Origin of the sequence: Gillisella vitis (assembly GCF_021559775.1) — a bacterium.
Taxonomy (GTDB): Bacteria; Pseudomonadota; Alphaproteobacteria; order Rhizobiales; family Rhizobiaceae; genus Allorhizobium; species Allorhizobium ampelinum.
Genome location: NZ_CP056047.1, coordinates 3400769 through 3457670, shown reverse-complemented (window position 1 = coordinate 3457670; position 56902 = coordinate 3400769). Strand labels below are relative to the sequence as shown.

Sequence of the window (56902 nt, the reverse complement as noted above, 5' to 3'; positions counted from 1 at the left end):
GAAGGTGCGGCGGACCGGACGGGCGCTCAGGCCGGAAAAGAAATCTTCCCGCAGCGAGCGGATCACCGACCATTGTACCGGGCTGGTATCCTGCGCCTCATCGACCAGAATATGGTCGATGCCCTGATCCAGCTTGTAATGCACCCACGGGCCGACCGTGCTGCGGGTCAAAAGCTCGGCGGTGCGGGCAATCAGATCCTCGAAATCCAGCTGGCTGCTGCGCTTTTTCAGCTCTTCATAATCATGGTCCAGCCGCTCGGCCAGCGTTAGCGCCGCCCGCGTTGCTTTGAACAGCCGAAACAGCCGCAGACGCTCACGGCAGGCCACCACATGGTCGCGGGCCGCAAAAATCGCATCCGACAGATAAGGGGCCGCCTTGTTCATGGCGGCGGCAATCAGCGACCGGTCGGCTTTTGGTTTATCGGAGCCGGTATAGAAGGCCTCTTCCAGCAATTGCGCCCGGATCAGCGCGTCAGGCTGGCGCACGGCGCGCTCCAGCGTCAGGGCGACGCCCTGCACAAGGGAACCGCCCTTGGTGAGCGCCAGATCGATATAGGTGGAAAGCTGCGGACCGGAGAGTGAAGGAAGCGGCCAATAGGCTTCGGCCAGCGATATCTCGGTTTCGTCAGGCTCCAGACCCAAGGCGTTGCGCAAAGCACTCTCCACGCCGCCCTTTCGGCGGGCTACCGCCAGAAAGCCGCGTACCGCATGGCGGTTGGAAACGATGTCCGACAGCAGGTTTTCCAGCCCGAATTCATCGCCAAGGCTCAACACTTCGGCAAAGGCTTCAGCAAGGTTTGCATCGTCTTCGGCAGCGGTCGCTGTCAGCAGCGACCGGCGGGCATCAGCCAAAAGCACCGACGCGGCGCGGTCGTCCAGCACCGAAAAATGCCCAGCCACATTGGCTTCCAGCGGAAACTGGTGCAGCAGCGCCTCGCAAAAGGCATGGATGGTCTGGATTTTCAAGCCGCCCGGTGTTTCCAGGGCGCGGGCAAACAGCCGCCGCGCCTCGGCAATTTTCATGCGGTCAGGCGGTTGGCGTTCGATGGTTTCAATGCGGCGGGCAAGCTCCTCGTCGGGAAGGGTAGCCCATTCGGCAAGCCGGTCGAACACCCGGTTCGACATTTCCGAGGCAGCGGCCTTGGTATAGGTCAAGCAAAGAATCGAAGAGGGCCGCGCCCCCGCCAGCAGCAAGCGAATCACACGCTGTGTCAGCACATGGGTCTTGCCGGACCCGGCATTGGCCGAGACCCAGGCAGACCGGGCCGGGTCGGAGGCCAGCGATTGCTGCCGTGTGGTCCAGTCAATGGGGTCATCGCCATCGCGCAGCATGTCCGGATCAGTCATCACTGCTGCTCTCCTCTGCCGCTTCAGCGGTGGACCATTCAGCGACGCGGGCCAGATGATCGTAGTCGCCGCTGAAATCATTCATCATCGCTGGCATCAGCCGCGAGACATAGCCGCGCTCGCCCGATTGCAGCAGGGTGACAAAGCGGGTCAGTTGCGAGATGGATTCATGTGCCAGATCCAGTGCCGACTTTGCCTTGTCGCCTTTGCCGGTCAGCTCGTTATTAACCTGATCGGCCTTAAAGCGCCCGCCGGGCCGCAGCCGGACATAGATCAGATTATCCGGATTCAGCCTTCCGACATCCTTGAAGGCCCCCATGGTCAGCGCCGCAGCTTCCAGCGCCAGTTGCGGGTCAAGCAGGCTGCGGGCCTGGGAAACACTGGGGTTGAGACCGGTCTTGTAATCGATGATATCGGCGTGACCAGCCCGGATATCGATCCGGTCGGCAATACCAGTGAGCCGGATATCGATCTCGCCGAGTTCCACCCCGGCGCGGGCTTCCGTCACCAGCTTGGCCGGATCACGCTGGCGCTGCCACTCGATAAAGGCGAGGCCAACCTCAGAGAAACGCTTGCGCCAGACGACGTGAATATGCGGCGGCAGGTTTTCCTCGGCAAACAGCGTGTCGGCAATCTCGCTCATCAGCTGTTCAGTGTCAGGCCCCAGCTTTTCGGGCATACGCGCCACGAATTGCTCAACAATCGCATGGTAGAGCGTGCCGCGCTCGGAGGCGCCTGGATCGCTGTTGAACGGTTCGACCGGATCGAGTTTCAAAATGCGGCGGGCATAGATCGAATAGGGATCGCGCCTGAGACGCCCGACCTCGCTGAAGGAATAGGTTTTCGGATGCAGATCGGCGGGCGGCTTTGGCTGCGGACGTTGGGCGGGCGCTTGATCTGCGCCTTTATCGAGCAACTCGGCAAAATGCCGGTAGCGCTCACCTCTGGCTTTCAGGGCCTCAGCAAAATCCTTGCCACCCAGCGCCAGCAGCCGTTGCAGCCAGCGCGAGGCAACGGTGGGCGCCGATCCCTGCCGCAGGGCGCGGCAATAGATCAAGTGGCGGGTGCCATTGGCCATTTCGAAATCGTGGGCAAGCTGGCCGATCTGCCGTTCCGGTGGCTCCAGCCCCATTTCGGTTTTCATGCTGCGTGACAGAAATGGATTATTGGTGGTGGTGCCGGGCCAGGCCCCTTCGTTCAACCCACCGAGAATCATCGTATCGACGTTTTGCAGCCGCGATTCCAGCGCGCCGAAGATGAAGACCCGCGGATGGCGCAGCGATTTCGGCTTGACCGATTCGCTGGCGGTCAGCGCCGCGACAATCTCGATCCATTGCGGACCATCAGCGCTTAGCTGGCCATCGGTTTCCATGATTTCGCTGAGCAGCCGGGCCAAAACGGCACCGGCCTCATTGGCCCAAAGAGGGGCAAGATCGCCTTCATCGGTTCGAGCCACAGCCTCCAGCACCTGACCGGTGCGCTCGGCCCATTCCCTCAAAGACAAACGGGTGGTGAAATGGTGACCATCCGGCTTGGCGACGACATGACCGGCAAGCGGTTCCACCGCCTCTGCGACTGCCTCGGCCAGTATCCGTGCCTGCTGCCGGGTCTGATCGGTAAAAGAGCGCCGCCAGGCCGGTGGATGGCGGTCGTCGAACTGGGCGACCACCTGTTCATCGAACAGCGGTGCCAGCGCGGCGATGTCGATGGCACCGGTGCCGCCGCGCAGCGCAATGGCTTCCAAAGCGTCGGCGGCTTCACGATGTCCATCGTCGCTCAAGCCAAAACGGGCGAGTGGGTGCTTAAGTAAGGAGACGATGGCAACCGGATCGCCGGGCCGCAACACCGCTTCCAACACCAGCACCAGCAACGTGCCCTGCGGCGTCGCCGAAAATGGCGTACCCGCCGAATCGTCGGCTTCGATGCCGAATCGGGCCAGTTCCGAAGCAACCCGACGCGCAAGGTTGCGGTCAGGGGTAATCAGCGCGGCGCGGCTTTCTCCGCCATCGGCACCGGGCCGCTCCAGGGCCAGCCTGAGGGCAATGGCAATGGCGATCGCCTCTTCCCGCTCGTTGGCCGCCTCAATCAGCGCCACATCGGCAAAGGCGGCCTGAAACCTGTTATCCCCGAATGCCTGCCGCCAGGCGGTCCATTGGTCAGTTGCCTTGGCAGGCGACAGCGCCCGGGAGAGAATTTCGCTGCGGTCGGCAAGGTCGGGTTCTGCCTCTTCCAGCACGCCCACGTCGTCACGGGTCAAGCCTAGACGGCCCAAAAGCCGGTGCAGGCCGTATTGCGGATGGGTGCGGGCGGTCGGCTCCGGCGGCATGCCGGGAGGCTGTTCACCCCCGACGCTGTGCCACTGATCATCCGGCATGGCCTTGTCCAACCCCGGCAGCACGATCACCCCCTGAGGCAAGCGCGCCACTGCGGCGATCAGCTCGGACGCAGCAGGGATCGAGCCGGTCGAGCCAGCAACGATCACCGGATGAGGATCAGACAGTTGACCAACACGGTCGCGCTCGGTGCGCAGCAGGGCGTTGCGGTGAAGAACCGGCGAAGACCGGTTCAACTCTTCCAGCCGGGCTGGCCAATAGGCGCTGGCTATGCCGAGGAAAGCCAGCGTCAATTGCCACCAGGAGGCAAAATCACGGGCATCGAGCTTGTCGAGATCGGCCCAGTCACGCTCCTCGGTTTCCACCGAATCGATCAGTTCCACCAGCGCCCGCGCCAACCACACGGCATCCGCCGGGCTGGCCGGAGCGACGAGCGGGGTCTCTGTGTGAATGCTCAGCACGATATCCGGCAGCTTGTTGCGCCAGGCAAGAATCAACTGCGCCAGTTCCAGCAGCCGCACCGTATTGCTGATCGGCGGGTTCAACGCCAGCAGCGCCGGGGTATCCGCGTCGAAATAACTGGCATCATCCTCGGCTTCGCCCAGGGGCTTGATCATCGGCAGGATGGCGGATTGGCCACCCAACACCTCGACGAACTGAGCACGCAGCACGCGCACGGCGCGCCGAGTTGGCACCAGGATCGTGACCTTGGACAAAGACAGGGGATCGGCTGGATCATAGCGAAAGCCGGGGGCGAGACGGCCATCGCACAGGGTCTCGGCAATCAGCCGCAGGAAAGGCCGATCCGGGGGAATGGTGAAGATGCGGGCTTGCAGGCTGGACATCAGATGTCCTGCGGCTGGCGGGCCAGCACCGTTTCCGCCTCTTCAATCGCCTCCGGCGTGCCAACCGTCAACCAATGGCCCTGAAGCATCAGCCCGAACAACCGCCCCTTGGCAATGGCCCGGTCGAAATAGATATTGAGATTGAAGGCATCATCAGGCGCATCGTCCAGCAGGTCGTGCTGCATGGCCAAAGCCCCGGCATAGACCACCGGGTTTGGATCGCCCGCCTGATAGCGGGTCAGCCTGCCATCAGCACCGAGGTTGAAATCATTCTTGCCATTATGGCCGGTGGTCTGTTCCAGCGTAACGCAGAGCATCAGCATATCCATCTGTGCCGCCTCAAAGGCTTCCCCCAGTCTTTGCAGATTGGTGGGGTGGTCCTTCGGCTCACCGATCCAGAACAGGTCGGCATTCATCACCAGCAACGGGCCGGGAACGAGATGCTTGATGCCTTTGGCCAAGCCGCCGCCATTGTTCATCAAGCCATCGCGCTCATCGGAAATCAGGATACGGGGCTGATCGCGCCCGGCCAGATGCGCCAGCATTTGTTCTGGAAAATGGTGAATGTTGACCACAGCGGTTTCTACGCCCGCCTGTTGCAAATGATCCAGCGCATAATCCACCAGCGTCTTGCCCGCCACCCGCACCAGAGGCTTTGGCATGGTGTCAGTGATAGGACGCATTCTTGTGCCGAGCCCTGCGGCCAGCACCATGGCTTGGGAAATCTTCATGGCTCTCGTATCTGTCGGCGATCTGCGGCATCGCTCACATGTGACGCATCATCTTTACGAGACACGCTCTATCGCAAATCCTGCCACAGAACCACTGTCGAGAGGACCAGAACCACTGTTCCAGTGAATGAAGGTTCAACCGCGCTGTAACAGGCGGTGTGTTGAAAGCCAGTCTTTCAAAGGCGTGAGCGCCTCATGCGCCAGCGCGCCAGCGAGATAGGCGAGCGTTCGGGGCATATGCTGCATATAGCCGGGTTTGCCATCGCGTTTCATCAGCCGCACCCAAAGCCCGACCAGCTTGCAATTGCGCTGGGCGGCCATGATGGCGAAGTCTTGAAGAAAGGCGCTTTCATCAAATCCGGCTTCGGCCCGGCGCAGCGTCAGATAATGATCGAGCAGCCGCTTTTGCAGCTCCGGTTCGATGGTGACACGGGCATCCTGAATCAGGGAGGCGACGTCATAGGCCGCCGGGCCGATCATCGCATCCTGGAAATCGATCAGGCCGACGCGGGCAATGCCCTGTTTCCGTTCCTGCCAAAGGAGATTGGGGGAATGGACATCGCGCAGGACCAGACTGTTGCGGTCATGGATCTGGCGAAACATGCCTGACCAGAGAGCGAGATAGGCCTGCCGCTCCTCTTCACTCGGTTGCCGTGAGAGCGTGAAGGGCATGTACCAATCGAGCAGCAATTCCGTCTCGAACCCCATGGCTGCCGCATCGAAATCGGGAATGCGGTGGATATGGTCCGGCGAGACGGGCATTTCACGTGAAACATTCTGCCCATGCAGGAAAGCAAGCGCTGCAACCGCTTCCATGTAACGTTCGGCGACCGGTTGACCCTCTGCATCCAGAATGCCGTCCTGACCGAGATCTTCGATCAGCAAAATGCCATCGGGGTCACTTGCATAAATCTCCGGGACGGTAAGGCCCGCATCCTTCAATAGTTGATCGATAGCCACAAAAGCCCGATGGTCTTCTGCCAGATGCACGAGTTCCGGGTAGGTCTTGCCAAGGCGGATGATCGGTGTGGCTGGCCGTTTGGGGCTGTCCATCACGATGCGTTGCGGTTGACCGTCAATCCTTGCCGTTTCATAGGCGCGGTAGTCCGCATCACCAGTCAAGAAGCGGCGTCGGGCGCCCGCCATGCCATTGGCATCGAGGAAGGCGCGGATAGCAAGCACCCGCCGGATTCGGCCCAGCCTGTCTTCAGGCCCCGTGATCGTCAACTCACGCCCATCATCCGGAGGGAAACCGTAATGCAGGCCGATTGTCGTCTTCGGCAGTCGGTCTTCAGCCCGTTCCGGCCATTCGACGAGGCAAATGCCGGTATCCAACGCCTCATCGAAACCCAGTTCATCAAGCTCGGAAGCATCACCCAGCCGGTAGAGATCAAAGTGAGCAGCGGGAATGCGTAATTCGTAGCTTTGGACCAGCGTGAAAGTCGGGCTTGGCACTTCCAGATCATCGTCATCGGCCAAGGCCCGCAGCAATGCTCTTGCAAGGGTAGACTTTCCCGCCCCGAGATCACCATGCAGGGCAAGGCAGTCCCCCGGCTTCAGGGCAAGCGCCAGATCTTCCCCGAGCTGGATCGTCGCCGCCTCATCGGCAAGCGAAAGATGAAGCGATATCTCTAATCCTGTCATTCTGCGGCGACGGAATGGACGAGCACACCGGACGGAATTCGGCAAAGAACCGTGGTGCCTTGGTTGGGAACACTGTTTATCGAGACGGTGCCGTTATGCAGATGCACGAAGCTTTCGACAATCGACAGGCCAAGGCCAGCCCCGGTGCGCTTGCCACCCTTGGCATTCGAGGAAAAACGCTTGAACACCGATGGCAGCATATCTTCTGGGATGCCGCATCCGGTATCGGAAACCGAAAATACGAAGTCGGCATCTTCACGCCAGCATTTCAACACGACCTTGGCGCCTTCGGGCGAAAAGTTCACGGCATTGGTGATGATCTTGATCAGGATCTGCTTCAGCCGTTGCTGGTCGGCGACAATGTCGCCCAGATGCGACGGAGCAAGGATTTCCAGCGTCACGCCGCCTTCCTGCAACCGGTCGGTCATCTGCATCGACACATCGTCCAGAAGGTCGGTGAGATCGATATCCGAATAGGTCAGCCGCATGATACCGGCATCGACTGTGGCAAGATCGAGAATGTCGTTGACGATGGTCAGCAGCACGGCCGACGAGGTGGAGATATGATCGACATATTCCCCCTGCCGTTCATTGAGCGGACCAATGGCCGACGATTTCAACAGGTCGGTAAAGCCGATAATATTGGTCAGCGGCGAGCGCAGCTCATAGGAAATATGCTGGACGAAATCGTTCTTCAGCTCGTCAGCCTTGCGCAGCGCTTCGTTCTTTTCAAGCAGCGCCCGTTCCGCCCGAACACTATCGGTAATGTTGACGAAGGTCAGCATTGTCTGGGCGTTGGGCAGCGGGATGACCGCGTAATCCAGCACCAGGCCGGACATCAGCTCAATCGTACCTTGGCTGGACGGCCGCTCGTCCTCGAAACTGGTGATCATCTTGCCGAAGGCGCGCCAGCCATCCGGCTTTTCATAGGAAAGAGCACAAGCTTCTTCGATGGCGCGGATATGGGTGCCAGGCGCGGCCTGAGTCTCGGTAATGCCCCAGAGCGCCCGGAACGCCGGATTGGACAGCCGGATTCGGCCATCGGGACCAAAGACTGCAACGCCTTCGGACAGATGATCGATGGTTTCACCCTGAACCCGGACCAGCGTATTATAGCGGGTTTCGAGATCCACCTGTTCGGTGAGGTTCTCAAACACCCAGGTGGCGCCGCCCTGCGGATGGGCAGAGGCGATAACACGCAGGGTCTGGCCGTTGGGCAGGTGCCAGAGCACGGTCTGGGTATCGATGGAGCGATAGACGGAAAGGGTATTTTCCTTCCATGCCTTCCAGCTCAATTGTTCCGGCAACTTGCCGGCGCTACGCAACCGGTCCAGCAATTCGGCATGGTCGGGGCGAGATTCAAGGAAGGCGAGATCCAGATCCCAGAGCTGCTGGAAGGCCTGATTGTAGAATTGCAGCCGCCGCTCGCCGTCGAAAATCGCCACCGGCGTTGCCAGATGATCCAGTGTTTCGGCGTGGCTTTTCAGGGTGCGGCTCAACTCCTCGCGCAGGGCCTCTTCGCGCGAAACGTCGATGGCCATGCCGCAAGAGCCCTTCGGCGTCTTGGTATCAACCACGGAAAAGAAAGTGCGGTTGCCATGCACAACGGTGGAAACCGTATCATGGTAGGGCGAAACCGGCGTCAACGTCGCCCGGATCTTTTCCCGGGTAATGGTGTTGAGGATTTCACGGCCTTCCTGTATGGCCTGATCAGGGGTCAGCGCTTCAACGGCATCGCTATAGGCCTGATTGACCCAGACCAGCCGCCCCTCGGAATCGCGCTGCCAGACGGGTTGTTCGACGGATTCCAGCAGGCTTTCGAAGGTTTCGATGGCGGTGGAGAGCCGGGTCTTTTCAATTTTCAGTTCGGCCAGTTCGGCGCGCAGATTATTGAGCGCCACGAAACGGGCAAAGGCCCGCCCCCCGGAAACACGGCCCTGCACTTCCAGCACCTCGTCGCGATAGGTCTCGACGATCAGGTCAAAGCTCTGGGCGTTAAAGCGCAGTTTCTCAATGGCATTGTCCAGGTCGGCGGCCGAACCGGGCTTCATCCAGCGGCCAAAGGCCAGGAAATCGCCTTCGGTCTGGGGTGCGCCGGTTTCCACTGGCAATTGGCCCAGCTGTTCCGGCTTGGTTTCACCACCGTCCCAGATGACGATGCGACGGTTCTTGTCGGCAATCAGCGCCTGATAACGGGAAATGCGCTGGTTGGCATCCGACAGGGCCGATCGTATCTCCCGGCTGTCCGCCTCGATACTGTTGCGCTGACGCACCAGCCAGAGGGTGGACAGAAGCGTCGCGGAAATCGCGCCGATTACTAGGGAAAGGCCAATCATTTCAGTGGATGAAAACGTGCCGATGCCGCCCGCATTCAGCTGCGGCACGGCAATCGTTTGCGCTAGGGCAGAATGGCACACGAGCCCACCAGCAAGAACCGTGCTCCCGTGCAGCCACCAGCGCGATAAACGCAGGAAGCCACGTCCGGCGATGCCGCTGGCCGCGCCAGCGCGAGGTCCTGTGTCCCCGAAGGACGCAGATTCGGCGCGCATGGTTTTACCCGCACTTCCGCGTAGGCCCGTCCTTCCCCGTAGGAACGGGTATTTCTTCTGAACCGTCATTTCCGGTCTGTCTCCGTCCACTGTGCCGCAATTCCGACAAGACATCCCCATTTCGCGTGTGCACATGCCGAATGCATCACCCGAGGGTGACGTCATGCAAACGGCTTTTTGCTTCACGGGGTCATAGGCAGCGTGACCGGAAAAAACATCCGGTCACCAAACACTGCCTGCGCACCTGCGAGGCACACGAATCAAGTTTTAAAACAATACTGTGGATAAGATTTTGAAAAAAGGGGCAAACAAAAAAAGAAATCGCAGCCTTTGTCAAGGCTGCGATTTCTATATCTTGTGTATATCTGGCTACGGATTAGTATCTGTAGTGGTCAGCCTTGAAGGGGCCTGATGGCGTGACACCAATATAGGAGGCCTGTTCGTCAGAAAGTTCAGTCAATCTGACGCCGAGCTTTTCCAGATGCAGGCGCGCAACCTTTTCATCGAGATGTTTCGGCAGAACGTAAACCTGGTTTTTGTAGGCGTCGGGCTTGGTGAAAAGCTCGATCTGGGCCAGAACCTGGTTGGTGAAAGACGCGCTCATCACAAAGGACGGATGGCCCGTGGCATTGCCGAGGTTGAGCAAACGGCCTTCCGACAGCAGAATCATCCGGTTGCCCGCCGGGAATTCGATCATGTCGACCTGCGGCTTGATGTTAACCCATTTCAGGTTTTTCAGCGCGACAACCTGAATTTCATTATCGAAATGGCCGATATTGCCAACGATGGCCATGTCCTTCATCTCGCGCATATGCTCGATGCGGATCACGTCCTTGTTGCCGGTCGTGGTGATGAAGATATCCGCTGTCTTGACGACATCTTCAAGCCGCACCACTTCAAAACCGTCCATAGCGGCCTGCAAAGCGCAGATCGGGTCGACTTCCGTCACCTTGACGCGGGCACCAGCGCCGATCAGCGATGCAGCGCAGCCCTTGCCCACGTCGCCATAGCCGCAGACCACGGCAACCTTGCCAGCCATCATCACGTCGGTGGCGCGGCGAATGCCGTCGACCAGCGATTCCTTGCAGCCGTATTTGTTGTCGAACTTCGACTTGGTGACGGAATCGTTGACATTGATCGCCGGGAAAGGCAGCAGGCCCTTCTGGCTGAGCTGGTAGAGGCGGTTGACGCCTGTCGTGGTTTCTTCGGTGACACCCTTGATGGCGTCACGCTGTTTGGTGAAAAAGCCTGGTGTGGCTGCCATGCGCTTCTTGATCTGCGCGAACAGAATTTCTTCTTCTTCGGACGAAGGGTTGACCAGCACGTTTTCACCGGCTTCGGCGCGCGCACCAAGCAGGATATACATGGTGGCGTCGCCGCCATCGTCGAGGATCATGTTGGACTGGCCACCATCGGTCCATTGGAAGATCCTGTCGGTATAATCCCAATATTCCGTCAGGCTTTCACCCTTGACGGCAAAGACCGGCACGCCCGAGGCAGCGATTGCGGCGGCGGCATGGTCCTGGGTGGAAAAGATGTTGCAGGATGCCCAGCGTACTTCGGCGCCCAGCGCCGTTAAAGTCTCGATCAGCACAGCTGTCTGAATGGTCATGTGCAGCGAACCGCTGATGCGGGCGCCCTTTAGCGGCTTGGTTTCGCCAAGCTCCGAGCGGCAGGACATCAGGCCCGGCATTTCGGTTTCGGCAATATCCAATTCCTTGCGACCGTAATCCGCAAGGCCGATATCGGCGACGATGTAATCCTGTACAGTGCTCATGGCGTTCTCCAGACCGGGTTGAAACGCAAGGCCAGCACCCATCCGAAAAGATGGTAAAGCCGATGCGCCGCCCGCCATTCTGCGGCAGGCCAGTGTCATCCGTGTATCAGGGAAAGCCGAGGAAGGCAATAATCACATAAAGAGGTCTTTATATCTTTATGTTCGATCTTGGTTTACATTTCCTCGCCAAACTTGTCGCGCACCAGCGCATCCAGCGTGTCGATTGCCTTTTCAGCCTCCTCGCCTGAGGTAACAACGGTAATCGTACAGCCGGGGCTCGCCGCCAACATCATCAGACCCATGATCGAGGTCCCGCCAACGGTGGTTCCATCCTTGCTCACGGTGACTTCGGCATTGAAGCCCTGCACTGTCTGGACGAATTTGGCGGACGCCCGGGCATGAAGGCCGCGCTTGTTGACGATCAGCAGGTCTCTGGTGAAGGAGGTCATCTTACTCGCCGTTCCTATTTGCCGCTCAGAACGCGGCTGGCCACATTGATGTATTTGCGGCCGGCTTCCGACGCATCGACGAGTGCTTTTTCCATGTCGTTCTCGCCGCGCACACCCGCCAGCTTGATCAGCATGGGCAGGTTGACGCCGGCGATCACTTCGATCCGCCCGGTATTCATCACCGAAATTGCGAGATTGGAAGGCGTTCCCCCGAACATATCCGTCAGGATGATCACCCCATGCCCATCATCGGCGCGCATCACAGCATCCAGGATATCCTGGCGGCGCTGATCCATATCGTCCTCCGGACCGATACAGATTGTCTCGATGAATTTCTGCGGACCAACGACATGTTCCACGGCATAATGAAATTCTTCAGCCAGCTTGCCATGGGTGACAAGCACAAGTCCGATCATTCGCTTATAGCTCCCTGCTCAACTGCTGACCGCCAGTTATCGCACTGCAATAGTTTCGTCCACCGATCTGTTGGGTCGCAAGGCACGCGCTGGCACAAGAAAAGCCCTATTTGAAAATCAAACACACAACCTGTCCGTGCAACAACACATTCGCGATCAACGATAACTTACCCCTGAAGTCTGTCAGGTTCGGATTGAACCCGACACCCTCTCGCTTATCTTGCTTTCGTTCGTCTTTTTGGGAAAACCGCATTCCACTTCTCCCTGACAAACTCCAATATTATCCGATCAATTCTGTGCAGTGCATCTTGGCGATGAAAACACGAAGTGCAAGTGCAAAATAGTCTTGATGCCACGCCTTTAATCTGACGCCCACGCCTCAAGTAACCGTTGCAGCCCCGCAACGCTTGGATGATGGGCCGGGCATAGGCGCAAGACAGGTAAGGATTGACCCGGAAAAAAACACCTGCTTTCAGCGCTTTGCGGCAGGCGTTCCGTCATCGACGATGGCTCGACCGAAAGGACAACAGCATCGATCACCGCCGCATCGAGGCTTGGAACGGTCACCAATCCGCTGAATCGGATTTCCATCAACCCGGCAATTGTCTGGGGTCGGGACGCGATCACTCTTCCACCTCGGGCTTCCAGCCATACCCTATCATCGGCCACAAGAGCGGCAAAAAGGCCATTTTGCCGCGCATTTTCCAGCAGGAGGCGGGCCAGTTGCGACTTCCCCGACCCGCTCGGCCCCATGATCAAATAGCCTCGCCTGCCCAGCACGACACCGGTTGCATGCAGGTTGAGCCGGCTCTCGTTCATGGAGACGGCTCTGCCGGCAGGGTCAGGATGAAGCGGGCCCCGAGGATCCGTGCAGTTTCCGGCTCCAGGATGTTTTCAGCCCGCAACGATCCGCCATGCGCCTCGGCGATCTGCCGGCTGATGGAGAGGCCAAGCCCTGAATTCTGGCCGAAGCTTTCGCCATCGGGACGGTCGGTATAAAAGCGCTCGAAGATCCGGTCGATATTCTCGACCAGGATGCCGGGACCGTTGTCTTCCACCTGCACGACGCAACGGCTGCGGGTGCGCGACAGGCGCACAACGATGCGCCCTTCCTTTTCCGGCACGAAGGAACGGGCATTTTCAATCAGGTTGGTGACGATCTGGCCAATACGCAGGTCATGACCGTTGATGATATAGCGGACCTTCTGGCCCTGCTTGTGCTCCACGACATATTCGATATCGACCGGCTTCTTGCTGCTGCGGATCTGCCTGGAAATCTCCACCAGATTGCCAAGCACGACTTCCATATCGACCGGTGCCGCATCCGTGCGCGCCAGTTCTGCATCCAGCCGCGAGGCATCCGAGATATCGCTGATCAACCGGTCAAGCCGGCGGACGTCATGCTGGATCACATCCAGCAGCCGCTGCTTCGAGACATCGGTCTTGGCAAGCGGCAGGGTTTCAACAGCGCTGCGCAGCGACGTCAGCGGATTTTTCAACTCGTGACTGACATCGGCGGCAAAGCTCTCGATGGCGTCGATCCGGTCGTAAAGTGCCGTGGTCATTTCCCGCAGGGCCACCGACAGATTGCCGATTTCATCCTGGCGCGCAGAGAAATCCGGGATTTCCTCCCGTTCCTTGGCACCGCGCCGCACCCGAATGGCCGCTGCCGACAGGCGCCGCAGCGGATTGGCAATGGTCGAGGACAGCAGCAGAGAAAGCACGATATTGACCAGCGTGGCCACGCCGAACACCCGTAGGATCGCCAGGCGTTCCGCATGGACGATCTTGTCGATATCACCAGCCTGGGTGGACAGCAAAAGCACGCCGAGCACGGCGCGAAACCGCTGGACCGGCACCGCCACGGAGACGATCAACTCGCCTTGTTCGGTCACGCGCACCACGGCACCGCGCACCCCGGTTAGCGCATTCATCACTTCAGGGTAGATCGATCCATCCCCGCCCGGCGCTTCCTTGTAGAGCGGCACATTGCTCGGTTGCAGCATGCGATTGAATTGCTTGGCCAGCCATTCCGTCCAGCTGCCGGTATCCCCCTCGACGGGTGGAAGATCGTAACGCAGCACCTGACCGCGGGAATAGAGATGGCGCGAATCCAGCAGCAGATTGGCGTCGGCATCAAACAGCCGCGCCCTGGTGCGGGTCGGCGAAATCAGGCGGCGCAGCACGGGGGCGACCCGCTCGGGCTTGATGGGAAATTCCAGGTCTTCGTCATTCGGCACCGGGGTAATGCTTTGCCCCGCCTGCAATTCCAGCAGCTTTTGCGGATCGATGGTGATGGAATTGGTATCCACCGATGCCGAGGCAGAAATCGCTCCGGCAATAATTTCCCCCTGGGTCAGCAGGCTTTCCACCCGCGCATCGATCAACCCTTCGCGAAACTGATTGAGATACATGATACCGGCGACCAGAACGATCAGCGCCGCAAGATTAAAGAAAACGATCCGTCGCGTCAGACTGGAGAAAACGGCATTGCCGAAGATGCGTCTGATCAAGGTAAAGGGATGAGAAAAGGACAGGCGCAAGGGCAGCCTGCGGCTCTCGCCGGGATCCCCGTCCTTATCGTCCATAGGCCTTTTGGATAGAATTCCCCTCACACGGCACACTTATCCTGTGGGACAATCGAATCCCACCGAATACCGTCATGTCTGCCGTCAACGTTCATTCTCAACCGGGCCTGGTCCTAGAGCTTGTCAGGGAAACCGGTTTTCCCGAAAAGACAAACGAAAACAAGAGAATTGAGAGCATGCCTGGTTCAATCTGAACCTGCCAGGCTCTCAACCCGCAAGCAATGCCCGCAGGCGGCATCAGGCCGTTTCGCGGAAGCGGTATCCAACGCCGTACAGCGTTTCGATCATGTCGAAATCATTGTCCACCATTTTGAACTTCTTTCGCAGCCGCTTGATATGGCTGTCAATGGTGCGGTCATCGACATAGACCTGTTCGTCATAGGCGGCATCCATCAGCGCGTCGCGGCTTTTCACCACGCCGGGCCGCTGGGCCAGCGAATGCAGGATCAGAAATTCGGTGACTGTCAGCGTGACCGGGTCGCCTTTCCAGGTGCAGGTATGGCGCTCCTGGTCCATGACCAGTTGGCCGCGCTCCAGGTTGCGGGCCTGCTGCTCGGCAGCACTCTTGACATTGCCGGGTGCGTTTCCAGTCTCGCGATTGGCCGCGCGACGTAGAATGGCCTTGACCCGCTCCACCAGCAGGCGCTGAGAAAACGGCTTGGTGATGAAGTCGTCGGCACCCATTTTCAAGCCGAACAATTCATCGATTTCCTCATCCTTGGAGGTGAGGAAAATCACCGGGATATCGGACTTCTGACGCAGGCGGCGCAAAAGCTCCATCCCGTCCATGCGTGGCATCTTGATATCGAAGATCGCCAGCTGTGGCGGCCGCGCCAGAAGCCCGTCCAGCGCCGAAGCTCCATCCGTATAGGTTTCAACCTTGTAGCCCTCGGCTTCGAGAGCGATCGAAACCGACGTCAGGATATTCCGGTCGTCGTCAACAAGCGCAATTGTCTGCATGCCGTTTATCTCCGTCATTACCGATTGCCGCCACCGCCCATCAAGAAGGTGACGGCCAGCGGCCACATTACATATAGGGGCCGCGAAGCGCTTCATGAGGGTAAAGGTGGAACAAATTGTGGCAAAGATAAAGGGGGCAGGCATGTCCGGCTTCAACCCCGTTTCGTTTTGACGGCAAAAGACAAAGGTTCATCGCCTTTAAACTGAACCGATTTAAAACTAACATACCAGTTTAAAACGATTAAATATATGATATTATTGATGTTTTCAAGATTTTACTCTTGCGTTTTTAAAATTCGGTCATTAGCGTTGACCCATAATTATCTAGCTATCCCGCTGAAGAAGGAATTGCATCATGGAGGAGCTTGGAGTGAACAATAGCCGTCTTGGGATCGAGACCATTGGCTTGGGCAAGGCCGCCAATGTCCATTATAATCTGCTGCCCGCCGCCCTTTATGAGCATGCGATCCGCAACGGTGAAGCCGTGCTGACTGCGGACGGCGCGCTTTTGGCCGAGACCGGACAGCATACGGGCCGCTCGCCCAAGGACAAGTTCATCCTGCGTGATGCCAATACCGATAGCCAGATCTGGTGGGACAATAACAAGCCAATGTCGAAAGAGCATTTCGACATCCTGCATCAGGACATGCTGGCGCATGTGGCTGGCAAGACCCTGTTCGTACAGGATCTGATTGGTGGCGCCGATGCCGCCAACGCTTTGCCAACCCGCGTGGTAACGGAACTTGCATGGCATTCGCTGTTTATCCGTAACCTGCTGATTCGTCCGGAACGCGCCGCGCTTGCCGATTTCGAAGCGAAATTCACCATTATCGACCTGCCCAGCTTCAAGGCTGATCCGGCCCGTCATGGCTGCCGGACCGAAACGGTTATCGCCTGCGATTTCACCAATAATATCGTGCTGATCGCTGGCACCTACTACGCCGGTGAAATGAAGAAGTCGGTGTTCACGGCGCTGAACTACATGCTGCCCGCCAAACAGGTCATGCCGATGCATTGCTCGGCCAATGTTGGCCCGGCTGGTGATTCGGCTGTGTTCTTCGGTCTGTCCGGTACGGGCAAAACCACGCTGTCGGCTGATCCGGCCCGCACGCTGATTGGCGATGACGAGCATGGTTGGGGTGAAGACGGCATCTTCAACTTCGAAGGCGGCTGCTACGCCAAGACCATTCGTCTATCGGCAGAAGCCGAGCCAGAAATCTACGCCACCACCAAGCGGTTCGGCACGGTGCTGGAAAATGTCGTTCTGGATGAAAACCGGGTCCCGGATTTCAACGACGGCTCGAAGACCGAGAACACCCGTTGTGCCTATCCGCTGAACTTCATACCCAATGCCTCGCCCACCGGCCGCGCCGGGCATCCGAAGACTATCATCATGCTGACCGCAGATGCCTTCGGCGTCATGCCGCCGATCGCCAAGCTGACACCAGAACAGGCGATGTACCACTTCCTTTCTGGCTACACCGCGAAAGTCGCTGGCACGGAGCGCGGCGTAACCGAGCCGGAAGCAACCTTCTCGACCTGCTTCGGCGCACCGTTCATGCCTCGCCATCCGGCAGAATATGGCAATCTGCTCAAGGAGTTGATTGCCCGTCATGAAGTGGATTGCTGGCTGGTCAACACTGGCTGGACCGGCGGTGCCTACGGCGTTGGTAACCGTATGCCGATCAAGGCAACTCGGGCGCTGCTGACGGCGGCTCTCTCCGGAGAGTTGAAGAAGGTCGAGTTCCGCACCGATGCCAATTTCGGTTTCGCGGTACCGGTTTCTGTCGAAGGCGTCGATACCAGCATTCTCGACCCCCGCTCGACCTGGGCAAATGGGGCAGACTATGACGCGCAGGCCAAGAAACTGGTCGGCATGTTCATCGCCAATTTCGAGAAATTCGAAGCCCATGTGGACAGCAATGTTCGCGATGCGGCTCCGGTTCTGGCTGTTGCTGCGCAGTAAACGTTTCACGTGTGACGATTTTGAAAAGCCCGGCGATGATCATCGCCGGGCTTTTTCCATGGTGCATCTGCTCCAGAAAAACAGCACGGAAATCCAGTTATGATACCAGAGAACCGAGATTTGCCTGAGCTGGTGTTTTCCGCTACAGCCTCACGGCGAAAAGGCTGGACAGGACCATGGCGAGCGACCCGCTCTATATCAATGACAGGATTACGATTGCCGGTTGGGAACTGACCGAGCAATTCGTGCTGGCCGGTGGTCCGGGCGGGCAGAATGTCAACAAGGTCTCGACCGCCGTCCAATTGTTCTTCCCGCTGACAAGTTCTCCCTCGCTCCCGGACCGTATCAAGACCAATGCCATCAAATTGGCAGGCCGACGGCTTTCCAAAGAAGGCGTGTTGTTGATCGAGGCCAGCCGCTTTCGAAGCCAGGAGCGCAATCGGGAAGATGCCCGCGAGAGGCTGAAGGAATTGCTGCTCGAAGCAGCCAAACCACCGCCGCCACCGCGCCGGAAGACCAAACCCACCAAGGGCTCAATCGAGCGCCGGTTGAAGGCAAAGGTGGGACGCGGTGAAATCAAGAAAATGCGCGAGAAGCCGGATCAGGATTGATCGCTCTCCAGGCATGGAAGACCTTCAGCCTTGGTCTTAAACCAGACTGAAGACCCGAATCAGCACCATTGGTTTGGGCCGCAGGCTGTTCAGGGTACCAACAAACACGCGGCGATTCAGCCAGTCATGCGGTCCTTCCGGTGCAGTAATATCGATATGCGAAAAAGCATATTGCGTGCCGTCCGGTTGACGGTCGATCAAGACCCTGTTGTTGACGGTAATGACGGCGCCGTCATCCGCCTGCAATTCATAAAGCGCATTGAGAAGCCGCACACCGTCCTTACGCAGCACTTGTCGGTCCGCACCGCCAGGCATGACCTTGCCCTTAATCCGAGGTCCGGCAAATTCACCGCCGGTGATATTGATGATACGCCTGTCTCCCTGCGGGGACGCACCCATCTCAATCATATCCTGAAGGGTAAAAATCGCCTCATAGACGAATTCTGTCTGGGGCAAAACGATGGGAATGTCTGATAGCGGACCGCCGCCGGTTTTTGTATCCGCTGCCTGTCCGCTCTGCCCTGCGGCGGTCGCGGCGATCGCCGCCGCTGCCGCACCCAGAAACACACGCCTGCCGGAAACCGGTGCGGCTTTGTTGGGATCAATGAATGTCATAACTCTCCTCCCAGAGATAAAACCTCATGAAAACATCAATCTATAATAATAGATGGGCGCAGTGCCCTATAATTTTCGCAGCGCCACCTGTTCAACCAGATGATTTTCTCCCTTGCGCAGGATCAAATCGGCCCGGGGCCGGGTCGGCTGGATATTGTCGCGCAGATTGATCAGGTTGATGTGGCTCCAGAGATTTTCGGCAATGGTTGAAGCTTCATCTTCGCTGATCGTCGCATAACGGTGAAAGTAGGAATTCGGATCGCGGAAGGCCGTTTGGCGCAGCTTCATGAATCGCTTTACGTACCAATTGTGGATCAGGCTTTCCTCAGCATCAATATAGATCGAGAAGTCGAAGAAATCCGAGACCATCGGCACGATCTTGCCATCTCGCGGCAGATCGCGCGATTGCAGCACATTGATGCCCTCGAAAATCAGGATATCCGGGCGGTCGATGATGGTATGCTGATCAGGCAGCACGTCATAGGTCAGGTGCGAATAGCGCGGCGCCTTGACATTCTGTTGCCCAGCCTTGATAGCCGACAGAAACCGCAGCAGAGCCGCCGTATCGTAACTCTCGGGAAACCCTTTGCGATTGAGCTTGTTGTCGCGCACCAGCGTTGCGTTCGAGTACAAAAAGCCATCGGTGGTGACCAGATCAACTTTCGGGCTGGACGGCCAGCGGGCCAAAAGCTCTTTCAGCACGCGCGCCGTGGTGGATTTGCCCACCGCCACCGATCCGGCAATACCGATAATAAACGGCGTCTTGGTCACATTGGTGCTGAGAAAGCGGTTCCGCTGCTCAAACAGCAATTGAGACGATTCGACATGCGAGGATAACAGCCGTGACAGCGCCAGATAGATCCGCCGTACCTCGGCAAGATCAATCGGGTCATCGATGGATCGCAGGCGATGTACTTCGTCCAGCGTCAGAGTGAGCGGCGTATCGGCCCGAAACCGCGCCCATTCCTCCGACGAAAAGAACAGATAGGGCGAGTAGCTGCCTACCTGGAAATGATCAAGGGCTTCCTCCCCCTCGGCCTGCCTGATCGCTGTCGTCATGTGTCCTACCGACTGGCCTTTTCGCTGAGGCCCGATTGGGCAGTGCGCCGTTGCAACTCTTCCATCACCGTTTCTATCGGGATATCGGCAATTTTCAATACGACCAACAGGTGATAAAGCAAATCGGCACTCTCATAGATCAGGTTGGCGCGATCATTTTTGACCGCTGCCATCACGGCCTCAATAGCCTCTTCGCCAAGCTTCTTGGCGGCCTTGTCCTGGCCTGCCGTCACCAGCTTTGCCGTCCAGCTTTCGTCCGGCGAGGCCTTGGCGCGGATGGCAACAATGGCCTCCAAATCGGACAGCGTGAATGTGCTCATAAAATTGCCCTTTCAGGCCTGGTCGAGACGCATAGGGATACCGGCATTGGCCATATGGGCCTTGGCCTCGGCAATCGAATAGGTCCCGAAATGGAAAATCGACGCCGCGAGAACGGCAGTGGCGTGGCCTTGCCTGACGCCCGCCACCAGATCGTCCAGTGTGCCGACACCGCCAGAGGCAATCACCGGCACCCGAACGGCATCGGCAATGGCGCGGGTCAGTTCCAAATCATAACCGCTTTTGGTGCCGTCACGATCCATTGACGTGACCAGCAATTCTCCTGCGCCACGCTCGACCATTTTGACCGCAAATTCGACAGCGTCAATGCCGGTCGCATTGCGCCCTCCATGGGTATAAATCTCCCAGGCGCTGAGATTATCGCCACCGCTGGCCTGGCTTCGGCGACGTTTTGCATCAATCGAAACCACAATACATTGATTGCCGAACTTATCGGCAGCTTCCGCGACAAAATCGGGATTGCTCACGGCTGCCGAGTTGATTGAAACCTTATCGGCCCCGGCCAGCAGCAGCTTGCGAATATCGCCGACCGCCCGCACACCGCCCCCCACCGTGACCGGCATGAAGCAATGATCTGCGGTGCGGGCGACGACATCAAAAATCGTCTCGCGATTATCGGATGAGGCGGTAATGTCCAGAAAACACAGCTCATCGGCACCGGCAGCGTCATAGGCCTTGGCTGCTTCGACCGGATCACCGGCATCGATCAGATCAACAAAGTTCACGCCCTTAACGACTCGGCCATCCTTCACGTCGAGACAAGGAATAATGCGGGCCTTGAGTGTCACAGGATGGCCTCTCTTTTTGCTTGCGTGTCCTCGCCGCTTTGCGGCTGCGGGCATCGCGGGCTATCCTTCACATCGAGGCAGGGAATAATGCGGGCTTTCAGCGTCATAAAATGCTCCCCTCAGCCCTTGGCAGCTTGGATCAGTGCCAGCGCTTCCGCCGGATCAATCCGTCCATCATAAAGGGCGCGACCGGAAATTGCACCTTCCAGTTTGCGCGCATCCGGCTCCAGCATCCGGCGGATATCCTCTATTGACGCCAACCCGCCAGACGCGATCACCGGAATGGAAACCGCATCCGCCAGTTCCAGCGTCGACTCCCAGTTTATTCCGGTCAGAATGCCGTCCCTGTCGATATCCGTATAGATGATTGCCGCAACGCCTGCGCCTTCAAACTTCTTCGCCAGCTCGACCACGCCGAGTTCGGAGGCTTCCGCCCAGCCTTCCACGGCCACCTTGCCACCCTTGGCATCGATGCCAACCGCGATCTTGCCGGGGAAAAGCTTGCAGGCCTCAATCACCAGCGCCGGATCACGCACGGCGACCGTGCCGAGAATGACGCGCGACAAGCCATGCTGAAGCCAGGTTTCGATATGGGCAAGACTGCGAATGCCGCCGCCCAGCTGGACCGGATTTTTCGTCGCCTTGAGAATGGCATCCACCGCCGCGCCATTGACGCTTTCACCGGCAAAGGCGCCGTTCAGATCAACAACATGCAGCCATTCAAAGCCCTGGTCTTCAAAGGCCTTGGCCTGCGCGCCTGGATCAGGATTGTAGACGGTGGCTTGCTCCATATCGCCCAGCTTGAGGCGTACGCATTGGCCGTCTTTAAGGTCGATGGCGGGAAAGAGGATCATCGTATGCTATCCATCGGCACGGGCTTACGGTGCCCAATTGAGAAAATTAGAAATCAGCTGGAGACCCAGTGTCTGGCTCTTTTCCGGATGGAATTGGGCGCCTGCCATATTGTCACGCCCCACAAAAGCGGTCATCGGGCCGCCATAGTTGGTCGTGGCAATGACCTCATCGGCATTGCTGGCCGCCAGATGGTAGGAATGGACGAAATAGGCATGCAACCCGTCATTGCCGGTGGCAATCCCGTCAAACAGCGGATGCGGACGGGCAAGTGTGAGTGTGTTCCAGCCGATCTGTGGGATCTTCAGGCTCGGATCGGACGGCGTCATTTCCACCACATCGCCCTTGATCCAGCCGAGGCCTTCGGTCACGGTTTTTTCCAAACCGCGCGACGACATCAGCTGCATCCCGACGCAGATGCCGAGGAAGGGGCGGGCCTTGACCTCGACCGCTTCGATCAGCGCTTCATGCATGCCTGGCACGGCATCGAGGCCCCGCTTGCAATCGGCATAGGCACCGACGCCGGGCAGCACGATCCGGTCGGCGGTTGCCACCCGGTCTGCCTTGTCGGTCAGTTCGATTTCGGCATCAAGGCCGGATTCCCGGGAGGCCCGCTCGAACGCCTTGGTGGCGGAGCGCAGATTGCCTGATCCGTAGTCAATAATCACAACACGCATGAAGGCTCAGATCCTAAACTTGATCGTTTACAGCATTCCCTTGGTGGACGGAATGCGGCCCGCTTGGCGGGGGTCAATTTCAGTGGCACTGCGCAGGGCGCGGGCGACGGCCTTGAAGCAGGTTTCGGCGATATGGTGGTTATTGGCGCCGTAATGATTGAGGATATGCAGGGTAATACCGGCATTCTGCGCCAGCGCCTGAAAGAATTCCCGCACCAGTTCGGTGTCGAATGTGCCGATCTTCGGTGCCGAAAAGGCGACGTTCCAAACCAGAAAAGGCCGTCCCGAAACATCAATGGCCGCCTTGGTCATCGTCTCGTCCATGGCAAGATCGATGGAGGCATAACGAACAATGCCGCGCCGGTCGCCCAATGCCTTGGAAATCGCCTGGCCGATGGCAATGCCGGTGTCTTCGACGGTGTGATGATCGTCGATATGCAGGTCGCCGGTGACGTCGATATCCATGTCGATCAGCGAATGGCGGCTGAGCTGGTCCAGCATATGGTCGAAGAAACCGACCCCCGTCGAAATCTTCGAAGTGCCGGTGCCGTCGATAGTGACGGAAACCGAGACCGAGGTTTCGTTGGTCTTGCGCGAAATGCTGGCGCTGCGGCTCTCTGCCATGGCCTTCTCCTTGAAAAGATGCCGTTCCTTATCAGGCGGGGGTTGAAATATCCAGCAGGATGAGCCGGGTTTTTCGGCGATCCGGCATCGGGATAGCGACCAACCGTCTTGGCGTTTGCAATTGTCTTTTGGCCGCTTACATAAAGGTCAATCGAAGCGCCGGATTGGACGGCGATGGACTGGAACGGATCGATATGAGCGAACATAATCCCTATGGAACCATGCATGGCACCACGATTATCACGGTGCGCAAGGGCGGCATGGTGGTGATGGCCGGTGACGGTCAGGTCAGCCTTGGTCAGACAGTGATGAAGGGCAATGCCCGCAAGGTGCGCCGCATTGGCAAGGGCGAAGTGATCGCCGGTTTCGCCGGAGCGACCGCGGATGCCTTCACCCTGCTGGAGCGACTGGAAAAGAAGCTGGAGCAATATCCCGGTCAGTTGATGCGCGCCGCCGTCGAGCTTGCCAAGGATTGGCGCACTGACAAATATCTGCGCAATCTGGAAGCGATGATGCTGGTGGCCGACAAAACGGTGACACTGGCGATTACCGGCAATGGCGATGTGCTGGAACCCGAACACGGCACGATTGCCATCGGTTCGGGCGGCAATTACGCGCTGGCTGCGGCTCTGGCCTTGATGGATACTGAAAAGTCGGCGGAAGAAGTGGCGCGCAAGGCCATGAAGATCGCCGCCGATATCTGCGTTTATACCAATGAAAACGTGCTGGTCGAAACGCTGGAAAGCGCCAACTGACCGCCCTCCTTCTCCCCTCTTCCCAGGTGTAATCTCAATGACAACTTTTTCACCCCGCGAAATCGTCTCGGAACTGGACCGCTATATTATCGGTCAAAACGATGCAAAGCGTGCCGTGGCGATTGCGCTGCGCAACCGCTGGCGGCGCCAGCAGCTCGATGAGAGCCTGCGCGATGAAGTCATGCCCAAGAACATCCTGATGATCGGCCCGACCGGCGTCGGCAAGACCGAAATCTCCCGACGCCTCGCCAAACTGGCGGGCGCGCCCTTCATCAAGGTCGAGGCCACCAAATTCACCGAGGTCGGCTATGTCGGCCGCGACGTGGAGCAGATCATCCGTGATCTCGTGGAAATCGGCATCGGCCTGATCAAGGAAAAGAAGCGGCTGGAGGTGGAAGCCAAGGCCCATGCCGGTGCTGAGGAGCGGGTGCTGGATGCGCTGGTCGGCGCCACCGCCTCGCCCGCGACCCGCGATAGCTTCCGCAAGAAGCTGCGGGCTGGAGAGCTGGACGACAAGGAAATCGATATCGAGGTTGCAGAGACAAGCTCCGGCATGCCGGGCTTTGAGATTCCCGGCATGCCGGGGGCCAATGTCGGCATTCTCAACCTGTCCGACATGTTTGGCAAAGCGATGGGCGGCCGCACCAAGAAGGTCCGCACCACCGTCAAGACCTCCTATGCCGACCTGATCCGCGACGAATCCGACAAGCTGATCGACAATGAAGTGATCCAGCGTGAAGCGGTAAAGTCGGTTGAAAACGACGGCATCGTCTTCCTGGACGAAATCGACAAGATCGCCAACCGCGAAGGCGCCATGGGTGCGGGTGTTTCGCGCGAAGGCGTGCAGCGCGACCTGCTGCCCCTGGTGGAAGGCACGACGGTTGCCACCAAATACGGGCCGGTAAAGACCGACCACATCCTGTTTATCGCATCCGGGGCCTTCCATGTCTCCAAACCGTCCGACCTCCTGCCGGAATTGCAAGGCCGTTTGCCGATCCGGGTGGAATTGAAGGCGCTGACCAAGGAGGATTTCCGCCGGATTTTGACGGAAACCGAGGCCAGCCTCATTCGTCAATACATCGCGCTGATGGCCACGGAAAAACTGGATCTCGAATTTACCGAGGATGCCATCGACGCGCTGGCGGATGTTGCCGTCAACCTCAACAGCTCGATTGAAAATATCGGAGCACGGCGTTTGCAGACGGTGATGGAGCGGGTTCTCGACGACATTTCCTTCAACGCGCCGGATCGCGGCGGGGCGAAAGTGATGATCGATTCGGCCTATGTGCGCGAGCATGTCGGCGAAATCGCTGCCGATGCGGATCTGTCGCGCTATATTCTGTGATGTTTTCGCACCGGAATGGGGTGAAATCGGCAAATCACCGCCCTAATTCGGCCTTGTGACCGGTCGACAGTCGACAGCACCGGCCCTCCCTCTATAAGGAGGGCCGCTCGCCGTAATAGGGCAAGGCGGTATCGGGTTGGTGAAACATCGTTCCGATCTGCAATATATACGGGATGGAAATGGTGCGTCGCTTAGCTCTGGTCTTTATTCTCTCGGTTTCATGTGCTTTTTCCGCCGCCTTCGTGCCGGAAATCCAGGCTGCCGAGGTGCGGATGGTGCCTGCGGGCAATCGCAATGCCGAACAGCCCCCCATTCCCGGTGCATCGAAGCAGCGCACCAAGGAAACCAAGACCACCTTCGATCTGAAATACGAGAAGATTCGCGATCTGCTGATCAAGGATCGTCAGTTGATCGGCAAGATCAAGAAAACCGCGGCGGCCTATAATATCGACCCGATCCACATCGTTGGCGCGCTGGTCGGTGAGCATACCTATAATGTCGATGCCTACGACACATTGCAAAGCTACTATGTAAAGGCGGCCTCCTATGCCGGTCACACGTTCCGCTTTGCCTATGATGGCGAGGATGTCGATGATTTCGTCGCCCGCCCGGAATTTGCCGCCTGCGCCGAGTTGAAGGATTCTGCCAAGCTGTGGACCTGCCGGGAAAATGTCTGGGAAGACAAGTTCCAGGGCAAGCGGGTCGGAAACAAGAGCTTTCCCAACAACCGCTTCAGCGCGGTGTTTTTCCAGCCTTTCTATGCCGGGCAAACCTTTGGCCTTGGCCAGATCAACCCGCTGACGGCATTGATGCTGACCGACATGGTCCATCAGACATCCAGCTACCCTAAGCTGGACGAGAAGGATGCGGCAGGGCTCTATAAGGCCATCATGGACCCGGATACCTCGCTCGCCTATATCGCGGCGATCATCCGCAAATCCATCGATGACTATAAAACCTATGCCAATGTGGATATTTCCAACAATCCCGGCCTGACGGCGACGCTTTACAATGTCGGGAACTCCGAGGCGCGAGCCCGGGCGCTGGGACGTCGCGGCGGCCTGCCGGAAGAAAATTACTATGGCTGGCTGGTCAATGACCGGCTGAAAGAACTTGAAGGCCTGCTTTAGGCCCTGTGAGGGCCTCATCTTTGTAACGTCCTCTGCAAACTAAAGCATTTGGACGGCGTCGCCACGCGAAACAAAAATCGGCGCGGGGCTATAACGTTTTGTCTTGGCTGACGCCTGACAATTGCAATGCGCTTTAAGTTGAAATCCTCACAATAACCATCATATATGTGACAACAGGAATTCTCCAAGGAGCAGCCAATGGCTACGGTAAAAGTCGATGCAAGCAATTTCGAAGCGGAAGTTCTACAGTCTGTAGAGCCTGTCGTGGTGGACTTCTGGGCCGAATGGTGCGGCCCCTGCAAGATGATCGCCCCCAGCCTGGATGAAATCTCCACGGAAATGGCCGGCAAGGTCAAGATCGCCAAGCTCAACATTGACGAAAACCCAGAACTCGCCGCCAAATTCGGCGTCCGCTCCATCCCCACGCTCGCCATGTTCAAGGGCGGCGAAGTGGCTGACATCAAGGTTGGCGCTGCCCCGAAGACGGCTCTGTCCAGCTGGATCGCTGGCGCTGCTTGAGTGGCGGCTAGAAACTAGTGTGCGAAGAAGCCCGGTTTTGCCGGGCTTTTTTGTGCGACTGTCGTGAGAAAACAAATCGCAGGTGAATGGGGCTTGGCGCGCTCATCTCAGATGCTCTACCCTCCTGCCTTGCTTATTTTCGAAGACTTTGGACAAAATCGGCAGCCTCTCGCGTGATAACGATGATCTCGTTAGTATTTCCGATTTCCCATGGCGGAAGTTGTTCCCAGCATCGCGTGCTGGGCCCCCATAAAATGGCCTCCCGATGAAGTTCACCGCCCAATGTCCACCAACAAATTTGAATACGCGTGTCTCCGGCCGGGAGATTTGAGCCAATTGCAAAGCCTTGCCTTGTGACTTCAGCCGAATCGATGATCGATATGACACGCGACCTTATGAGATATTTCATAAGCGCTATAACCTCTGGAGCATCAATTTCAGCTTCCGAGGTTGGCGGGGTGAGATAAAGCCCGAAACGCCATCCTTGCTCACACCAGTCTTCTTGCGCACATGTACACGCTTCAAAAGCTTCCATCATGCTTCGTCTCTTGCCCGGGGCGAGCGTAAAGGAACGGTCACGGCGATCACCCCGAAGACAATCAGCGTCATGCCGATGAGGGTTGACCATTTAAAACTTTCCCCGAGGAAGAAAATACCGAGGGCGACGGCGAATCCGGCGCGCAGATAGCTTCCACTGGTAGTGCCCAGAGGCCCGAGGGTTTGCACCAGGCGGAAATAGATGACCATAGCGATAGCCGTGCAGAGGACGGCGAGAACGAGCACGGCAATAATTGCCTCCGGCGTCGGGGTAAGGGTCCAAGGATGTTCGATGACAATGGCCGCCGGCAGCATCATGATTGCCGCACAACTCATAGCTCCTGCCGACGTGACGATCGCAGGGAGACCGGCAAAACGCTGCCCCCACATTGGAGCCACCGCGTAACAAAGACTTGCCGCCAAGACTGCCGCTTGGGCTAAAGGGGCAGTGGTATGTCCGAACGACTGAAAGCCGATCGTGATGACAACGCCGGCGAGGCCAACCACAACGCCGACGATTTTTTGCGTGGTGATGCGCTGGCCTCCATATCCCGTTGTCATGGCGATCAGCAGCACGAACATAGGAGGTGTCGCATTAAGCACCCCGGCAAGGCCGCTTGAGATATGCTGCTCGCCCCAACTGATGAGCGTGAAGGGGAGTGCGCTTTGAAGCAAACCTTGAACGAAGAACGCGGCCCATGTTGCGCCCGTTCGAGGCAAAGAAAACCCGCGCATCTTCACAAAAAGAACCAGCAAAAGCGCCGCGATCGTTACACGCGCCGCCGTCATGGTCAGAGGCGGCACAGTGTCGGCGGCAACTTTGATCAAGGTGAAAGAGCTGCCCCAAATGAGTGACAGCAACAGCAGCAAGCCGATCTCTGCGGCAATGCGCATATGCCCTTGACCACCTGGTGCAATTCCAATTTCAGTGCCTGTTGTTTTTGATTTCACGACGATTCCCTCTCGAATTGATCGGCAAGATCGATCGGAGTCCTGAAGGATGCTCGCTGGAATCGGACTTCATCGCCTGATCAGGTCCGATTCCAGCTACTCTGGGAAGGATAGCGGCGCTAAAGTCCTTTGATGGTTATAGTTTCTCCCGACTTGCAGACGTTGCCACCGCATCTGGACCGCGAAACGTGCGATAGCGCGCGGCTTGCCCGCGATAAGACTTTTGACGGCCTGTTCTTTTCAGGTGTTCGCTCGACGCGGATTTATTGCCGCCCGGTTTGCCCAGTGCGGCCCGCTCACTCGAAGAATGTTACATTCTATGCAACAGCAGCGTCAGCGGAGCGGGCGGGCTTTCGGCCTTGCCTTCGTTGTAGGCCAGAGGCAGCGCCCGGCTCGCCAGCATGGATGGGAACGGCAACCACGGTCGCGCGCGGGATGCGCCTGATCGAACAAGGGTTCCTCGATCAAGGGTCGGTTGCCGATCTTGCCGACATGCTTGGTGTTGGCCCGCGCCATCTCCTGCGGCTGTTCAGGCATCATACAGGTGCGAGCCCAAGTGAAATAGCAGCAACGAGGCGTGTGCAGAAGGCAAAGAGGTTTATCGACGAGACGGACATGCCCCTAACTGAGGTCGCATTCGCATCCGGTTTTGGTAGCGTCCGGAGATTCAACGACTCGTTTCAGGCAGTCTATAAGCGAGCGCCATCGTCGTTTCGACGTCCGAATGGCAGGGTTATCTAGGCATCAGCTCCAACCGCTCGCACCTGCGGCCACCGCTTCAGCGCGTCTTGCCCTGCATCCGTCAACCCATAAACGCCGCGCTCAACCCGCTCAAACCAGCCATAGACATTAGAGAGCAGAATCTTCCCGGCATCCGGGACCGCTTTGCGCACATCACCAACCCGCGTCGGCCCGGCGAGAAGAATTGCGGCACAGGCAAGGGCGTTCTGGCGGTAGGCGGTCATCACAGGCATTCGGGTGCTGCCGCCAAGGGCCGGGTCGCCGCGCCGGGTCTGGTGTTCGCGCATCAGGCGGGAGCGTCGTTTGGGATTAGTGCGTGGCATGGGCGAAACGGAGCCGACGATGATGCTAACGTCACCGCTGGCGGAGACACCGAGCATGCCGATGCCGAGACGGCGGCAGAGGTCGCGGTAGCGCTTGTCGGCCTCCCGCCCCCTGCCCTTGGCGGAGATTTTCGCGGCAATCCAGACCTCGTCGGATATGGCTGCCCGGTCTACGGCCTGGAGGATGAGTTCCAGATTGAAACTCAGTTTCAGTTCGCAGACCACCACGACGGATGGATCGTCGGCGCTCAGGCCCACGAGATCACAGCCGCCGATTTCGCCTTTGACGGTATAGCCTGTTTTTTCGAGAAACGATTTCACAGGTAGATAAAGGGATGTTTCCATGGGGATCGCGCATTAGGCCGGAGAATCACTCGGCCACCCTATAGTGATGCCGATGGGGAAACATCGTTTATCGCAATGTCAGGCAGGATATGACGCAGGACGCAAACGCTATCTCGGCGGCGTGCCATTATCCGCCAGCACATTGCCGACCACATAAAGCGAGCCACCAATCAGGATTCGCGGGGCAATCTCTTCTGCATTAACCCGGCTACGGATCGCCTCCAGCGCTTCCGCGACCGATGAGACCGGCTCTGCGGGAATTCCGGCATCGTAGGCGGAACTGGCCAGCGCAACTGGGTCTAAGGCGGCGTCAGTGCCGCGGATTGGTACGGTGAACGCTTGGATGGCCAAGCCTTCAAAGGCCTTGAAATAGCCGAGCGGGTCCTTGGTGTTGAGCATTCCGGTGATCAGGTAGAGCGGGCGGGACTGGCGTTCTTCAAAGCCTGCCATCGCCTCGGCAATCACTTCACCGGCACCGGGATTATGGCCGCCATCCACCCAGATTTCGGCGCCCTTCGGCGCGTGGTCCAGCAGTGCGCCCTCCGTCAGCTTTTGCAGGCGGCCCGGCCATTCAACGCTGTGCATCGCGGCCTCAGCCATGGCTTCGGTCACGGTGAAGCCAGCGGAGCGCACGGCGCGGATGGCCGCTGCGGCATTGGCAAATTGGTGGCGACCCGGCAGTTTTGGCAGGGGCAGATCCATCAGGCCCGTTTCATCCTGATAGACCAGCCGTCCATGCTCCTCGAACGCCAGATAATCCTGACCGAACACCGAGAGCGGACAGCCCAATCGCTCGGCAATATCCACCAGCGCCTCGCGGGCGGCGGCAAATTCCTGATGGCCGATCACCACCGGTCGCCGTCTTTTCATGATCCCGGCTTTCTCGGCAGCGATCAGCTCCACCCGGTCGCCCAGATAGGCCTGATGGTCAAAAGAAATCGGCATGATGACGGAGACAGCGGGCCGGTCCACCACATTGGTACAATCCAGACGCCCGCCCATGCCGACTTCCATAATCACCGCATCAGCGGGAATTTCAGAAAACAGCAGGAAAGCGGCAGCCGTCAAAATTTCAAAGACGGTGATGTGCTGGCCCGCATTGGCGACCGCCACTCGTTTCAAGGCATCGGCGAGCGAGCCATCGTCAACGATCTGCCCTTTGCCGCCTTTGACGCCAATCCGGTAACGCTCGTGCCAATTGACCAGATGCGGTGACGTGTGAACATGAACGGCAAGGCCGCCAGCTTCCAACAGCGCACGCGAAAATGCGCTGACGGAGCCTTTGCCATTGGTGCCAGCCACATGGATCACCGGTGGCAACTTGTCCTGTGGATTGCCCAGCACTTCGAGCAAGCGCCGCATACGCTCCAGGGTCATGTCAAAACCCTTGGGATGCAACTGCATCAATTCATTGATGACCTGTTCAGCCTGGCTCAGCGTATTCTCTATCATGGGGCGGTTCCAGGCTTGCAAGTCGTTTTGAGGGCCGGAGGCAGTAAAACTGCTCCCGGCTTTAGGCATGTCAGGCGGCGATTGCCGTCACTATATCACCCAAGGCGATCAGGCGGAAACCGCGCGCGAGGCCTCGATGACCGACAAGGTCTTGTCATCATTGGCACCAACCACCGTTGCCGGCTGCTTCGTCAGGATTTTCAGAGTGCGGGCCAGGGTCGCCGGAATATCGTGGCGCTTGACCACCATATCGACCATGCCGTGCTCCAGCAGATATTCCGAGGTCTGGAACCCCTCCGGCAGCTTTTCGCGGATGGTCTGCTCTATCACGCGCTTACCGGCAAAGCAGATTTCAGCACCCGGCTCAGCGATATGAAGATCGCCCAGCATGGCATAAGAGGCCGTCACGCCACCCGTGGTCGGATTGGTCAGCACAACGATGTAAGGCAGGCCTGCTTCCTTCAGCAAATCGACGGCAACCGTGGTGCGCGGCAATTGCATCAGCGACAGAATGCCTTCCTGCATACGCGCCCCGCCCGAAGCCGGGAACATCACCAGCGGGCATTTTTCCGCAATGGCCCGCTCGAACGCCTTGACGATGGCCTCACCGGCAGCAATGCCCAGCGAGCCGCCCATGAAGTTGAATTCATGCACGACGGCCACCAGCTTCAGGCCTTCAACCGTGCCGAGACCGGCGACAATCGTGTCTTCCTGCTCGGTCTTGGTGCGGCTATCCTTCAGGCGGTCGCTGTATTTCTTGGAATCGCGGAACTTCAGCGGGTCCTGCGCCACTTTCGGCTGGGCGAAAGCTTCGTACTTGCCGCCATCGAACAGATCAGCCAGCCGCGCCTTGGCGGGCATTTTCATGTGATAGCCGGAGGCGGGAACAACCCACTTGTTCTCTTCCAGATCCTTATGAAAGACCATTTCGCCGGTTTCGGGGCACTTGATCCAGAGATTGTCCGGAACATCGCGACGGCCCAGCATGGAATTGATGCGGGGGCGAACGTAATTGGTAATCCAGTTCACTTTGAATACTCCTTGATCGCGCACTTCCGGGATCGGCGGGCCGGCATCCGAAAAGGCTGAAAACAGACAATCAGGAAGAGGTGGAGCCCACTCGGGCTCCGCGTCTTCCAAGGCAATAGCCCATTTTAGAAGGACTATTGCGCAACCGCAAGCCGGGCAGTCTGGACGCCGCTTGCCAGCCCACGCACTAGGGTTACCACCGATTGCACCGTATCCGCCGTCGCCTTATCATCCTTGGTCAGGCTCAGTGCGACCTGATTGACAATGGCCGTACCGACCACGACGCCATCGGCGCTGGCCCCAATCAGCCTTGCATGTTCCGCCGTTTTCACGCCGAAGCCAACGCAGATCGGCAGATCGGTATGGGCCTTGATCCGCCCAACAGCACCGGCAACCTTGGACGGATCGGGCAAAGCCGAGCCGGTAATGCCGTTCATCGATACATAATAGACGAATCCAGAGGTGTTTTGCAGCACCATCGGCAGGCGCTTCTCATCCGTGGTCGGCGTCGCCAGACGGATGAAATTGATATCGCGCTTGCGCGCGGGCAGGCACAATTCATCGTCCATTTCCGGCGGAAGATCGACGACAATCAAACCGTCAATGCCCGCGTCCAGCGCGTCATCCAGGAATTTTTCAACGCCATAAACATAGATTGGATTGTAATACCCCATCATGACGATCGGCGTAGCCTGATCACCCTTTCGGAATTCCCGCGCCATATCCAGGGTTTTTACCAGGGTCTGCCCGGCCTTCAGGGCGCGCTGACCGGCCATTTGGATGGCAGGACCATCGGCCATCGGGTCGGAAAACGGCATGCCAAGCTCAATCACGTCGGCACCAGCCTGCGGCAGCGCCTTCATAATCGCCAGCGACGTTTCGAAATCCGGATCGCCGCCCATGAAATAAGTGACGAGAGCGGGACGGCCCTCTTCCTTCAGATCGGCGAACCGTTTGTCCATACGCTGCGTCATATCAGAGCCCCATTCCCAGAATCTTGCCGACCGTGAAGATATCCTTGTCGCCGCGTCCGCAGAGGTTCATCAGGATTATCTCGTCCTTGCCCATTTTCGGAGCGCGCTTCATCACCTCCGCCAGGGCGTGGCTGGGCTCCAGCGCCGGAATAATACCTTCGGTGCGGGTCAGAAGCTGGAAAGCCTCCAGCGCTTCGGTATCCATGATCGGCACATATTCCACCCGGCCGATATCCTTCAACCAGGAATGTTCCGGACCGATACCCGGATAATCAAGCCCGGCCGAAATCGAATGGCCATCCTTGATCTGCCCGTCGCTGTCTTGCAGCAGATAGGTGCGGTTGCCATGCAGGACGCCAGGGGAGCCTGCGGTCAGCGAGGCGCAATGCTCATTGCCATCAAGCCCCTTGCCGCCAGCCTCGACACCGATCATCCGCACGCTCTCATCATCAAGGAACGGATGGAACAGGCCGATGGCATTGGAGCCACCGCCGACAGCTGCCACCAGCATATCCGGCAGGCGGCCTTCAGCAGCCATCATCTGCTCGCGGGATTCCTTGCCGATCACCGACTGGAACTCGCGGACCATTTCCGGATAGGGATGCGGACCGGCAGCCGTGCCGATCATGTAATAGGTCTCATCGACATTGGTGACCCAGTCGCGCAGGGCCTCGTTCATCGCATCCTTCAAGGTGCCATGACCTGAAGTAACCGGGCGGACTTCCGCACCGAGCAGCTTCATGCGGAAGACGTTCGGCGCCTGGCGCTCCACATCGGTGGCCCCCATATAGACGATGCAGGGCAGGCCGAAGCGGGCCGCCACGGTGGCCGAGGCCACGCCGTGCTGACCGGCACCGGTCTCGGCGATAATCCGGGTCTTGCCCATGCGTTTGGCCAGCAGGATCTGGCCGAGACAATTATTGATCTTGTGCGAACCGGTATGGTTCAACTCGTCGCGCTTGAAATAGATCTTGGCGCCACCAAGTTCCGCCGTCAGCCGCTCGGCAAAATAGAGCGGGCTTGGACGCCCGGTATAATGGGTGTTGAGGTGATCGAGTTCAGCCTTGAAGCTGGGGTCGGTCTTGGCATTTTCCCATTCCGCCTGCAGATCCAGGATCAGCGGCATCAAGGTTTCGGCCACGAAGCGGCCGCCGAAAATGCCGAAACGGCCATCTTCATCCGGCCCGGACCGGAAGGAATTCGGGATTGGGTTCTGGTTCACTGTACACTCCCTGAAACCGGCGCTGTGGCCGTTGCCAGCCTGACGGCGGCGAAGAACTGATCCATCCGTTCGAGATCCTTGACGCCCGGCGCGCTTTCGACGCCGGAAGACACATCCAGGCCTCGCGCTGCCGTCTCGGCAAGGGCTTGCCCGACATTGTCCTTGTTGAGCCCACCCGAAAGCATGTAATCGACCTCTGCGTCAAGATCGCGCAGCAGACGCCAATCGAAGGTGACACCATTGCCGCCCGGCAGATCGGAGCCTTCAGGCGCCTTGGCATCAAGCAGAAAACGATCTGCTATCCCTATATAGGCATCAATCTGCAAAAGATCAGCGGGTTCGCGGATGGAAAACACCTTCATGACAGGAAGACCGTAGAGCGCCTTGATGGTCAGCACCTGCTGCGGGCTCTCATGGCCATGCAATTGCAGGATATCCGGGTTCAGCAGGTAAACAATATCATCAAGATCATCTGTGTCTGCATCGACGGTGACGGCAACGATCTTCGCCCTGCCCCGCGCCTTTTCGGCAATGCGTCCGGCAATGTCGGGTTCGATATGTCTTGGGCTTTTCTCAAAGAAGATGAAGCCGACATGGGTGGCCCCCAGGCTGACAGCCTTTTCGACGGCTTCCTCGGTCTTCAATCCGCAAATTTTGACATCAGGTTTCATGTCAGCGAAGTGACATGAAATCGGCTCGGAGTCGAGCCAAATCAGTCAAAATCGAGGGCATGCAGTTCCGATCCATGCCGCTTCAACCAGGACTTGGCCTCGTCCATGCCGGGGCAAAGACGTTTGCACAGCGCCCAGAATTGCGGGCCGTGGTTCATTTCCTTCAAATGCGCCACTTCATGGGCGGCAAGATAGTCGATCACCGAGGGTGGTGCCATGACGATACGCCAGGAAAAGCTTAAATTGCCATCCCAGGAGCAGGAGCCCCAACGGCTGCGGGTGTCCTTCAGCGCTAGGCTTTTTGCCGGTTTTCCAAGTCGCCCGGTATGGATGGCGACCAGCCGCTCCAGATCAAGCCGTGCTTCCTTTTTCAGAAAGGCCGATAACCGGCGACCGGCATGTTCCGGCAGGCCGCTGATGCGGATCACCGGTTCGCCATTTTCCATCAGCACCTGGGTCACGCCGCGCAGCTGGCCTGTATGCTCGATACGATGCGCAACGCCGCGCAGCGAGATCATGCCCCCTGCCCTGACTTTCGTATCATCGGAAAAGCGGGCTAACTTGTTTTCCAGCCAGCCACGATGCCGCTCGATAAAATCGTTGACGTCGCCTTGGCGCACCCCTTTGGGAATGGTCATTTTCAGGCCCCGGCCACCGGGCTCGATCCGCAGGGTGATGCGGGTGGCGCGCAGGTTTTCGCGAATGGCAAGCGGCACAGGTCGGCCAGCCACCAACAGCTCACGGCTCTCTGGCACCTTCGGCTTTTTTGCCACTCTGGTCGGGCTTCGCAAAAACAAGGGAAACATCTGGGTCTTTTACCTGATTCGTTCCAGTCGTGGCCTTATATCCGTTATCGAGAGCCATAAAAAAAGCCGAGATCCAAAAGGATCTCGGCCTTTGCAAAATCACATGATGGTCAGTCCGGAGTGAAAGTCTGGACATCGCTGCCGCGGTCATCGCGGCGGCTGGCATTGCGCTGGTTCATGAAGCGGTTGAATTCATCCTGATCCTTGGCGCGCTGCAATTCCAGGACATAGGCCTCGAATTCTTCACGCATTTCTTCAAGCTTGCGGCGTTCCTGCTCGATACGCTCCAGCTCGGCGACACGCCATTCATCGAAGGCGAGGTTACCACTGGAGGCGCTAAAGCGGTTGCGATTGCGTGAGCGGCGGCTGCCGCAGCATTTTGAAAACATGGCGTCCATAGCCTCATTTGCGTTCCGTTTCGATGTGCGGAAGCGATCGCCCCATAAAATATAGGCAAGCATGGCAAGGCCAAGCGGCCAGAAGATCACGAAGCCGAGCACCATCATGGCAATCGTCGCAGGCGTCCAGCCCGGACGCAGCAATGCTGATTGGTTCATTCCATTATCCTCGTTACGTCCGGCAAGCACCATGCGACCGGACATATTCGAGATGGGAATGGCGGATACAACCTTCAAGCGTACGTCATTCGTAATTTGCTAAATCACTTGAAAAATTCGGGAAATTCGATTTTCCCTCAGGCCGACTTTCCACCCTTGATGACGCGCTTCACCATCGTTGCCCGCTTTACCGCCGAGGTCGGTTGATTGGAATGCTGCTTGGCAAAAGCAACGATGCGCGGTGCGATCTCCCGACGGAACCGAGAGCCGGTGAAGACGCCGTAATGGCCGACATCCGGCTGCATGTAATGCATGCGCTTGTCATCGGCGAGATTGGTGCAGAGCGTCTGTGCCGCCTTTGTCTGGCCGACGCCGGAAATATCGTCGTTCTCGCCTTCGACCGTCAAAAGAGCCACATTGCGGATGGCGCCGCAATCGACCGGCTTGCCACGATGCATCAACTCGCCCTTCGGCAGGGAATGCCGCATGAACACGGCTTCCACCGTTTGCAGATAGAACTCAGCTGTCAGGTCCATGACCGACAGATATTCATCATAGAATTCCCGGTGCTTTTCGGCGGAATCACCGTTGTTCTTCACCAGATGCACATAGAAATCTTTCTGGGCAATCATATGCCGATCGAGATTCATCGACATGAATCCGGAGAGCTGAAGGAAGCCCGGATAGACGGGCCGCAGGAAGCCCGGCTGTGGCCAGGGAACGTTCATGATGACGTTTTCCTCAAACCACTCAATCGGCTTGTTCTTGGCCAGCTCATTAACGGCTGTCGGATTGATGCGCGTATCGATCGGGCCACCCATCAATGTCATGGAGGATGGCACAAATTCATCGTTTTCCGCCTCCATCCGGGCCACGGCAGCCAGCACGGGAACGGAGGGCTGGCAGACGGCGACGAGATTGGTGTTTGGGCCGAGATGATGCAGGATCTCGATCACGTAATCGACATAGTCATCGAAGTCGAAAGTTCCGTCCGTCATCGGCACCATGCGGGCATCGATCCAGTCGGTAATATAAACATCGGCACTCGGCAGCAAGGCCTCGACCGTGCCGCGTAACAAGGTGGCGTAATGGCCTGACATCGGCGCGACGATCAGGATTTTTGGGTCGTCACTCCGGGGCTGGGTCAGGCTCCGGTTGAAATGAATGAGATTGCAGAACGGCTTGGACCACGTGACTTCCTCAGTTATCTTCACAGGCGATCCGTCGATCACCGTGGTCGGAAGACCGAATTCGGGCTTGCCATAGCGCCGCGTGTTGCGCTCGATCACCTCGAAGCCTGCGGCCATTGTCCGGCCTATAACGGTGTGAGTCAGCGGGTTCAGCGGATTGCGGAAGGCTAGACGCATGGCATCTGCCGTGGCCCGCAAAGGAGCCATGGCTGCGTGATTCATTTCATACAGTTGATAAAACATCGATGCGATCCGCCTCTTCCCTGTTGTCACTCATCCAAAGCTAAACTGGACCAGTCAAGCCAAGGTTCCGGCCAGAGTTCAAAGGGGTAAAGAAATTGCTTAACCCCCACCACTATCGACCATTGACCAGATAGTATGCACAGAAACCTTTATACTTCATAGATTTTATTGCGCGAATCCGTCCATGGGATTTCACACCTTGACAAAGGAGTGATGGGGCTTTCCGGTGCTTTTCGGCCATGGTTGCTACACCTTGCCGGTCGCGGCCACACACCCTATGTGCCGCGAAGAGGTTTGGTCAGGTGTTTCGCAACTCTGCCGTAAAATCAGTGACAATGTTTCGGGATAAATATGCTGATCGCAATGATGCGACCCCTGTGCCACCTTGTTTCGAGACTCCCACATTTTTGAGGTTTGATAATGACAAGCAGCAATCATCGTAACGCCACCCATGACATTCACCCGATCTTCCTGGATCGCTGGTCGCCCCGCGCCTTCACCGGCGAGACCATGAGCAAAACCGAATTGCTGACCATTCTTGAAGCGGCTCATTGGGCGCCCTCGGCTTTTAACTACCAGCCTTGGCGCTTCGTCTATGCCTTGAAGGGCGATGAACATTTCGATGCCCTGCTGGGTGCCCTGATCGAATTCAACCAAGGCTGGGCCAAGAATGCCTCCGCTCTGGTTTTCGTCATTTCCGATACGCTGAGCCGCTCGCCCGACGGCTCCGCGCCGAAGCCTTCGCGCAGCCACAGCTTCGATGCCGGTGCTGCCTGGGGTTATCTGGCACTTCAGGCGATCCACTCCGGCTTCCATGCCCATGGCATGACCGGTGTGGATTTCGACAAGGCCGCCAACGTGCTTGGCGTTCCCGCCGATTTCCACATCGAAGCCGCTGTGGCCATAGGAAAACTGGGGGACAAATCGATCCTGCCGGAAGGCTTGCAGGCAAAGGAAGTCCCCAACGACCGTAAGCCGTTGGACGCCGTGGTTTTTGAGGGTAAATTCAAGGCCTGAACGGCTATTCCGAAGGGTCAGTGAATGATCCCTCGTATAACGGCACCGTCCAAAAAGCGGAACGCTTGGTGCTGTAAAGCCGAATGTTTCACGTGAGTCACGAAAAAGGCCGTGCTTTTTTACAAAGCACGGCCTTTTAATGTTGTTATCTTTGACGTCCGTCAAATGTCCAGATTGGCGACATTCAGGGCATTTTCCTGGATGAAATCGCGGCGTGGTTCCACCTCATCGCCCATAAGGCGGGAGAACAGGCTATCGGCATCGGTGGCGTCATTAACGCGGACCTGCAACAGCGAGCGTACATTCGGATCGAGCGTGGTTTCCCACAGCTGCTCGGCGTTCATCTCGCCAAGACCTTTATAGCGCTGCATGGACAGGCCCTTGCGACCGAAGGAGAACACCGCATCCAGCAGGTTGCGCGGACCGGAAATGGTCTGCTGCCCATCCTTGCGGGTCAGTACCGGCGGTTGGCCATAGATATCGTTCAAGCGGGTGGCGAGCTGGTCGATATGGCGGGCGTCGGAGGAACCGATCAACGCCACATCCAGCGCCGCCACTTCCTTGACCCCACGCACCATGCGCTCGAAGCGCAGGCCGCCCTCTTCCGTCACGAAGCCTTCCCAGCCCCGTTCGGTTTCCTCGGCGATCAGGTCGAGACGCTTGGCGACTTCCGCCGCCGTCTGCTCGGCCCGTTCGCGGTTGGCGGTCAGTTCGTGATTCAATGCACCGACGACGGCGGCCTGTTCCACGACATTGCGATTGTAGCGCGAATGCAATCCATCGATCAGGCTGCGAAGGCGTAGCGCGTCCTGCACCACTTCGCGCAGATCCTGTCCAGCGCGCACTTCGCCGCTGCCGAGCTTCAGCGAAGCATCGTCCAGGCCCATGCCGATCAGATATTCTTCCAGCGCCTTTTCATCCTTCAGATACTGAATGGATTTGCCGCGTGTAACCTTATAGAGCGGCGGCTGGGCGATATAGAGATGGCCGCGCTCGATCAGTTCCGGCATCTGGCGGAAGAAGAAGGTCAGAAGCAATGTGCGAATATGCGCGCCGTCGACGTCAGCATCGGTCATGATGATGATTTTGTGATAGCGCAACTTGTCGGCATTGAACTCGTCTTTGCCGATGGACGTGCCAAGCGCGGTAATCAGCGTGCCGATTTCCTGGCTGGACAGCATCTTGTCGAAACGGGCGCGTTCCACATTAAGGATCTTACCGCGCAGTGGCAGGATCGCCTGGCGCTCACGCGAGCGGCCTTGCTTGGCGGAACCACCAGCCGAGTCACCCTCGACGAGGAAAAGTTCGGATTTGGCCGGATCACGCTCGGAGCAGTCGGCGAGCTTGCCGGGCAGCGAGGCGATATCCAAGGCGCCTTTGCGGCGGGTCAGCTCGCGGGCTTTGCGGGCGGCTTCGCGGGCAACGGCAGCTTCCACCACCTTGCCCACAAGGATCTTTGCCTCGGTCGGATGTTCCTCGAACCAGGTGCTGAGCGCTTCGTTGACCAGGCTTTCGACCACGGGCCGCACTTCCGACGAAACCAGCTTGTCCTTGGTCTGCGACGAGAATTTCGGATCGGGTACTTTGACGGACAGAACAGCCGACAGGCCTTCACGGCAGTCTTCACCCTGAAGGGTGACCTTTTCCTTCTTGGTTATGCCGGAACTGTCGGCATAGGAGGTAATCTGGCGGGTCAGCGCGCCGCGGAACCCGGCCATATGCGTGCCGCCATCGCGCTGAGGAATGTTGTTGGTGAAGCACAGTACATTTTCATGATAGCTGTCGTTCCACCACATCGCGACTTCGACGGTAATACCATCCTTCTCGCCGCGAATGGCAACAGGATTGCTGACCAGCGGCTTTTTCGAACGGTCGAGGTAGCGCACAAAGGCTTCCAGGCCGCCATCATAGAGCATTTCTTCCTGGCGGATATCGGACTTGCGTTTGTCGGTCAGCAGAATGCGGACACCGGAATTAAGGAAGGCGAGCTCGCGAAGGCGATGCTCCAGCGTTCCATAATCGAACTCGACCTGGGTAAAGGTTTCCGTGCTGGGCAGAAAGGTGATCTCCGTGCCGGAGCGGCCTTGATAATCGCCCGTCACGGCCAACGGTGCATCGGCAACGCCGTGGGTGAAGCTCATTTCATGAACCTTGCCATGACGGCGGATCTTCATGGAAAGCTTGACAGACAGCGCATTGACAACCGAAACGCCAACCCCGTGCAGACCGCCAGAGACCTTGTAAGAATTCTGGTCGAACTTACCGCCGGCATGAAGCTGGGTCATGATGACTTCGGCCGCCGAAATGCCTTCGCCGGTATGGATGTCGGTGGGAATACCACGACCGTTGTCGGTCACGGTCACTGATCCATCCGCGTTCAGCGTTACCGTGACTATATCGGCATGACCGGCAAGCGCCTCGTCAATAGCGTTATCGACGACTTCATAGACCATATGATGCAGGCCGGACCCATCATCCGTATCACCGATATACATGCCGGGACGTTTGCGGACAGCATCGAGGCCTTTCAGCACCTTGATGGAGTCAGCACCATAGGCAGTGCTGGCGGCATTTGCTTCATCGGTTGTTTCAGTCATTCAGCGATCTTTCCAGTGTCATAAGCAATATGCGTGGCCACGACAAAAATTATGGCGAATCACACACGTTGGCACTTTCCGACTATAGGGATTTTGCGGCGACTTCCAAATCGCAGCCATGAAATTCAGCAGGCTTCCACGGGATTTCCAGGGTTTTGACGGTCCCGCTCGCTTCTGCTCAGGAGTGCATTGAGATCTTCTATCACATCGGGCGACAAGGTGCGAATCATCCCTGCAAGCCGGTTGGCAAAAGCAGTATGGGCGGCAGGCAGACCAGCGGTATCCAGCGTTACCCTGGGATGGGAAAGGCCCGCTATTGCAAACAGGTCATCGGCCTCATCCCAGATGATGTTGAAATAGCCGGCGATGCGTTGCAAGAGATCGAAACTCGGCTTGCCGCGCCGTCCGTGTTCGAGCGCCGACAGATAGGCCGGTGTCACACCAATCGCCTTGGCCATGTCCTTCTGGCTCACTCCCTTGCGCTCCCGAAGCCCGCGCACCGCATCGCCGAAGGGAGTCATTGTCCATCCCCGCCAAATCGCTCTCCGCCCTGGCGCGCCAAGCGGACATAAAGCGCGCCCTCCCCGCCGTGATGATGGGCCGCTGGCTCATGGGAAGAAATCAGGTAACGGAACTCCGGCTTGGAAAACCATAGCGGCACCGCCCGTTTCAAGGCGCCTTCGCTGCCCATCGAACTGCCCTTGCCGGTGATGATCAAGACGTGGCGAAGTCCACGCTCGTGGGCGCGCACCAGAAATTCCAACAGGATGGCGTGGGCCTCACTCTGGAACAATCCGTGCAGGTCGATGCGGGCTTCCAGCTTGAGCTTGCCGCGCGACAGCTTGCGCTTGACGGGACGCTCCAGCGGATGGTGGAGGCCGGACGGTTTCTTCGGTTCAGGCTTTGCGGCGGAACTTTCGAGCGAGGCACGCATGGCGGCAAGGCCGGGTTCCAACACTTTTGACGCTTCCAATTCCGTCAAGGCGTCTTCAAAGGCGGTCAACTCTTCCAGGCGACCGGCCATGGGTCGGGTGGTGCGCGCCACCTTGCCCCACAAAATCCGATCTTCCGTACTGATCCTGTCCCTGCCCGCCATCAACCAAACCTCGACTCGACCCTTTTAGCGGCCTGTTTCGGGATAAGGATATAGAAATCCGCGTCATTGCGCACCGCCCCAGCGAGATTTCCTGCTTCATCGCCAGAGCCGGTAAAGATGTCACCGCGCGCCGGTCCGACAATCGCCGAACCGGTATCGAGCGCCAGCATCAATCGCGCAAACGGTTTGCCGCTATTCAATCCAGTCGGATCTTGGGACGTCAGGGTGTGGGAATGAATGAAAAACGGAAAGCCGAATGTATGGATCGTCCGGTCCACCGCCAAGGATCGTCCCGCCACCAGCGGCACCTTCGCCGCCGCGATCGGACCGCGTGACAGATCACCGACCTCAGCTTCACGGAAAAAGATATAGGACCGATTGTGCCGTAAGACCTCATCGACCTGATCGGGATGAGACGCGAGCCAGGCGCGGATCGCCTGCATCGACATAGCCTCGGGAGGAATTTCACCGCGCTTTAGCAGCAATCCGCCGATACCGGAAAAAGGATGACCCGCCTTGGCCGCATAGGTAATCCGCCCAACTCGCCCATCAACATAACGCAGCCGTGCGGCACCCTGGACATGGACGAAAAACACATCGACTTTCGATTTCGCCCAGGCAATTTCCAGCCCGCGTCCCTCTAGAAAGCCCTGGTCGATGGCCTGACGATCCGGATAATAGGTCACGCCATCATCAATCTTGCGTCCAAACACATATGACGGATCGATGTTTCCAGGCCGGTTTTGATCGTCAAGATCGATCAAATCCTCAGGTCTGCGGTAAAACGGAAAGCGGTAGAGATCGTCAGGATGATCGGAAACCTCGATGTCGGGCTCGTAAAAAGCCGTAACGAAACCCGCCTTCCCATCCGTGCGCGCTATACGAAAAACCTGGCATTCGACTTCCAGCAGGTGGCGCAATGCGTCGCCATCTGCTCGTGGCAATGCCGCTGCCTTTTCAAGCAGCGGCACAAGATCCTGTGCGGTCAAGCCCAACTGGCCGGGCCGGTAAGGCTTGACCGTGGTGAGATAATCCAGGCAATCGGCCATGGCCGGCAAAAGCGCCGAGGGATCATCCGCGTCCCAACCGGGGAGTTGGTCGAAACCAACAGGCTCCAGCCGAAACTTCGTCGCTTCACCACTCATTGGTCGGATTCGGTGGCGATCAGCTTCCAGTTCGGATCGCGTGAGCGCGTGTCGCGGGCAAAGGTCCAGATATCGTTGACATCGCCAACCGACTCCGCGTCGCCCTCTATCACCGCGCCTTGGCTGTCATAGGTGGCGGAAATCAACTGGCTGACCAGACGTACGGTGATCTGGACTTCCTGATCCCGGACTTCGGCATTGGTAATTTCCGCCTTGTCGATACCGACAAAAGTGGACTTCATCACTTCGCCGCGCTGTTCGCGCTCGGTGATCGCCGCATCGAAACCGTCATAGACTTCACGCGACAGCAGATCCTTCAAACTCTTCCTGTCGCCAGCTGCAAAGGCTGTGACGATCATTTCGTAGGCCATGCGCGCACCGTTGAGGAATTCCTTCGGCACGAAACTCGGATCAACCTCCACGATCTGGCGCAATTGCTGGTTCAGCGGGGTGCCAGCCGGGGCATAGGCGTCGATCGCCGTCTGGCGTTCCTCGCCATCGGCCTCATCGCGGCGCGGCAAAGTCACGACCCGTGCATCTTCCGCTTCCGGCGATGCGGCACCCGGCCGTCCAGCGAAAGGATCTTTCGGTGGCTTTTCATTGCCCGTGCGACGTCCCAATACGCTACGCAGCTGCCAGAAAATCAGGACCGCAGCCACCAGAAAGAAGAGAGTCACAAAATCATTAGAACCCATTGCCACCGCACCGCTGTTTAATTTGAAGCTTTCTCACTCCATATAGTCTGCCTGGATGCTGCATTCAAATAGCCGATGCCACTTCTTTAGGTTCACACGATAATCGTTTAAAGGAAACCAAATGCGACTGACCGCCCTTTTCCTGTTGCTACTGCCTTTGATGGAGATCGCCGGCTTTGTCCTGGTCGGGCAATGGCTGGGTGTTCTGCCCACGCTGGCGCTGGTGGTCGGCTCCAGTCTGCTCGGCCTCCTGGTGCTCCGCAGCCAGGGGATCAGCCTCGCCCAGCGCCTGCGCCGTCCACGTTCGGGCGATCCGGAACGAGCGGCCAAAGGCGTCCTGAGTGGCACGGCACAGATGTTCGGCGGACTATTGCTGATATTGCCGGGCTTCATCACGGATATTCTTGGCCTGCTGCTCCTGGTGCCAATGGTGCGCTCTGCGCTTTGGAAGATCATCAGCCCAAGACTTGTCTTCGTGCAGCGCGGCGGGCGGGGACCTGGCTGGCAACAGCGGCCAGGCGGACCGTCGTCATCAGGACCAGGCCCGGCAAAAGCGGAGGACATCATCGATCTCGATGAAAAGGATTATCAAAGACACAATCCCAACGGCTCCTCTCCCTGGACCCGGTTGCCAGGGGATGAGGGCAAGGGATGAGTGCCAATGGGTAAGCGCCAGGGGCGAAAGGCTTGTAAGGCCCACCTTGAAATGATAGATGGCCTCGAACCATAAAAGCCTTGAGGAACCCCAATGGCCAATGAAAACAGCAATGGGGCGGAAAGCCCGTCCCTGAATATCCTTGCACAATATATCAAGGATCTGTCCTTCGAAAATCCGGGTGCACCGCGCTCGCTCCAGGCCCGGGACAAGGCCCCTTCGATCAATATCAACGTCAATGTCAACGCCAACCCGCTGTCGGATAATGATTTCGACGTGGTCCTGTCGCTGACCGCCGAAGCGCGTGATGACGATAAAGTGGTTTTTGCAGCCGAACTGGTTTATGGCGGCGTCTTCCGCATCACCGGGTTCCCGCAGGAACATATGCTGCCGGTGCTGTTCATCGAATGCCCGCGCCTGCTCTTCCCGTTTGCACGCCAAATCATCGCCGATGCTACACGCAATGGCGGTTTCCCGCCGTTGATGATCGATCCGATCGATTTTGCCCAGATGTTTGCCCAGCGCTTTGCCGAGGAGCAAGGTCGGGTCAACTGATCCTTGTGCGATCAGCTCTTTATCTCACCACAAAAAAGCCCGGTCGATCCGGGCTTTTTTTTATCGAAGGCGATGGCTGTTATTCGCCTTGATTGTAATGCGCCCAGATCGCTTTCTGGCCGAGCCGCTTGACCAGGGCTGCATGGCGCTCCTGTTCGGCCTCGGTTAGACGCGACGCCAGTGTTTTCGGACGGGCGGCAATATCCACCGTCACATTGCTATCCTGAGTGCGGGATCGCTTGTCGCTGTTTCCAGACTGCTCAAGACCGAAGGTCGCCTGGCGGCCGCCCAGCATTTCGATATAGACTTCAGCCAGAAGTTCGGAATCGAGCAAGGCGCCATGCTTGGTGCGATGAGAATTGTCGATACCATAGCGTCGGCAAAGTGCATCGAGCGAGTTTGGACCCATCGGGTGTTTGCGCCGCGCCAGAGACAAGGTATCAACGACATGCTCCGGCCCGACCAGCGGACGACCCAACCGCTCAAACTCGGCATTGATAAATCCCATGTCGAATGTGGCATTATGCGCCACCCATTTTGCGCCATCGAAAAAAGCGACCAGATCCTCGACGATATCGGCGAAGACCGGCTTGTCCTTCAAAAACTCAGGTGTAATGCCGTGAACCGCCAAGGCATCCGGGTGAATGGCCCGGTCGGCAGGATTGATATAGACGTGAAAACTGCGACCGGTCGGGAAATGATTGAACAATTCGATGCCACCGATTTCAATCACCCGGTCCAGCTTGCTTTCCAGTCCGGTGGTTTCCGTATCGAAAACGATTTCCCGCATTATTGCTCCATTGTCAGGTTTTGGCTGCTGGCAGATCACTATTCCGACGCCACGCCATTTTCCATGTTCCCAGAAAAACTCTGGCGGTTCGATTTCAGGTTTGACCGCGCAACGTAGAAACGATGGCCTTCACCTGTGTCTGTGCCACTTGGAGGCCTTGTCCGGTTTCGATCACAAAATCGGCGCGAGCGCGCTTTTCGGCATCCGGCATCTGCCGCGACAAAACCAGTGCCAGCTTTTCTTCGCTCCAGCCTGGTCGCGCCAGAACCCTACGCCTTTGTGTATCGGCATCACAACTGACGACAACGACCTTATCAAGCCGTTTTTCTCCGCCGGTTTCAAACAGCAGCGGAATATCGAAAACAACCAGATCGGCGCCCGCCAATTCCTGATCTTCCAGAAAGTCCTGTTGCTTGTCGCGCACCAGCGGGTGAACAATTGCCTCGAGTTGTTTAAGTTTACCCGGATTCTGAGCCAGAGTCCGACTGAGAATTTCCCGATCTACGACTCCAGAAATAACCGCTTCGGGAAACACCGCGCCGATCGGAGCAACAGCATCGCCCCGGTACAAGTCATGCACCGCCGCATCCGCATCATAAACCGGCACACCTTCCTGGCGAAAAAAATCTGCCGTCGTTGTCTTGCCCATGCCAATAGAGCCCGTGAGGCCGATGCGGATCATCGCTGCTTCTCCAGATCGGCAATCAACAATTGCCGCAAATCATCCGTGACCTGTGGGCGGACGCCGAACCATTTTTCAAATCCAGGTACGGCCTGATGCAAAAGCATGCCAAGACCATCCACAGTGGCAAAGCCTGCCGCCCTCGCCTGCCGCAACAAGCCAGTTTCCAGCGGCGTGTAGACGATATCCGTTACCAAAGCGCCGGGTGACAGCCTCTCCCAGTCAATCTGTGGAACATCTTCACCATTCATGCCAAGAGACGTGGTGTTGACCAAGAGGTCCGCGCCCTGCAAAACCTCCTGCAGTTGCTCTCTTCCATGTGCATGGACGGCCGCACCAAAATGATCCGCCAGGTCCTGCGCTCGCGCCAGGGTCCGATTGACAACATGAACATGCTGCAGTCCCCGATCCAGTAAACCCTGAATGATCGCCCGACTGGCACCACCCGCCCCCAGCACCACAGCCTTACGCGCCTTGTCCCAGCCGGCATGGCCTTGGTCCAGATTGGCCAGAAAACCGTAAACATCGGTATTGGTGGCGTGAATAAGCCCATTTTCAAGCCAAAGCGTATTAGCCGCCCCAAGTTGCCTTGCCACCATGTCGGGGACATCTGCTATCTGAAAAGCCGCTTCTTTATGCGGAATGGTAATGTTACCACCCCGATAGCGTGTCTTGCCTGACTTCATTCGGGCGAAGAAATCCGCGATGTCTGCAGGGTCGATCTCCAGTTTATCATAGCCACCGATGAGACCGTGCTGTTGAAGCCAATAGCTGTGAATGATCGGCGACCGTGAATGCTTGATTGGATAGCCGGCAACAAAGGCGCCCGTCAGAAATGTTTCACGTGAATCATGCATGCACAATATCCAATTCGCGTAGTTTCTCCATCAAAGGCAAGAGCGGCACGCCGACAATGGTAAAATAGTCCCCGACGATATCCGAAAACAACTGCACGCCCAAGCCATCGATCTGGTAGCCACCAACGCTTTTCAGGATCGCCCCGCCTGCCCGATCGAGATAATCGTCCAGAAACGTCTCACTGAACATCCGCATCGTCATCCGAGCCTGGGAGACATGGCGCCAGATCACCTCACCCTGTTTCGCCAGCGCCAACGCGCTATAAAGCACATGGGTTTCACCCCGCAGGCTGAGCAATTGGTCACGAGCGGAGCTGATATCCTTCGGTTTATGATAGATCCGTTCGCCCAGAGCCAAAACCTGATCGCCGCCGATCACAACACCATCCGGCGCCTGTCGGCTCACGGCTAAAGCCTTTTCGCAGGAAAGCACCTGAGCCAGCTCTTGCGGCGACACGTGCTGATGTTCGGCCCGACCTTCGATTTCGCGCTCATCGAGATCCGGTGCCATGGCCGTGAAGCGCAAACCAGCCTGCTCCAGCAATTGCCGGCGGAAAGGGCTGGTCGATGCAAGAATAACGGGAATTATCATGATTACCTCAACTTTAATAAACCATCCGGCATTAGCGCGGCTTGGCACGCAGCGCAATGATTGCCGCCGCTGTCTCTTCAATTGATCGCCGCGTCACATCGATCACCGGCCAATTGTGACGGGCACACAGCGAACGGGCATATTTCAATTCTTCCGCAATGCTCGCCCTGTCCGTATAATCGCTTGGATCGAAACCACTGACAGTCCCCAATTCACGATGGCCGCGAACTTGTGAAATTCGATCAGACGTCGCGATCAATCCAACGATCAATGGCCCTTTTGCAGCGAGCAGCGATTCCGGTAAGGGCGAATCTGGCACGATGGGAATATTGGCGGTCTTAATCCCACGATTGGCAAGATAGATGCTGGTCGGGGTTTTCGACGTACGACTGATCCCTACCAGAACGACGTCGGCCTGATCGTAATCCTCGGCCATCTGGCCATCATCGTGATCCATCGTGTAATTCAGCGCCTCAATACGCGCAAAATAATCGGCATTCATCACATGCTGGGCGCCGACGCGCCGACGCGCCAGTGGACCAAGATAGGCCTGAAACGTCCCGATAACAGGCTCAAGCACGTTAACGCTGGGTACACCGATCTCGATACAACGCCGATCAATAAAGTCCGCCAGCTCCGGATCGACAATGGTGTAAAGCACGATGCCGGGTTCCTTATCGATTGATTGGAGCACGGCATCCGCCTGCCGGCGGTTGCGCACCAGCGGATAGACATGCTCGATCGGATTGGAATGCGGAAACTGAACCGCTGCTGCCCGTCCAGCCGAGATCAGTGTTTCTCCCGTTGAGTCAGAAATGAGGTGCAGATGAAAGAAGTTTTTTCTGTTCTCCACGCTATCCTGACCCTGCTGTTGATAGACCTGTAGAAATCAGCCTCACTTTCCCCCCGGCGTTTCGCCCTGGGGATATCAGCCGGTTTTTCCACAGCACTAACCCGTTCAGCGTGGTTTTCACAGGCCCTGTGCATAAGGTGGCCGTTTTTTATCTGTTCAGCCAAAATCCCCACTCTATCCACAGGCCGAGCTATTCTTTATGCTGACCTTATCATTCTGATTATAATTGGCTTTTTATGATATGTCGGTACAATTATCCAAATTCCCCATCGTTCACTCCCCACCGCAGGCCTTCCCGCCTTAAAACATCGTTAATCTGTGCATTCTCTTTAACCCTTGCTACTCACAGACTCTTAGAAATAGAAAAAAGAAAGATCTCTCTTTTTATAATTTGAAAGGCATGACTTTGAGCGCTGAAAACCGTAAAGTCCTGAAAGTGCTTGAAGGCCAGAGCCTTTCACCACCGCCAATCTGGCTGATGCGTCAGGCTGGCCGCTATCTTCCCGAATATCGTCAAACGCGGGCACAGGCCGGAAGTTTCCTCGATCTCTGTTATTCACCCGAACTGGCGACGGAAGTCACGCTCCAGCCAATCCGCCGTTACGCATTCGATGCTGCCATTCTGTTTTCCGACATTCTCGTCATTCCCGATGCCCTGAATCGAAACGTCACCTTCACCGAAGGCAAAGGCCCTGAAATGACGCCGATCACCGCCGATGAGATTCTGGCTTTACCCGAACAATCGGTTTTCCCGCATCTGAACCCGGTGATCGAAACAGTGTCGCGATTGCGCCAGACATTGCCGGATGAAACCACTCTGCTTGGATTTTGTGGTGCCCCCTGGACTGTGGCAACCTATATGATCGCCGGGCATGGCACACCCGACCAGGCCCCGGCCCGGCTGTTTGCCTATCGTCATCGCCAGGCTTTCCTGCGGCTTCTAGATCACCTCGCTGATCTTTCTGCCGAATATTTGCAGGCCCAGATCGATGCTGGTGCAGATGCGGTGCAAATCTTTGATTCCTGGGCTGGGGTTCTGGGCGAAGAGGAATTTGCAGATTTTTGTGTCAAGCCGGTCAAACGGATCATCGACAAACTGCGTCTCAGCCGTCCCGACGCGAAAATCATCAGTTTTGCGAAAGGGGCTGGAACACTCCTGAAGGATTACCGTCGCCGGACCGGAGCTGATGCAATTGGGCTGGATTGGAGTGTGCCTTTGTCTTTTGCCGCCGAGTTGCAAAAAGACGGACCTGTTCAGGGTAATCTCGATCCGATGCTGGCGGTTGCCGGTGGTCAGGCGATGCGTGATGGCATAGACCGGATCCTGGATCGGCTCGGGACCGGTCCGCTGATCTTCAATCTGGGCCATGGGATTACCCCACAAGCCGATCCGGAAACGGTGCGAGAGCTGGTGCAGCATGTCAGGCAAAAGGTGCAATGAGATGAGTGGCAGGCAAAGCGGAGAAACAGCTGGGAAGACCGCACGCCTGCGGGCCTTGGTGGCCCTTGCCATTTTTTGCCTGATCGTGATTGCCTTGTTTTGGGCTGGTCCCGATCAATCCTATCTCTGGATAAAGGCCTTGCATGTCATCGCGATCATCTCCTGGATGGCGGGTCTGCTCTATATGCCGCGGCTGCTGATCTACCATTTCGATGCCCCGAAGGGATCGCTCCAAGCCGAGACATTTGCGGTTATGGAGCGTCGCCTGATGAATGTGATCATGCGTCCTGCCATGGCCCTGTCCTGGATTCTGGGTCTTTATCTCGCCTGGTCGGTTTTTGGATTCCAAGGCGGATGGCTGCACGCAAAACTAGCTGCGGTTGTTTGTCTCACCCTCGCTAACGAATATCTCGGCATGGCCACGAAATCCTTTGCCAAAGGCAATTATCTGAAAACCCCGCGATTTTGGCGGGCTTTCAATGAAATCCCGACAGTCCTGATGATTGTGATTGTCATTCTGGTCATTGTAAAACCCTTCTAAAGCAAGGTTCTCACTGACAAGTTGACCGAAATGTGAATGAAATTTCTGCCGCCTCTTGCGGCGCGCCCTATGAATCGCTATTTTCCCGCTACCCCTCTTCATGGCATGCATTTCTCGTATTCGCCGGTTTCGCTGGCAGAACCGAATTTATCCCCCGCACGCCTTCCCCAACAGTTTTAAATTATGGTCCCCTTCATGGCTGAAATGAAGCTACAAGAACTCAAGAGCAAATCGCCAACCGATCTGCTGGCCTTTGCGGAATCGCTTGAGGTCGAAAATGCCAGCACGATGCGCAAACAGGAATTGATGTTTGCCATTTTGAAAATGCTGGCCAGCCAGGATGTCGAAATCATTGGTGAAGGCGTTGTCGAAGTCCTGCAGGATGGTTTCGGGTTCATGCGTTCGGCCAATGCCAACTATTTGCCGGGTCCGGACGACATCTACATTTCGCCGTCGCAGATCCGTCGGTTTTCGCTGAAGACCGGCGATACCGTCGAAGGACCGATCCGCGGACCCAAGGAAGGCGAGCGCTATTTCGCGCTGCTGAAAGTCAATACGATCAATTTCGAGGATCCGGAAAAGATCCGCCATAAGGTCCACTTCGATAACCTGACGCCGCTCTACCCGAATGAGCGGTTCAAGATGGAACTGGAGATTCCAACTTCCAAGGACCTTTCGTCCCGGGTCATCGATCTGGTTGCGCCGCTTGGCAAAGGCCAGCGCGGTTTGATCGTCGCGCCGCCGCGGACTGGTAAAACCGTCCTGCTCCAGAATATCGCTCATTCCATTACCGCTAACCATCCGGAATGCTATCTGATCGTTCTTCTGATCGATGAACGTCCTGAAGAAGTGACGGATATGCAGCGCTCCGTGCGGGGCGAAGTCGTTTCATCGACCTTTGACGAACCGGCCGTGCGCCACGTTCAGGTCGCGGAAATGGTCATTGAGAAGGCCAAGCGGTTGGTTGAGCACGGTCGTGACGTCGTCATCCTGCTCGATTCCATTACCCGCCTTGGCCGTGCCTATAACACCGTCGTTCCGTCTTCTGGCAAGGTCCTGACGGGTGGTGTAGATGCCAATGCGCTGCAACGCCCCAAGCGCTTCTTTGGCGCAGCGCGTAATATCGAAGAAGGCGGTTCGCTGACTATTATTGCAACGGCATTGATCGATACCGGCAGCCGTATGGACGAAGTGATCTTTGAAGAGTTCAAAGGCACCGGCAATTCCGAAATTGTGCTTGACCGCAAGGTTGCCGACAAGCGTATCTTCCCGTCCATGGATATTCTGAAATCCGGAACGCGCAAAGAAGACCTGCTTGTGCCGCGTCAGGATCTGCAGAAGATCTTTGTTCTTCGCCGGATTCTTGCTCCAATGGGAACAACCGACGCTATCGAATTCCTGATCGACAAATTGAAACAGACGAAGACCAATGGCGACTTCTTCGAATCGATGAATACCTGATCGCTCTCGCTTTCTTAAGTCGGATTCATAGTTTCAACCTCCGACCGTAAGGTCGGGGGTTTTGCATTTGAGGCACACTGTTGATTATGAAGGTTTTGGCGTGTCCAAGCACAATGCAGGTTGCGCGTTCAAGGAGTGAGTTCAAGCAATGGCAGGCGATACTATTTTTGCCCTCTCGACCGGATCGCTTCCGAGTGGTGTAGCCGTCATTCGGTTATCGGGTCCTGATGTCCAAGCCGTTCTAACAGAACTCTGTGGGATGGTTCCTGCGCCACGCCAGGCCACGTTACGATCGATTCGGCACCGTGATGGACTGGTGATTGACCGCGGACTGGTCCTTTTCTTCTCCGGCCCCTCCTCGTTTACTGGGGAGGATTGCGGGGAACTGCATGTGCATGGAAGTCGTGCCGTGGTAAGTGCTTTGCTTTCGACACTGGCCTCGTTCTCCGGTTGCCGGCTTGCAGAACCTGGAGAGTTTTCGAGACGGGCTTTTGAAAACGGCAAGCTGGACTTGGTCGAAATTGAAGGCCTAGCCGATCTGCTGGCAGCGGAAACAGAAATGCAGCGGCGTCAAGCTCTAGCCCAAGCCAGCGGTCACGCGACCGGTATCTATGAGAGCTGGCGTGAGAAATTGATCTATGGCCGCGCGATGATTGAGGCTGAGTTGGATTTTGCTGATGAAGGCGATATTCCCGGCTCGGTGTCAGACCAGGTTTGGGATACCGTTACAGACCTCCGCACGCAGATTTCAGCGGCTGTTGTCGATGACCGGCGAGGTGAGATCATTCGTGACGGTTTCAATGTTGTGATTGCTGGGCCTCCTAACGCTGGCAAGTCGAGCCTCATCAATGCGCTTGCCGGTCGGGATGTAGCGATCGTTACTCATTATGCCGGGACGACACGGGACATTCTGCAATGTGATATAGACCTTGAAGGATATGTTGTTCGCCTGTATGACACCGCCGGTATTCGAGAGACCGAAGAGGTCATCGAACAGGAAGGCATACGGCGAGCATTGCGCAAGGTTGAAGAAGCCGATCTCGTTTTGTTGCTTGATGACGTTTCATCTCCAGGCCACACAATTAATATTGTTTCGGTTCCGTTTATCACCATAGGCACAAAACTTGATCTTGTGTCGGCAAGTGATGAGATTGGACGAGATCTCGTCATTTCGACTTACGTTGCAGACGATGTGGATAGGGTCCGAAGCGTAATTCTTGATTCGATTCGGAAACGGTTTGGTCAGAATGAATCAGTGATCCCAAGTCGCTTGCGACATATTGAATGCCTGCGAAATGCAGTTTCTTTCATTGATCAGGCCTCGGATGGGCGACTGAGCTTGGAAATCAGGGCGGATTTCCTGCGTTTGGCCAGTGACTCGCTGGGTCGCCTGGTTGGGCGTATCGATACCGAAACGCTTTTGGGCAAAATCTTTTCGGAATTTTGTGTCGGAAAATGATTCACGTGAAACACTGGTGGTCGAGATGAAAATGATGCCGCGGCGATTTGATGTGATTGTGATTGGCGGTGGGCATGCGGGCAGTGAAGCTGCCTATGCGAGCGCGCGGCTTGGTGCGCGAACATGCCTAGTGACGCATCGGCGCGATACGATCGGTGTTATGTCTTGTAATCCGGCCATTGGCGGTTTGGGCAAAGGGCACCTAGTCCGGGAAATTGATGCGCTCGGCGGACTCATGGGCAGGTGTGCTGATGCCGCAGGAATTCAGTTCCGGTTGCTTAACCGTAAGAAAGGACCGGCGGTACGAGGGCCGAGAACTCAAGCTGACCGAAAACTTTACCGCCAAGCCGTACAAAATGTTCTCTTCAATCATCCGCAGCTCGAGATCATCGAAGGGGATGTGTTCGATCTTGATGTCGAAAATGGCACGGTTAAAGGGGTTATTTTGGCAGACGGGCAAAGCCTGTCCAGCGCGTCAGTGATATTGACCTCCGGTACTTTTTTGCGTGGTCTCATCCATATTGGACAGACAAAAATTCCGGCCGGACGTGTTGGCGAAGCCCCTTCGCTCGGTTTGAGCGCGACATTGGGGCGGTTGGGCCTGAGGCTGGGTCGGTTGAAAACCGGAACTCCGGCCAGATTGGATGGCAGAACTATTGACTGGGCACAGCTCGAAATGCAGGCGGCTGATGAGCAACCAGTCCCGTTCTCGTTCATGACCGATCGGATTACCAATCCGCAGATCGAATGTGGAATCACCCGCACCACTGCCGCAACCCACACAATCATTCGAGATAATATTCATCTCTCTGCCATGTATTCTGGGCAGATCGAAGGTGTCGGCCCACGCTACTGTCCTTCGATTGAGGATAAGATCAGCCGGTTTGGAGATAGGGATGGCCATCAGGTTTTCCTGGAGCCGGAGGGCCTGGATGACCATACGGTCTATCCAAATGGAATATCAACTTCTTTGCCGGAGTCCGTGCAGAGAGAGTTCATGAGAACTCTGCCCGGCTTGGAAAACGTCACGATTCTCCAGTGCGCTTATGCAATCGAATATGACCACATAGACCCGCGGGAATTGTCGGCGAGCCTCGAGTTGAAACGCCTGAGTGGTCTTTATCTCGCTGGGCAGATCAATGGAACCACTGGTTACGAAGAAGCTGCGGCACAAGGCCTGGTGGCAGGATTGAATGCCGCACGCATGGCAGGCGGCCAGGATGCAGTTCATTTCAGCCGGGCTCAATCGTATATTGGCGTGATGATTGATGATTTGATCAGCCATGGCGTGACTGAACCCTATAGGATGTTCACCTCGCGTGCGGAGTTTCGTTTGTCGCTTCGGGCAGATAATGCCGATATGCGTTTGACGCCTATTGGCATCGCGCTCGGATGTATCGCCTCAGACCAAGAAAAACGGTTTAAAGACTACAGGCATCAGATTGATGACACCATCAATATGCTTGAGACGAGGAAACTAACACCCAATGAAGCCGCTGCCGTTGGCATCCCTGTTAATCAGGACGGGCGCCGGCGCACTGCCCTTGAGCTATTGGCCTATCCCGACATTTCGATTGCCGATCTCTCCCGGCTCTGGCCTGAACTTTCTGCTTTGGATAGTAAGGTCGCGGAGGCTGTTGAAATTCACGCGACCTATGCTGTTTATATGGATCGACAAAATGCCGATATTGCCGCAACCAAACGAGATGAAGATAGACTGATTCCAAAGGATTTCGATTATGCTTCCCTATCGGGCCTATCCAACGAGCTAAAGCAGAAACTGGAAAAGACCCGTCCTGAAAATCTCTCTCAGGCGGCGAAGGTCGAGGGCATGACCCCCGCGGCCATTTCTCTGCTTATCGCTTTCTTAAACAAGGGTATGTTGCGACATGTCGGTTGATGCAATGTCCGCGAGTCTCTTTCAGCGGCTTACCGGTCTACGTGTTTCACGTGAAACATACGAAAAACTGGATCATTTCGTCGATCTGTTTGGCAAGTGGTCCAAGGTCATCAACCTTGTTGCCAATTCAACGAAAGACCAGATCTGGCATCGTCATGTCATTGATAGCGCGCAGCTGTTTAAGCTTCGTCCGAACCCACAGCACTGGATCGACTTGGGAAGTGGTGGCGGATTTCCGGGCGTCATTACTGCGATTTTATTGTCGGAAAAGAGCGACGGCTGGGTTGATTTGGTCGAGAGCAATAACAAAAAAGCAGCTTTCCTCCGCACGGCTCTGATGGAAACCGGCGCCCGAGGCAGGGTTCATCCCGTACGAATCGAAGAGGCACATAAAAGTCTGTCGCATTGCGATTTAATTTCGGCACGCGCGCTTGCGGATCTCGATCTGCTTTTCTCTTATGCCTCTCCTTGGGCCGAAAAAAACAAAGATCTTAATTTTCTCCTGCATAAAGGTCGGGATTACCAGTCTGAAGTTAACAATGCGCGTGACCGATGGACGTTTGATCTGATAATACATCCTAGCGTGCTTGAAGCCGACTCTGTCAT

55 protein-coding genes (2 of these 55 cut by a window edge) are annotated in these 56902 nt (G+C 57.1%); 16 read left to right on the top strand and 39 right to left on the bottom strand.

Annotated features, from left to right (window positions below):
- The 11 genes from addA to AVCG78_RS15885 all read right to left on the bottom strand — a co-directional run.
- Positions 1 to 1347 carry the 5' portion of a double-strand break repair helicase AddA gene (gene addA / locus AVCG78_RS15935; protein WP_071203260.1) on the bottom strand. It extends 2202 nt beyond the left edge of the window, so only the first 1347 of its 3549 coding nucleotides appear in the window; its start codon is at positions 1345 to 1347; its stop codon lies off the left edge, out of view.
- Positions 1340 to 4528 (bottom strand): double-strand break repair protein AddB, encoded by a 3189-nt coding sequence (gene addB, locus AVCG78_RS15930; RefSeq protein WP_409065483.1) that lies wholly within the window; start codon positions 4526 to 4528, stop codon positions 1340 to 1342. The genes addA and addB overlap by 8 nt, the downstream gene beginning before the upstream one ends.
- The gene (locus AVCG78_RS15925; RefSeq protein WP_071203255.1) at positions 4525 to 5256 is read right to left on the bottom strand and encodes a nucleotidyltransferase family protein; all 732 of its coding nucleotides are present in this window, start codon (positions 5254 to 5256) and stop codon (positions 4525 to 4527) included. The genes addB and AVCG78_RS15925 overlap by 4 nt, the downstream gene beginning before the upstream one ends.
- Before the next feature lie 135 nt (positions 5257 to 5391).
- Positions 5392 to 6900, bottom strand: a complete 1509-nt coding sequence (gene tsaE, locus AVCG78_RS15920; protein WP_071203253.1) for a tRNA (adenosine(37)-N6)-threonylcarbamoyltransferase complex ATPase subunit type 1 TsaE — start codon at positions 6898 to 6900, stop codon at positions 5392 to 5394.
- The gene (locus AVCG78_RS15915; protein WP_139192359.1) at positions 6897 to 9449 is read right to left on the bottom strand and encodes a sensor histidine kinase; all 2553 of its coding nucleotides are present in this window, start codon (positions 9447 to 9449) and stop codon (positions 6897 to 6899) included. The genes tsaE and AVCG78_RS15915 overlap by 4 nt, the downstream gene beginning before the upstream one ends.
- A 376-nt stretch (positions 9450 to 9825) precedes the next feature.
- The gene (gene ahcY, locus AVCG78_RS15910; protein ID WP_041696032.1) at positions 9826 to 11226 is read right to left on the bottom strand and encodes an adenosylhomocysteinase; all 1401 of its coding nucleotides are present in this window, start codon (positions 11224 to 11226) and stop codon (positions 9826 to 9828) included.
- Between the two features lie 173 nt (positions 11227 to 11399).
- A complete protein-coding gene (locus tag AVCG78_RS15905) occupies positions 11400 to 11675 on the bottom strand; it encodes an HPr family phosphocarrier protein (RefSeq protein ID WP_012654539.1) in 276 nt (91 codons plus the stop codon).
- A 14-nt stretch (positions 11676 to 11689) separates the two neighbouring features.
- Positions 11690 to 12091, bottom strand: coding sequence for a PTS sugar transporter subunit IIA (locus AVCG78_RS15900; protein ID WP_012654538.1), 402 nt, complete (start codon positions 12089 to 12091; stop codon positions 11690 to 11692).
- Between the two features lie 360 nt (positions 12092 to 12451).
- A complete protein-coding gene (locus AVCG78_RS15895) occupies positions 12452 to 12910 on the bottom strand; it encodes an HPr kinase/phosphorylase (protein WP_071203250.1) in 459 nt (152 codons plus the stop codon).
- Positions 12907 to 14679, bottom strand: coding sequence for a sensor histidine kinase (locus AVCG78_RS15890; RefSeq protein WP_012654536.1), 1773 nt, complete (start codon positions 14677 to 14679; stop codon positions 12907 to 12909). The genes AVCG78_RS15895 and AVCG78_RS15890 overlap by 4 nt, the downstream gene beginning before the upstream one ends.
- A gap of 237 nt (positions 14680 to 14916) precedes the next feature.
- Positions 14917 to 15639: a response regulator transcription factor gene (locus AVCG78_RS15885; protein ID WP_087729524.1), complete on the bottom strand. Its 723-nt coding sequence runs from the start codon at positions 15637 to 15639 to the stop codon at positions 14917 to 14919.
- Positions 15640 to 15994: 355 nt separating this feature from the next.
- Between AVCG78_RS15885 and AVCG78_RS15880 the strand changes: the two genes are divergently transcribed.
- Together AVCG78_RS15880 and arfB are read left to right on the top strand one after the other, a co-directional pair.
- Positions 15995 to 17605 carry a phosphoenolpyruvate carboxykinase gene (locus tag AVCG78_RS15880; protein WP_071203248.1) on the top strand — a complete coding sequence of 537 codons (1611 nt, stop codon included), beginning with the start codon at positions 15995 to 15997 and terminating at the stop codon, positions 17603 to 17605.
- A 176-nt stretch (positions 17606 to 17781) separates the two neighbouring features.
- Positions 17782 to 18216, top strand: coding sequence for an alternative ribosome rescue aminoacyl-tRNA hydrolase ArfB (gene arfB, locus AVCG78_RS15875; RefSeq protein WP_012654533.1), 435 nt, complete (start codon positions 17782 to 17784; stop codon positions 18214 to 18216).
- A 36-nt stretch (positions 18217 to 18252) separates the two neighbouring features.
- On the opposite strand, the gene AVCG78_RS15870 is transcribed toward arfB, so the two are convergent.
- The 7 genes from AVCG78_RS15870 to hisB all read right to left on the bottom strand — a co-directional run bounded on the left by AVCG78_RS15870 (position 18253) and on the right by hisB (position 23170).
- Positions 18253 to 18831 (bottom strand): DUF3237 domain-containing protein, encoded by a 579-nt coding sequence (locus AVCG78_RS15870; protein ID WP_071203246.1) that lies wholly within the window; start codon positions 18829 to 18831, stop codon positions 18253 to 18255.
- 66 nt (positions 18832 to 18897) lie between these two features.
- A complete protein-coding gene (gene coaA, locus AVCG78_RS15865) occupies positions 18898 to 19890 on the bottom strand; it encodes a type I pantothenate kinase (RefSeq protein ID WP_012654531.1) in 993 nt (330 codons plus the stop codon).
- Between the two features lie 5 nt (positions 19891 to 19895).
- Positions 19896 to 20210 carry a phosphoribosyl-ATP diphosphatase gene (locus AVCG78_RS15860; RefSeq protein WP_012654530.1) on the bottom strand — a complete coding sequence of 105 codons (315 nt, stop codon included), beginning with the start codon at positions 20208 to 20210 and terminating at the stop codon, positions 19896 to 19898.
- A 12-nt stretch (positions 20211 to 20222) separates the two neighbouring features.
- A complete protein-coding gene (gene hisF / locus AVCG78_RS15855; protein WP_060718847.1) occupies positions 20223 to 21017 on the bottom strand; it encodes an imidazole glycerol phosphate synthase subunit HisF in 795 nt (264 codons plus the stop codon).
- A 119-nt stretch (positions 21018 to 21136) separates the two neighbouring features.
- On the bottom strand, positions 21137 to 21871 hold the full coding sequence (gene hisA, locus AVCG78_RS15850; protein ID WP_012654528.1) for a 1-(5-phosphoribosyl)-5-[(5-phosphoribosylamino)methylideneamino]imidazole-4-carboxamide isomerase: 735 nt from the start codon (positions 21869 to 21871) through the stop codon (positions 21137 to 21139).
- Positions 21872 to 21895: 24 nt separating this feature from the next.
- A complete protein-coding gene (gene hisH, locus AVCG78_RS15845) occupies positions 21896 to 22546 on the bottom strand; it encodes an imidazole glycerol phosphate synthase subunit HisH (protein ID WP_071203243.1) in 651 nt (216 codons plus the stop codon).
- 27 nt (positions 22547 to 22573) lie between these two features.
- Complete coding sequence (gene hisB, locus AVCG78_RS15840) at positions 22574 to 23170, bottom strand: imidazoleglycerol-phosphate dehydratase HisB (protein WP_012654526.1); 597 nt, start codon at positions 23168 to 23170, stop codon at positions 22574 to 22576.
- A gap of 194 nt (positions 23171 to 23364) precedes the next feature.
- Here hisB and hslV point away from each other — a divergent pair, with 194 nt between their 5' ends.
- The 4 genes from hslV to trxA all read left to right on the top strand — a co-directional run bounded on the left by hslV (position 23365) and on the right by trxA (position 26919).
- A complete protein-coding gene (gene hslV / locus AVCG78_RS15835) occupies positions 23365 to 23925 on the top strand; it encodes an ATP-dependent protease subunit HslV (RefSeq protein ID WP_012654525.1) in 561 nt (186 codons plus the stop codon).
- A 37-nt stretch (positions 23926 to 23962) separates the two neighbouring features.
- Positions 23963 to 25270, top strand: coding sequence for an ATP-dependent protease ATPase subunit HslU (gene hslU, locus AVCG78_RS15830; protein WP_071203241.1), 1308 nt, complete (start codon positions 23963 to 23965; stop codon positions 25268 to 25270).
- A gap of 272 nt (positions 25271 to 25542) precedes the next feature.
- Positions 25543 to 26400, top strand: coding sequence for a DUF1402 family protein (locus AVCG78_RS15825; protein ID WP_234902116.1), 858 nt, complete (start codon positions 25543 to 25545; stop codon positions 26398 to 26400).
- Between the two features lie 198 nt (positions 26401 to 26598).
- Positions 26599 to 26919 carry a thioredoxin gene (trxA, locus tag AVCG78_RS15820; protein ID WP_012654522.1) on the top strand — a complete coding sequence of 107 codons (321 nt, stop codon included), beginning with the start codon at positions 26599 to 26601 and terminating at the stop codon, positions 26917 to 26919.
- Between the two features lie 133 nt (positions 26920 to 27052).
- On the opposite strand, the gene AVCG78_RS15815 is transcribed toward trxA, so the two are convergent.
- Both AVCG78_RS15815 and AVCG78_RS15810 read right to left on the bottom strand, forming a co-directional pair.
- Positions 27053 to 27457, bottom strand: a complete 405-nt coding sequence (locus AVCG78_RS15815; RefSeq protein WP_071203238.1) for a hypothetical protein — start codon at positions 27455 to 27457, stop codon at positions 27053 to 27055.
- Positions 27454 to 28407, bottom strand: coding sequence for a DMT family transporter (locus AVCG78_RS15810; RefSeq protein WP_234665141.1), 954 nt, complete (start codon positions 28405 to 28407; stop codon positions 27454 to 27456). Before AVCG78_RS15810 ends, AVCG78_RS15815 begins: the two co-directional genes overlap by 4 nt.
- Before the next feature lie 132 nt (positions 28408 to 28539).
- Between AVCG78_RS15810 and AVCG78_RS15805 the strand changes: the two genes are divergently transcribed.
- The gene (locus AVCG78_RS15805; RefSeq protein ID WP_071203234.1) at positions 28540 to 29148 is read left to right on the top strand and encodes a bifunctional transcriptional activator/DNA repair enzyme AdaA; all 609 of its coding nucleotides are present in this window, start codon (positions 28540 to 28542) and stop codon (positions 29146 to 29148) included.
- On the opposite strand, the gene AVCG78_RS15800 is transcribed toward AVCG78_RS15805, so the two are convergent.
- From AVCG78_RS15800 to AVCG78_RS15760, 9 genes are all read right to left on the bottom strand, one after another.
- Positions 29145 to 29816 carry a DUF2161 domain-containing phosphodiesterase gene (locus tag AVCG78_RS15800; RefSeq protein ID WP_071203232.1) on the bottom strand — a complete coding sequence of 224 codons (672 nt, stop codon included), beginning with the start codon at positions 29814 to 29816 and terminating at the stop codon, positions 29145 to 29147. The two genes, AVCG78_RS15805 and AVCG78_RS15800, sit on opposite strands and share 4 nt — an antisense overlap.
- A 108-nt stretch (positions 29817 to 29924) precedes the next feature.
- Positions 29925 to 31268: a bifunctional folylpolyglutamate synthase/dihydrofolate synthase gene (locus AVCG78_RS15795; RefSeq protein WP_234635064.1), complete on the bottom strand. Its 1344-nt coding sequence runs from the start codon at positions 31266 to 31268 to the stop codon at positions 29925 to 29927.
- 108 nt (positions 31269 to 31376) lie between these two features.
- Positions 31377 to 32297, bottom strand: a complete 921-nt coding sequence (gene accD, locus AVCG78_RS15790; protein ID WP_012654518.1) for an acetyl-CoA carboxylase, carboxyltransferase subunit beta — start codon at positions 32295 to 32297, stop codon at positions 31377 to 31379.
- Between the two features lie 134 nt (positions 32298 to 32431).
- Positions 32432 to 33271, bottom strand: a complete 840-nt coding sequence (trpA, locus tag AVCG78_RS15785) for a tryptophan synthase subunit alpha (RefSeq protein ID WP_071203230.1) — start codon at positions 33269 to 33271, stop codon at positions 32432 to 32434.
- Between the two features lies 1 nt (position 33272).
- On the bottom strand, positions 33273 to 34493 hold the full coding sequence (trpB, locus tag AVCG78_RS15780; RefSeq protein WP_071203228.1) for a tryptophan synthase subunit beta: 1221 nt from the start codon (positions 34491 to 34493) through the stop codon (positions 33273 to 33275).
- Positions 34490 to 35164, bottom strand: a complete 675-nt coding sequence (locus AVCG78_RS15775; protein ID WP_071203226.1) for a phosphoribosylanthranilate isomerase — start codon at positions 35162 to 35164, stop codon at positions 34490 to 34492. The genes trpB and AVCG78_RS15775 overlap by 4 nt, the downstream gene beginning before the upstream one ends.
- 41 nt (positions 35165 to 35205) lie before the next feature.
- Positions 35206 to 35970 carry a M48 family metallopeptidase gene (locus AVCG78_RS15770; RefSeq protein WP_071203224.1) on the bottom strand — a complete coding sequence of 255 codons (765 nt, stop codon included), beginning with the start codon at positions 35968 to 35970 and terminating at the stop codon, positions 35206 to 35208.
- Between the two features lie 110 nt (positions 35971 to 36080).
- Positions 36081 to 36527, bottom strand: a complete 447-nt coding sequence (locus AVCG78_RS15765; RefSeq protein ID WP_071203222.1) for a DUF2852 domain-containing protein — start codon at positions 36525 to 36527, stop codon at positions 36081 to 36083.
- A gap of 137 nt (positions 36528 to 36664) precedes the next feature.
- Positions 36665 to 37960: a polyhydroxyalkanoate depolymerase gene (locus tag AVCG78_RS15760; protein WP_071203220.1), complete on the bottom strand. Its 1296-nt coding sequence runs from the start codon at positions 37958 to 37960 to the stop codon at positions 36665 to 36667.
- Between the two features lie 420 nt (positions 37961 to 38380).
- On the opposite strand from AVCG78_RS15760, the gene AVCG78_RS15755 reads away from it, so the two are divergent.
- Positions 38381 to 38977, top strand: coding sequence for a nitroreductase family protein (locus AVCG78_RS15755; protein WP_071203218.1), 597 nt, complete (start codon positions 38381 to 38383; stop codon positions 38975 to 38977).
- 161 nt (positions 38978 to 39138) lie between these two features.
- Here AVCG78_RS15755 and gyrB read toward each other — a convergent pair whose 3' ends face one another.
- The 5 genes from gyrB to AVCG78_RS15730 form a co-directional block, all read right to left on the bottom strand.
- Positions 39139 to 41574 carry a DNA topoisomerase (ATP-hydrolyzing) subunit B gene (gene gyrB / locus AVCG78_RS15750; RefSeq protein ID WP_070152498.1) on the bottom strand — a complete coding sequence of 812 codons (2436 nt, stop codon included), beginning with the start codon at positions 41572 to 41574 and terminating at the stop codon, positions 39139 to 39141.
- A gap of 125 nt (positions 41575 to 41699) precedes the next feature.
- Entirely contained in the window at positions 41700 to 42095 is a 396-nt protein-coding gene (locus AVCG78_RS15745; RefSeq protein ID WP_012654509.1) for a helix-turn-helix domain-containing protein, read from the bottom strand.
- Positions 42092 to 42670 (bottom strand): Smr/MutS family protein, encoded by a 579-nt coding sequence (locus tag AVCG78_RS15740; RefSeq protein ID WP_041696027.1) that lies wholly within the window; start codon positions 42668 to 42670, stop codon positions 42092 to 42094. Before AVCG78_RS15740 ends, AVCG78_RS15745 begins: the two co-directional genes overlap by 4 nt.
- Positions 42670 to 43815, bottom strand: coding sequence for a murein transglycosylase A (mltA, locus tag AVCG78_RS15735; RefSeq protein WP_071203216.1), 1146 nt, complete (start codon positions 43813 to 43815; stop codon positions 42670 to 42672). Before mltA ends, AVCG78_RS15740 begins: the two co-directional genes overlap by 1 nt.
- A complete protein-coding gene (locus AVCG78_RS15730; protein WP_071203214.1) occupies positions 43812 to 44510 on the bottom strand; it encodes a Tim44/TimA family putative adaptor protein in 699 nt (232 codons plus the stop codon). Before AVCG78_RS15730 ends, mltA begins: the two co-directional genes overlap by 4 nt.
- A 121-nt stretch (positions 44511 to 44631) precedes the next feature.
- On the opposite strand from AVCG78_RS15730, the gene AVCG78_RS15725 reads away from it, so the two are divergent.
- Together AVCG78_RS15725 and secB are read left to right on the top strand one after the other, a co-directional pair.
- A complete protein-coding gene (locus tag AVCG78_RS15725; RefSeq protein WP_071203212.1) occupies positions 44632 to 45165 on the top strand; it encodes an FxsA family protein in 534 nt (177 codons plus the stop codon).
- 93 nt (positions 45166 to 45258) lie between these two features.
- Positions 45259 to 45720, top strand: coding sequence for a protein-export chaperone SecB (secB, locus tag AVCG78_RS15720; protein WP_012654504.1), 462 nt, complete (start codon positions 45259 to 45261; stop codon positions 45718 to 45720).
- A 79-nt stretch (positions 45721 to 45799) separates the two neighbouring features.
- On the opposite strand, the gene dnaQ is transcribed toward secB, so the two are convergent.
- From dnaQ to AVCG78_RS15695, 5 genes are all read right to left on the bottom strand, one after another.
- Entirely contained in the window at positions 45800 to 46510 is a 711-nt protein-coding gene (gene dnaQ / locus AVCG78_RS15715) for a DNA polymerase III subunit epsilon (RefSeq protein WP_071203210.1), read from the bottom strand.
- Between the two features lie 94 nt (positions 46511 to 46604).
- Entirely contained in the window at positions 46605 to 47192 is a 588-nt protein-coding gene (gene coaE, locus AVCG78_RS15710; protein ID WP_071203208.1) for a dephospho-CoA kinase, read from the bottom strand.
- Entirely contained in the window at positions 47189 to 48049 is an 861-nt protein-coding gene (locus AVCG78_RS15705; protein ID WP_071203206.1) for a shikimate dehydrogenase, read from the bottom strand. Before AVCG78_RS15705 ends, coaE begins: the two co-directional genes overlap by 4 nt.
- Complete coding sequence (locus AVCG78_RS15700) at positions 48042 to 48641, bottom strand: Maf family nucleotide pyrophosphatase (protein WP_156601707.1); 600 nt, start codon at positions 48639 to 48641, stop codon at positions 48042 to 48044. Before AVCG78_RS15700 ends, AVCG78_RS15705 begins: the two co-directional genes overlap by 8 nt.
- A gap of 31 nt (positions 48642 to 48672) precedes the next feature.
- Positions 48673 to 49494 (bottom strand): pyruvate, water dikinase regulatory protein, encoded by an 822-nt coding sequence (locus tag AVCG78_RS15695; RefSeq protein WP_071205335.1) that lies wholly within the window; start codon positions 49492 to 49494, stop codon positions 48673 to 48675.
- Positions 49495 to 49894: 400 nt separating this feature from the next.
- Here AVCG78_RS15695 and hemE point away from each other — a divergent pair, with 400 nt between their 5' ends.
- From hemE to rsmG, 6 genes are all read left to right on the top strand, one after another.
- Positions 49895 to 50935 carry a uroporphyrinogen decarboxylase gene (hemE, locus tag AVCG78_RS15690; protein ID WP_015917604.1) on the top strand — a complete coding sequence of 347 codons (1041 nt, stop codon included), beginning with the start codon at positions 49895 to 49897 and terminating at the stop codon, positions 50933 to 50935.
- A 1-nt stretch (position 50936) separates the two neighbouring features.
- The gene (gene hemJ / locus AVCG78_RS15685) at positions 50937 to 51476 is read left to right on the top strand and encodes a protoporphyrinogen oxidase HemJ (RefSeq protein ID WP_015917603.1); all 540 of its coding nucleotides are present in this window, start codon (positions 50937 to 50939) and stop codon (positions 51474 to 51476) included.
- Between the two features lie 195 nt (positions 51477 to 51671).
- Complete coding sequence (gene rho / locus AVCG78_RS15680) at positions 51672 to 52937, top strand: transcription termination factor Rho (RefSeq protein ID WP_015917602.1); 1266 nt, start codon at positions 51672 to 51674, stop codon at positions 52935 to 52937.
- A gap of 148 nt (positions 52938 to 53085) precedes the next feature.
- Positions 53086 to 54396 (top strand): tRNA uridine-5-carboxymethylaminomethyl(34) synthesis GTPase MnmE, encoded by a 1311-nt coding sequence (gene mnmE, locus AVCG78_RS15675; protein WP_071203197.1) that lies wholly within the window; start codon positions 53086 to 53088, stop codon positions 54394 to 54396.
- A gap of 34 nt (positions 54397 to 54430) precedes the next feature.
- Positions 54431 to 56296: a tRNA uridine-5-carboxymethylaminomethyl(34) synthesis enzyme MnmG gene (gene mnmG, locus AVCG78_RS15670; RefSeq protein ID WP_139191491.1), complete on the top strand. Its 1866-nt coding sequence runs from the start codon at positions 54431 to 54433 to the stop codon at positions 56294 to 56296.
- A gap of 4 nt (positions 56297 to 56300) precedes the next feature.
- Positions 56301 to 56902, top strand: the 5' portion of a protein-coding gene (gene rsmG / locus AVCG78_RS15665; RefSeq protein WP_071205368.1) for a 16S rRNA (guanine(527)-N(7))-methyltransferase RsmG. It continues 34 nt past the right edge of the window; the window shows 602 of its 636 coding nt (coding positions 1-602); the start codon lies at positions 56301 to 56303; its stop codon lies off the right edge, out of view.

Excerpts from the sequence above, each read along its gene's own strand:
- AVCG78_RS15900 (WP_012654538.1), bottom strand. The coding sequence starts at position 12,091 with ATGATCGGACTTGTGCTTGTCACCCATGGCAAGCTGGCTGAAGAATTT.
- AVCG78_RS15870 (WP_071203246.1), bottom strand. The coding sequence starts at position 18,831 with ATGACATTCATTGATCCCAACAAAGCCGCACCGGTTTCCGGCAGGCGT.
- dnaQ (WP_071203210.1), bottom strand. The coding sequence starts at position 46,510 with ATGCGGGAAATCGTTTTCGATACGGAAACCACCGGACTGGAAAGCAAG.
- gyrB (WP_070152498.1), bottom strand. The coding sequence starts at position 41,574 with ATGACTGAAACAACCGATGAAGCAAATGCCGCCAGCACTGCCTATGGT.
- AVCG78_RS15760 (WP_071203220.1), bottom strand. The coding sequence starts at position 37,960 with ATGTTTTATCAACTGTATGAAATGAATCACGCAGCCATGGCTCCTTTG.
- hemJ (WP_015917603.1), top strand. The coding sequence starts at position 50,937 with ATGAGTGGCAGGCAAAGCGGAGAAACAGCTGGGAAGACCGCACGCCTG.
- hisB (WP_012654526.1), bottom strand. The coding sequence starts at position 23,170 with ATGGCAGAGAGCCGCAGCGCCAGCATTTCGCGCAAGACCAACGAAACC.
- tsaE (WP_071203253.1), bottom strand. The coding sequence starts at position 6,900 with ATGACAGGATTAGAGATATCGCTTCATCTTTCGCTTGCCGATGAGGCG.
- hslU (WP_071203241.1), top strand. The coding sequence starts at position 23,963 with ATGACAACTTTTTCACCCCGCGAAATCGTCTCGGAACTGGACCGCTAT.
- AVCG78_RS15795 (WP_234635064.1), bottom strand. The coding sequence starts at position 31,268 with ATGATAGAGAATACGCTGAGCCAGGCTGAACAGGTCATCAATGAATTG.
- AVCG78_RS15890 (WP_012654536.1), bottom strand. The coding sequence starts at position 14,679 with ATGGACGATAAGGACGGGGATCCCGGCGAGAGCCGCAGGCTGCCCTTG.
- coaA (WP_012654531.1), bottom strand. The coding sequence starts at position 19,890 with ATGACGACAGCGATCAGGCAGGCCGAGGGGGAGGAAGCCCTTGATCAT.
- AVCG78_RS15895 (WP_071203250.1), bottom strand. The coding sequence starts at position 12,910 with ATGAACGAGAGCCGGCTCAACCTGCATGCAACCGGTGTCGTGCTGGGC.
- secB (WP_012654504.1), top strand. The coding sequence starts at position 45,259 with ATGGCCAATGAAAACAGCAATGGGGCGGAAAGCCCGTCCCTGAATATC.
- mltA (WP_071203216.1), bottom strand. The coding sequence starts at position 43,815 with ATGAGTGGTGAAGCGACGAAGTTTCGGCTGGAGCCTGTTGGTTTCGAC.
- AVCG78_RS15800 (WP_071203232.1), bottom strand. The coding sequence starts at position 29,816 with ATGGAAACATCCCTTTATCTACCTGTGAAATCGTTTCTCGAAAAAACA.
- hslV (WP_012654525.1), top strand. The coding sequence starts at position 23,365 with ATGAGCGAACATAATCCCTATGGAACCATGCATGGCACCACGATTATC.
- trpA (WP_071203230.1), bottom strand. The coding sequence starts at position 33,271 with ATGACGCAGCGTATGGACAAACGGTTCGCCGATCTGAAGGAAGAGGGC.
- hemE (WP_015917604.1), top strand. The coding sequence starts at position 49,895 with ATGACTTTGAGCGCTGAAAACCGTAAAGTCCTGAAAGTGCTTGAAGGC.
- AVCG78_RS15725 (WP_071203212.1), top strand. The coding sequence starts at position 44,632 with ATGCGACTGACCGCCCTTTTCCTGTTGCTACTGCCTTTGATGGAGATC.
- AVCG78_RS15825 (WP_234902116.1), top strand. The coding sequence starts at position 25,543 with ATGGTGCCTGCGGGCAATCGCAATGCCGAACAGCCCCCCATTCCCGGT.
- AVCG78_RS15860 (WP_012654530.1), bottom strand. The coding sequence starts at position 20,210 with ATGAGCACATTCACGCTGTCCGATTTGGAGGCCATTGTTGCCATCCGC.
- AVCG78_RS15770 (WP_071203224.1), bottom strand. The coding sequence starts at position 35,970 with ATGTTTCCCTTGTTTTTGCGAAGCCCGACCAGAGTGGCAAAAAAGCCG.
- AVCG78_RS15880 (WP_071203248.1), top strand. The coding sequence starts at position 15,995 with ATGGAGGAGCTTGGAGTGAACAATAGCCGTCTTGGGATCGAGACCATT.
- AVCG78_RS15925 (WP_071203255.1), bottom strand. The coding sequence starts at position 5,256 with ATGAAGATTTCCCAAGCCATGGTGCTGGCCGCAGGGCTCGGCACAAGA.
- AVCG78_RS15885 (WP_087729524.1), bottom strand. The coding sequence starts at position 15,639 with ATGCAGACAATTGCGCTTGTTGACGACGACCGGAATATCCTGACGTCG.
- hisH (WP_071203243.1), bottom strand. The coding sequence starts at position 22,546 with ATGCGTGTTGTGATTATTGACTACGGATCAGGCAATCTGCGCTCCGCC.
- AVCG78_RS15755 (WP_071203218.1), top strand. The coding sequence starts at position 38,381 with ATGACAAGCAGCAATCATCGTAACGCCACCCATGACATTCACCCGATC.
- AVCG78_RS15905 (WP_012654539.1), bottom strand. The coding sequence starts at position 11,675 with ATGACCTCCTTCACCAGAGACCTGCTGATCGTCAACAAGCGCGGCCTT.
- AVCG78_RS15775 (WP_071203226.1), bottom strand. The coding sequence starts at position 35,164 with ATGAAACCTGATGTCAAAATTTGCGGATTGAAGACCGAGGAAGCCGTC.
- AVCG78_RS15915 (WP_139192359.1), bottom strand. The coding sequence starts at position 9,449 with ATGCGCGCCGAATCTGCGTCCTTCGGGGACACAGGACCTCGCGCTGGC.
- AVCG78_RS15705 (WP_071203206.1), bottom strand. The coding sequence starts at position 48,049 with ATGCATGATTCACGTGAAACATTTCTGACGGGCGCCTTTGTTGCCGGC.
- AVCG78_RS15700 (WP_156601707.1), bottom strand. The coding sequence starts at position 48,641 with ATGATAATTCCCGTTATTCTTGCATCGACCAGCCCTTTCCGCCGGCAA.
- AVCG78_RS15730 (WP_071203214.1), bottom strand. The coding sequence starts at position 44,510 with ATGGGTTCTAATGATTTTGTGACTCTCTTCTTTCTGGTGGCTGCGGTC.
- trxA (WP_012654522.1), top strand. The coding sequence starts at position 26,599 with ATGGCTACGGTAAAAGTCGATGCAAGCAATTTCGAAGCGGAAGTTCTA.
- AVCG78_RS15745 (WP_012654509.1), bottom strand. The coding sequence starts at position 42,095 with ATGACTCCCTTCGGCGATGCGGTGCGCGGGCTTCGGGAGCGCAAGGGA.
- ahcY (WP_041696032.1), bottom strand. The coding sequence starts at position 11,226 with ATGAGCACTGTACAGGATTACATCGTCGCCGATATCGGCCTTGCGGAT.
- hisA (WP_012654528.1), bottom strand. The coding sequence starts at position 21,871 with ATGATCCTCTTTCCCGCCATCGACCTTAAAGACGGCCAATGCGTACGC.
- arfB (WP_012654533.1), top strand. The coding sequence starts at position 17,782 with ATGGCGAGCGACCCGCTCTATATCAATGACAGGATTACGATTGCCGGT.
- AVCG78_RS15765 (WP_071203222.1), bottom strand. The coding sequence starts at position 36,527 with ATGAACCAATCAGCATTGCTGCGTCCGGGCTGGACGCCTGCGACGATT.
- AVCG78_RS15740 (WP_041696027.1), bottom strand. The coding sequence starts at position 42,670 with ATGGCGGGCAGGGACAGGATCAGTACGGAAGATCGGATTTTGTGGGGC.
- mnmE (WP_071203197.1), top strand. The coding sequence starts at position 53,086 with ATGGCAGGCGATACTATTTTTGCCCTCTCGACCGGATCGCTTCCGAGT.
- rho (WP_015917602.1), top strand. The coding sequence starts at position 51,672 with ATGGCTGAAATGAAGCTACAAGAACTCAAGAGCAAATCGCCAACCGAT.
- AVCG78_RS15815 (WP_071203238.1), bottom strand. The coding sequence starts at position 27,457 with ATGATGGAAGCTTTTGAAGCGTGTACATGTGCGCAAGAAGACTGGTGT.
- mnmG (WP_139191491.1), top strand. The coding sequence starts at position 54,431 with ATGCCGCGGCGATTTGATGTGATTGTGATTGGCGGTGGGCATGCGGGC.
- AVCG78_RS15805 (WP_071203234.1), top strand. The coding sequence starts at position 28,540 with ATGGTTATAGTTTCTCCCGACTTGCAGACGTTGCCACCGCATCTGGAC.
- coaE (WP_071203208.1), bottom strand. The coding sequence starts at position 47,192 with ATGATCCGCATCGGCCTCACGGGCTCTATTGGCATGGGCAAGACAACG.